Here is a 55,538-nt window from a genome sequence, read left to right as displayed (position 1 = left end):
ACTCGCGGCGGCCCAGATCGCGCAGGCTCGACACGCGCGTGTTCTTGATCGCACCGAACATCACGCGCTTGTACATCCACAGCGTGTACGCGGCGCTCAGGATCAGCGTCAGCGCAGCCGTCGCGCCAACCCAGAAGTTGAAGCGGATCGCGCCCATCAGCACCAGAAACTCGCCGACGAAACCCGACGTGCCAGGCAGGCCGACGTTCGCCATCGAGAACAGCATCGCGAACGTAGCGAGCTTGGGCATCGAGTTGGCGACGCCGCCGTAGGCGTCGATCGAGCCGTTCTTCGTGCGGTCGAACAGCATGCCCGTGCACAGCAGCATTGCGCCGGAGACGATGCCGTACGACAGCATCTGCACCACGGCGCCTTCCGTGCCCATGCGGTCGAACGTGAACAGGCCGAGCGTGACGAGGCCCATGTGGGCGACGGCGGAGTAGGCGAGCAGCTTGCGCATGTCGGTCTGCGCGAGCGCGAGCAGGCTGCCGTAGATCACCGCGACGAGCGACAGCGCGATCATCGCGGGGGCGAAGAAGTGGCAGGCGTCCGGGACGATGGGCAGCGCGAAGCGCAGCAGGCCGTAGCCGCCCATCTTCAGCATGCCGAGCAGCACGGCGGCGCCCGTCGGGCCGTCCGAGTGGACGTCGGGCAGCCAGGTGTGCACGGGCCACATCGGCACCTTCACCGAGAAGGCCGCGATGAAGCCGATGAACACCATGATCTGCGGCAGGAAATCGAGCTTCAGCGTGCGCCACGTGGCGATGTCGAACGTGTGCGAGTGCGCCCAGAGGTAGATCAGCGCGGCGAGCATCGCCAGCGAGCCGACGAGCGAAAAGAAGAAGAAACGCACCGCTGCGTACACACGGCGCTTTTCGCCCCACGTGCCGATCAGCAGATACAGCGGGATCAGCGACGCTTCGAAGAACACGAAGAACAGCATGCCGTCGAGCGACGTGAACACGCCTTGCATGCAGCCCGACAGCAGCAGGAACGCGCCGTAGTACTGGGCGACGCGCGTGGTGATCGATTCCCACGACGCGATCACGATGATCAGCGTCGTCACGGCCGTCAGCACGGTGAACCACAGCGAAATGCCGTCGACACCGAGGTGGTACGAGATGCCGAACTCGGGCAGCCATGCGGTCTGCTGCTCGAACTGCATCGTCGCCAGCGACGAATCGAAACCCGCTACCAGCGGAATGACGGGCAGGATGCTGACGGCTGCGCCGATCAGCGCAAGCCAGCGCGTGCGGCTCTGCGCGCTGTCGGAGCCACCGAGCAGCACGACGATGCCGGCGACGATGGGGACCCAGATCAGGAGGTCGAGGACTGATGGGAGGTGCATTTGCTCTTTGATGAAACGCCTGAACGCGAATAGCAGGCCCTCGCCCGTGGGGCGAAGGATCAAAAAACCTTACATGGACATTTCGACGGACGGCCCCGAAGGGCGCAGGACGATGCGCAGACTTTGCGCACGCGCGTAAGCAAAACGCATGACGGTCAGGGTTAACGAGGATAACTCAAAATAATAATGTTGCGCTGCCACAAGTGTGATTTTTATTTATTGCGAAAGTCGGCATTGACATTGATGGGTGGTCCTGCGCAGGCGAAATGCGCTGCACAAAAAAGCGGCAGTGGAAGCGCTTCCACAGGGTTGGCGCGACCTTTTGCCTACCGGGGTTGCCCTGGATTTGCGCGATAGTTGTTCGCTGTACGCTTAAGTCGCGAGGAGACGAACCCATGAACACGAGAAAAGTTTTCCATATCGCCGTGATCGCCGTGTTGGCCTATCTGGTCGCGGACCGCGCGTTACTGCACGCGCAGGCGAAAGAAGCCAGTACGTTTGCATGTTCGCAAGGTGCCGAACAGGTGAAGCTGGATGCGCTGGGCAGAGGGTTTGGCGACGCCGCCGCGAGCAGTCAGGGCGAAGCGTTCAGGTCGGGATGTCTCGTGACGGGACGTGGCCGTCCGATGGAGATGCTGGCGCGCAACTGAAGTCAAACCGGGCGCCGGTCAAGCAGGGGAGGGGTGCCGCGCCGGCTGCACGATGAGGCATGTGCAACCGGCACGGGAGACGTGCACGCTAACGCAAGTTAGCGCGACATCATGTTCATGCTGACGTTATGCATGACCCACAGCGTACCGCCGATCACGATAACAGCCGTCAGCACCGTGAACGCAAACGCGGTCACGTTCCAGCGCTGACCCGACGACGTGTTCATGTGCAGGAAAAACACCAGGTGCACGATGATCTGCACGAGGCCGAGACCGGCGATCGCGTAGAGCGCCTGCGTGCCCGTAGCCCAGCCTGCCAGCACCACGCCGAATGCCGCTGCCGTCAGGACGACGGACAGCACGAACCCGATCATGTAGCTGCCGAAGCTGCCGTGGCTTTCGTCACCGTGCGCCGAATGTGATGAGTGAGAATGGCTGCTCATTTAGATCACGCTCGCAAGATAGACAAACGAAAAAACACCGATCCACACGATGTCCAGGAAGTGCCAGAAGAGGCTCAGGCACGTCAGACGGCGCAGTTCGCGCTCGCCCAGAGCGGGCGCGCGCACGACCTGAATCATCATCACCAGCATCCACACCAGACCCGACGTGACGTGCAGGCCGTGCGTGCCGACCAGCGTGAAGAACGCCGACAGGAACGCGCTGCGGTCAGGACCTGCGCCTTCTGCGATCAGGTGCGAGAACTCGCGGATTTCCAGCACGACGAACGACGCGCCCAGCACGAACGTCACGGCCAGCCAGAACAACGTGCTGCCCTTGTTGTTCTTGTGCGCGCCGAGCATCGCGAAACCGTACGTGATACTCGAGAACAGCAGGATCGCCGTTTCGATCGCCACGCCCTGGATCTCGAACAGATCCTTGCCGCTCGGACCGCCGGCGAACTGATGGCTCATCACTGCAAACGTCGCGAACAGCGCCGCGAACAGAATGCAGTCGGTCATCAGGTACAGCCAGAAGCCGAACACCGAATTGGACGGAGCGTGTTCCGCGTCGTGATGATGCGGGTCCGCAACAATAGCTTTTTGTAGCATCAGGCAATCTCCTCAGCTTCGGGCAGTTGCTTGGCGATCGCCGCGCCCGAACCAGCACCGTTACGTTCTTCCATCAGTCGAACGGTTTCGGCGGGGATGTAGTAATCGGTGTCGTTATCGAAGCTGCGTGCGATCCACGTACCGATCGCGCCGATGAAGGCAGCGATAGCCAGCCACCAGATGTGCCACGTCAACGCGAAGCCCAGCGCCAGGCTGAACACGCCGATGAAGAAACCAGCGCTCGTGTTCGACGGCATGTGAATGTCGCGGTACACAGGCTTCTCGACATTGCCGCGCGCCTTCATGTCGTGGAATGCATCCAGCTCATGCACGACGGGGACGGTGGCGAAGTTGTAGATCTGCGGCGGCGAGGTTGTCGCCCATTCGAGCGTACGGCCATTCCACGGGTCGCCCGTCAGGTCGCGGTTTTCCGGCTTGTTGCGGTCGCGGATCGAGACGACGAGTTGCAGCAGCTGGCAAGCGATACCGATTGCGACCAGCACGGCGCCGAGTTCGGCGACGAGCAGCCACGGATGCCATGCCGGGTTGTCGTAGTGGTTCAGACGACGCGTCATGCCCATGAAGCCGAGCACGTACAGCGGCGTGAACGCAACCCAGAAGCCGATCTGCCAGAACCAGAATGCAGCCTTGCCGAGCTTCTCGTTCAGCTTGAAGCCGAAGGCCTTCGGGAACCAGTAGTTCATGCCCGCGAGGTAACCGAACAGCACGCCGCCGATGATCACGTTGTGGAAGTGAGCAATCAGGAACAGCGAGTTGTGCAGCACGAAGTCCGCGCCCGGGATCGCCATCATCACGCCCGTCATACCGCCGATCGTGAACGTGATCATGAAGCCGATCGTCCACAGCACAGGCGTCGTGAACTCGATGCGGCCCTTGTACATCGTGAACAGCCAGTTGAACACCTTCACGCCCGTCGGGATGGCGATGACCATCGTCGCAATGCCGAAGAACGCGTTGACGTCGGCGCCCGAACCCATCGTGAAGAAGTGGTGCAGCCACACGAGGAACGACAGCACCATGATCGCGCAGGTCGCGTAGACCATCGTCTTGTAGCCGAACAGCGGCTTGCGTGCGAACGTCGAGATGACTTCCGAGAAGATACCGAACGCCGGCAGGATCAGGATGTAGACCTCAGGGTGGCCCCATGCCCAGATCAGGTTCAGGTACAGCATGGCGTTGCCGCCGCCGTCATTCGTGAAGAAGTGCATGCCGAGGTAACGGTCCAGGCCGAGCAGCGCGAGCGTGACGGTCAGGATCGGGAACGCGGCCATGATCAGCACGTTCGTGCACAGAGCTGTCCACGTGAACACGGGCATCTTCATCAGCGTCATGCCAGGCGCGCGCATCTTGATGATCGTGACGAAGAAGTTCACGCCCGTCAGCAAGGTGCCGATACCGGAAAGCTGCAATGACCACAGGTAGTAGTCGACCCCGACACCCGGACTGAACTGCAGCTCCGACAGCGGCGGATAGGCGAGCCAACCCGTTTGCGCGAATTCGCCGATCAGCAGCGAGATGTTGATCAGGATCGCGCTGATCGCTGTCATCCAGAAGCTCAACGAATTGAGGAACGGGAACGCGACGTCGCGTGCGCCGATCTGCAGCGGCACGACCAGGTTCATCAGGCCGACCATGAAGGCCATCGCCATGAAGAAGATCATGATGACGCCGTGCGCCGTGAAGACCTGATCGTAGTGATGCGGCGGCAGATAGCCGGGCGAGTGATACGCGAGCGCGAGCTGCGTACGCATCATGATCGCGTCGGCAAAGCCGCGCAGCAGCATGATCATGGCTACGACGATGTACATCACGCCGAGCTTCTTGTGGTCGACCGACGTCAGCCACTCGGTCCACAGGTAACGCCACTTGCCGAAATACGTGATCGCGCCGAGCACAGCCAGCGCGCCGAAAATCATCCCGATACCGGCGACGACGATGATCGGCTCGTGATACGGAATGTCTTCCAGGGTTAATTTACCGAACATGCTTACCCCTTGGTCCCGTTAGGTGCACAGTTCACGTCCTTCATGTTGTCGATGACGTGACCGTTGTTGTAGCGGGCAACAATGTTGTTGAAGAGCTTGGGATCGACCGACGAGAAGTACGACACAGACGCCTTCTCTTCCGGCTTCGCCACTGCGTAGTAGCGGTCCATCGAGAGGTGATCCGTCGATGCGCGTGCTTTCGCGACCCATGCGTCGAAGTCTTGCTGCGACTCTGCGAGCGTGCGGAACTTCATGTCCGAGAAGCCCTTGCCGCTGAAGTTGGCCGAGGTGCCGGCGTAATCGCCCGGTTCTTCAGCCAACAGATGCAGACGCGTCTGCATGCCTGCCATCGCGTAGATCTGGCCGCCCAGTTGCGGGATGAAGAACGAGTTCATCACCGTGTCCGACGTGATGCGGAAATTCACCGGGGTGCCCACGGGAATCGCCAGCTGGTTCACGGACGCGATGCCGAGATCGGGATAGATGAACAGCCACTTCCAGTCGAGCGCAACGACTTCGACGTTGATCGGCTTCACGTTCGATTCGAGCGGCTTGTACGGGTCGAGCTCATGCGTGCTCTTCCACGTCAGGACGGCGAGGAACAGAATGATCAGTGCGGGGATCGTCCAGACGGCGACTTCGATTGCCGTCGAATGCGACCAGTTCGGACGGTATTCGGCGGACTTGTTCGATGCGCGATAGCGCCATGCGAACAGCAGCGTCAGGAAGATGACGGGAACCACGACGATCAGCATCGCCCACGTCGAGGTCGCGATCAGCGACTTCTCGGCGGCACCGATGGGACCTTTCGGCGCGAGCAGATCAAGGTTGTTGCACCCCGAAAGCAGGAGGGCTGGGGCAATTGAGACGAGACCGGCTAGCCGGCCCGCGATTTTTTTCGTCATCGCGGCCCTCTACAAAAACAAACGAACGAACGCATGCATTTCCTTGCTCCTTTTATAAGCGCTCGCATAATACGAAAGACACGTGTTGCAGTACAGCACTTTGATGCGAACGAACTATTGCGCAATCAGGGGTGAGACATAGTGTCGCAATGCCGCATGTGAGGCGCGTTTGTGGCGCGCCGACGGTCGGAAAGACTGGTTTGAAAGGTAATCGTAGGGATTTGTCGGGCATGCCGATGCATTTGCTGCGGCACACCAAAGAACTGCGGAGGACGGGATGGACGATAAATTCGACCTTCGGCGCTTCGTCGATGCTCAGGCACCTATTTATGGGCAGGCGCTAGCGGAATTGCGCAACGGGCGCAAGCAAAGCCACTGGATGTGGTACGTGTTTCCCCAGTTTCAGGGCCTCGGAACGAGCCAAATGGCACAAAAATTTGCCATTAATTCATTGCCCGAAGCTGTCGCGTATTTGCAACATCCGGTGCTCGGTCCCCGTTTAATCGAGATCACGCGCGCCGTCAACGAAGTCGAGGGTCGGTCGATCGAGACCATCTTCGGCTACCCGGACCACCTGAAGTTCCATTCGTCGATGACGCTGTTTTCGAAAGCCGCGCCCGACGAGGCCGTGTTCACCGACGCGCTTGCCAGATACTTCGACGGCAAGCCGGACGAGCGGACGCTGGAACGCCTCTGAGCGCCGCGCAAAGCGCGCCAGCGCGCACACTGCGCCGCGTTCCACTGGCCCCGATAAGCGATTCTTAAGGATCGCGCGGCCAGAATGGCCCGTTGCGAAGCCCGCCAGAGGCTTTGCGCTGACCAGACGGGGCTTCATATGATTGCGATCTACGCAGCGTTAAAAACGGCCGGTCTGCGCCCGACTACGAGCCGGGCATCCGTGCTGAGGCTTTTCCACGAGCTCCCGAACGAGCACTTCACCGCCGATCAGGTGTACCGCAAGCTGTCGCGCGAGCCGGAGCCTTGCAGTCTCGCGAGCGTGTACCGCGCGCTCTCGCAGTTGCATGAGGCGGACCTCATCTCGAGCGCGACGTTAGGCGATGCGCGCATCATCTATGAACTCAATCGCGGCCAGCGCCACTACCACCTCGTCTGCAACCGCTGCGGGCGCATTCAGGACGCGTACGATCCGGGCCTCGAACAGCAGCAGGCAAAGATCGCCGCCGATCAGCACTTTCACTACGTGACGTCGAGCCTGGTGATCTTCGGCCGATGCGAAGCCTGCGAAGGCTTGCCCGCTGCGACGCCCAAGCGCTTCGGCGCGAGTGGCTGAACGCTTTCCCGGCGAAGGCGGCGTCAAGGCGCGCTAAGCTACGGGTTCGGAGAATGGAGGCGATCGACGGAGAGAATGCGCGATGCGTTTGCTGCTGGTGGAAGATGACGACATGATTGGCGAGCCCGTCGTGGATACGATGCGCGGCGCGGGCTATGCAATCGATTGGGCGCATGACGGGCGCGAAGCGGAGTTGTCGCTGGCCCACGACGTCTACGATCTGGTGCTGCTCGATCTCGGCCTGCCGAAGGCAGATGGCATCGACGTGCTCAACCGCTACCGGCGGCGCGGCGGCACCGCGCCCGTGATGATTCTCACCGCGCGCGACGCCGTCGAGAGCCGCATTGCGGGGCTCGACGCGGGTGCCGACGACTATCTCGTCAAACCCTTCGATCTCGACGAACTCGCAGCGCGCGTGCGCGCGTTGCTGCGGCGGCGCACGGGGCACGCCCATCCCGAGTACGTACACGGCGATCTGACCTTGAACCCGGCTGCGCACGAAGCGACGCTGAAGGGCGAATCCTTGTCGCTGGTGCCGCGCGAATTCAGCCTGCTGCAGGCGTTGATCGAAGAGCCGACGCGCGTCTTCACGCGTTCCGAACTCGAAGACAAGTTGTACGGCTGGGGCGAGGAAGTGGGCAGCAACACGATCGAAGTGCATGTGCATAGCCTGCGGCGCAAGATCGGCGCCGACCAGATCGTGACGGTTCGCGGCGTCGGTTATCGGCTCAAGCGCGCCGTATGACGTCGATCCGGCGCTGGTTGCTTGGCTGGCTGATTGCCGGCCTCGCGCTCGCGGCGTTGACCGCGGCGTACGGCATCTTCTATACGGCGCGGGTCGAAGCGACCGAACTATTCGACTACGAATTGCGCACGGTGGCGCTCTCCGTGCCCGCGACGGTCGGCAGCAGCAACGCGCTCGCGCGACGCACGCCGGATTTCGGGGGCCTTGCCGACGATCGCCTGTTCATCGAAGTGTGGGACGACGTGGGCCAGAGCGTGTACAAGTCGCTCGATGGCATCGACGTGCCGCGCTATCCGCCCGGCCTGCGCACGGTCGAGCGCGACGAGTATCACTGGCGCGTCTTCGGCGTACAGGAAGGCAACCGTTTCGTTCAGGTCGCGCAACCCGTCTCTGTGCGTGAAGATCTGGCGCGGCATCTCGCGTTGCGCACGCTGTGGCCGCTCGCGTTGTTCCTTCCCGTCATCGTGCTGATCGTGCTGTTCGTGGTCGGCCGCGGTCTTGCGCCGATCGGCAGCATCTCGCGCGCGCTGGCAACCCGTTCGTTCGATTCGCTCGATCCGTTGCGGCTCGACGGACGCATGCCCGTCGAACTGAAGCCGCTCGTCGATGCGCTCAACGACCTGCTGCACCGCCTGAACGTCGCCTCGCAATCGCAACGTACCTTTGTCGCCGACGCCGCGCACGAGCTGCGCTCGCCGCTTGCCGCATTGAAGCTGCAATTGCAGGCGGCGGAGCGCGACGGCTCGCTGGTCGGCAGCAAGCAGACTTTCGAGCGCATCGAAGGGCGCCTGAACCGGCTGATCCATCTCGTGCATCAACTGCTGACGATGGCGCGCGAAGACGCGCAACGCAGCGCGCATGTCGAGCCGGTGAGCCTGCGCCGTCTGTGCGAGCGCGCTGTCGGTGACTTTTCGATGCTCGCCGAGGCGAGGCAGATAGACCTCGGCCTGGAGTTCAACCCTTCTCGCGATGCCGACGACGCCTACAAGGTCAGCGCCGAGCCCGCGGGCATCGAGGTGCTGCTCAACAATCTGATCGACAACGCGATCCGCTATACGCCGCGCGGCGGCAAGGTGGATGTGATCCTGAAGCACGACGGCGATCGCATCGGACTATGCGTGTCGGACAGCGGGCCCGGCATTCCGGACGCGGAGCGCGAGCGCGTGTTCGACCGCTTCTATCGCAGCGCGGGCAACAAGGAACATGGCAGCGGGCTGGGCCTCGCGATTGCGCTGAAAATCGCGCAACGCCATCAGGCGACGCTCAGCATCGACAACAACGAAAACGGTACGGGACTGCGCGTGACGCTGTCGGGATTGCGCGCGGAATAGCGGCTGTTGAGACGGCGCACGCGCTCAACGAAACGTCAGTACGAAGCGCGTGCCGCGCGCGTCGCTCTCGGCATGAACGGTGCCGCCATGCAGTTCCATGATCGTGCGCACGATCGCGAGGCCCAGTCCCGTCGATCCTGGCGACCCTTGCGGCGAACCGGACGAAGGCAAGGAACTGCGCGAGGGATCGACGCGATAGAAGCGGTCGAAGATCCGTTCGAGATGTTCAGGCGCAATCGGCTCGCCTTCATTCGACACCGTGACGCGCACGCCGCCCTCGATCTCATGCGCGTCGAGCACGATCTCCTTGTCTCGTGGCGTATAGCGCAGCGCGTTCGCGAGCAGATTGCCGATGGCGCGGCGGAAGAGTTCGAGATCGGCCGTGAGCATTGCGGCGCCTGTCACACGCACGCGCACGCCGGCGTCTTCCGCGACGCCTTCGAAATACTCGCCGATGCGCGTCAGTTCCTGCACGGCATCGAACACACGCATGTGCTTGACGAACTGCGGATGCTCCGCGCGCGCGAGGAACAGCACGTTCTCGATCATGCGCGACAGACGTTCGCACTCTTCGAGGTTTGATGCGAGCAGCGCTTCGTACTCGTCGACGGAGCGCGTGCGCGCGAGCGCCACTTCCGTCGCGCCGCGCATATTGCTCAGCGGCGTGCGCATGTCGTGCGCGAGATCGGCGGTGAAACGCGACATCTGCTTGAAGCCGTGGTCCATGCGTTCGAGCATCGCGTTGAGCGTCGTCACGAGCGTTTCGAGTTCGCGCGGCACGCGTTTGACGGCAATGCGCGTATTCAGGCGGTTCACGGTGACCTGCGCGGCGCTCGCGGCGATATCGTGTACGGGCCGCATCGCCGCGCGAATGAGCAGGTAGCTGAGCACCGTGGTCAGCAGCACGCCGATGATGCCGTAGATCTTGAGCTGGTCGCGGTACTGATCGAGCAGTTCATAGCGGTCGCTCAGATTGCGCGCGATCAGGATGCTGACCATTTCGCCGTCGCGCAAGGTGACGTCGGTGGCGACGCCGCGTATCGGCGCGCCCGTCTCGTTTCGCCACGCGACGATGTCAGCTTCCGTGATGCGCGCCGCTGCCGGCACGCGCTGAATGGAGCGACCGGTAGCGAGAATCGAACTGTCGCTGGCGGGCATGGGTGTGCCGAGCGTGCTCGTCAGATTGTGCTCGATGGCGAGTTGTCCGTTGGGATCGAACACTTCCATCGACATGCCCGGATTACCCAGCACGATGCTCGTGATCCGGTCGCCATGCTCGCGAATCCCTTTCGATGCATCGATCTCTTCCGCAAGGCGCCGCGCGTGCCGCGCCGCGAGCACGATGCTCATGTCGTCCTGCGAACTGATCTCCTGTTCGAGCGCGCGATAGAGAAAGTTGCCGACCAGCACGAACACGGCGAGCGTCGTCGCCCCGAACGCGAGCGCGAGCGTGGTGGTGATCGAACGGCCGCGCATCAATCCGCTTCCTTGATTTCGAGCACATAGCCGACACCGCGCACCGTATGAATCAGTTTGACGGGGAAGTTGTCGTCGATCTTGCTGCGCAAGCGGCGAATGGCGACTTCGACGACGTTCGTGTCGCTGTCGAAGTTCATGTCCCACACGTACGACGCAATCTGCGTGCGGCTCAGTACTTCGCCATGGCGGCGCGCGAGCAGTTGCAGCAGCGAGAACTCGCGCGGCGTGAGATCGATGCGCGTCGTGCCGCGCTTGACGCGGCGGCGGTTCACGTCCATTTCCAGATCGCCGATGCGGATCAGTTCGCTTTCGCGCGGCGGCCCGCGACGCGCGAGCGTGCGCACGCGAGCGAGCAGTTCGACGAACGCGAAGGGTTTGACGAGGTAATCGTCGGCACCGAGTTCGAGGCCGCGTACGCGGTCGTCGACGTCGTCGCGTGCAGTGAGGAATAGCACGGGTGTGGTGCGCGTGGCGCGCAGTGTCTTTATGACGGTCCAGCCGTCCATCCACGGCAGCATCACGTCGAGGATGATGACGTCGTAGTCTTCCTCCTGCGCGAGGATCAGGCCGTGCGAGCCGTCGTTCGCCACCTCGACAGAATAGCCGGACTCTTCGAGTCCTTTCTTCAGGTAGGCCGCTGTTTTGGGTTCGTCCTCGATGACCAGGATGCGCATCGTTGTGCTCCGCTTTGCTGCTGGATTTTGACGTTTTCAATCATACCGAGATGTGTGTGTGGGCTGATTACATTTCGGTAATGTTTGGGTTTGGTTTGGTTTTGCTGGCATCCGCGCGATGTCATTGGTTCGCAAGCGTTGCCCCTGTGCGGGGCGGCACCTACTTTTCTTTGCCGCCGCAAAGAAAAGTAGGCAAAAGAAAGCGGCTCACACCGCCAGCACGTGTGCTTGTCCACGGGCCCTCAACGTCCCCACACGTCACACGGTAACGCCTTGTTCGTTGCCCGTTGCCAACGCTTCGAATGAACGCCTCACCCACTTCAAACGCCCGCACTTGGGCCAGCGGCAGCGAACGGTATGCGCCGCCCAGGTGGCAAACTGTGTGTAGGTTGTCGCGTCGTATAGCGCGGCGCTCTTACAGGGTGGAACGCATGCGCTATCGGTCCGGAGTGAGGCATATGGAGTCCTTGGGCCTACACACAGTTTGCCACCTGGGCGGCCGTGGACTATCTGGCATGGCACGCTGTGATGCGGGTGCGTGAAGTGGGTGAGGCGTACAGAGAGAACGTTGGCAACGAGCACGAACCAGGGCGTTGCCGTGTGAAGCGTAAGACCCGCTGGGGGCCCTCAGGCAGGAACAAGGATTGGCGGTGTTAGCCGCTTTCTTTTGCCTACTTTTCTTTGCGGCGGCAAAGAAAAGTAGGTGCCGCCCCGCACAGGGGCGACGCGTGCAGCACGTTAACAAAACGCGGATGCCAGCAGCAAACCAGGCGAACCATCCAGCGTCGCAGACAACCAAACGCAGGTGCCGCCCCGCACAGGGGCGACGCGTGCAGCACGCTAACAAAACGCGGATGCCAGCAGCAAACCAGGCGAACCATCACGTCGCAGACAACCAAACGCAGGTGCCGCCCCGCACAGGGGCAACGCGTGCAGCACGTTAAAAAAACGCGGATGCCAGCAGCAAACCAGGCGAACCATCCAGCGTCGCCGACAACCAAAAGCAGGTGCCGCCCCGCACAGCGTCTATGATTGATCTGGCAATACATGCGCGATAGCGCAACAAACGCACACACCCTGCCCACAACTTAGGGAGCGGACATGGATGCAATCCGCACATTGCTCGAATCGCAACCGTTGCTCACCTTGTTCCTCACCGTCGCGCTAGGCTATGTCATCGGCGAGTGCAGCATCAAAGGCGTAGCGCTCGGCTCGGGCGCGGTGCTCTTCGTCGGGCTCGCGATCGGCGGTTTCGCGCCAAAGTCCGCGCCGCCCGCAGTGCTCGGCACGCTGGGGCTGTTGCTGTTTCTCTATGGCATCGGCGTGCAGTACGGCGCGCAGTTTTTCGCCGGTCTGTCGAGTGCCGATGGGCTCAAGGCGAACGCAGCCGCCGTCCTCGGCGTGATCGGCGCAGGCTTCGTGTCGCTTGCACTCGGACCGCTGTTCGGCGTGAAGCTCGATCAGGCGCTCGGCCTGTATGCGGGCGCGGGCACGAGCACGGCAAGTCTGCAGGCGGTGCTTGCCGTGCTGAAGGGCGAAGGCGCCGCCGTCGGTTATAGCGTCGCGTATCCGTTCGGCGTCGCCGGGCCGATCCTGTTTCTCTATCTGCTGAGCATCGCACTGGCGCGCAAGATCGAAGCGCCGCCCGCGCACCTCATGGAGACGGCCGAGATCGCGCTGCGCAACCAGGCGTTCGTCGGCCTCACGTTTCCCGAACTGAAAGCGCGCCTGCCCGCGGGCCTCGGCATCGCGGCCGTGCGGCGCGCACATCACAACCAGCTGCCCGCCGACGATTTCGTCATGCAAACCGACGACGTGCTGCTCGCGACCTCGATGGACCTCGACGAGTTGCGCAAGGCCACCGAAATGCTCGGCGAATTGCACCCCGGACGCATGATGCGTTTCCGCGAAGACCTCGACTATCTGCGCGTGTTCGCATCGAGTCGCATCGTGGTCGGCCGCGCGCTGCGCGATATCCGCTTTCCCGAAGGCATGGTCTGTTCGATCGCGCACGTGCGTCGCGGCGACGCCGACATGCTGCCGAGTCCCGAACTGATACTCGAGTTCGGCGACCGTGTGGGATTGCTGATCGGCCCCGGTCAACGCGACGCCGTGCGCAAGCTGTTCGGCGATTCGATCAAGGGAACGGCGGAGTTGAGCTACATCTCGATCGGCGTCGGCGCGGCGCTGGGCTTGCTGGTCGGCCTGATTCCGCTGCCGATACCCGGTGTCGGCAAGTTGTCGCTCGGGCTTGCCGCGCTGCTGCTGGTCGCGCTCTATCTCGGCAAGATCAGGCGCGTGGGTGGACTCGTCTGGACGATGCCGCTTTCGGCGAATCTCGTGCTGCGCAATTTCGGGCTGACGGTGTTTCTCGCGCAAGTGGGGTTGTCGTCGGGACCGAAGTTCTTTGCGACGATCGGTCTTACGGGCATCTCGTTCCTGCTATATGGCGCGGCGATTCTGATCGCACTGGTGTGCATCACGGCGGCGTGCTGCCTGTGGCTATTTCGCCTGCCGTTCGATGCGACCGTTGGCGTGATCAGCGGCGCGACGGGCAACCCGGCGATCCTCGCGTTCGCAAATCGCATCGCGCCCACCGACCGCCCCGATATCGGCTACGCCATGATCTTTCCGTCGATGACGATCGTGAAAATTCTGTTCGTCGAGATCGCGGCAGTGGTCGTGGGCGGGTGACGGTGCCGCTGGTTTCGCGCTATTGATCTGACGAATACCCCGCAAAAAAGGGCTTTTTGCGAGCATTACGCGCGTGTGTTGCGCAAGCGTGTGTGGCGCCGTCGAGACAGCGTGGTGCATCTCTCTGCATTCTTTACTGGCGGAGCGGGTCGCTCTCGTATCATCAGGTTCGCCGGAAAACTGCCGTAAACATGCAGGAACGCGACAGACGCCACCGCCTCTCGCAGCCTGGGTGTATCGACAGGCGGCGCACCTGGACTTGCTGACCCATTCACGCTGCCGAGCCATGATTCGCCCGCAGGACCTCGCCTCGTTTCGTACTGTTCCCGCCGTGAAGGCTGCGCTGTCGCGCTCGCAGTTCGACGCTTTCTCGCGTCAATTGCCGCTGCTGTATGTGATCCTCGTGGTCAATAGCGTTGCCGTGGCCGCGACGCACGTCGCCGTCGCGCCGGCGTGGCTCGCCATCTGGGTGCCGCTCGCGATGTGCTCGGCCTGCGCGATCCGGCTCGTCGTGTGGGTTAGGCGAAGAAAACACCTCGCGTCGCTGACGGACGAGCAGATCGCGTCGCGGCTCAAGACCACGGTGTGGCTGATCGCATTATTGGGCGTCATCTTCACCGGCTGGGGATTGCTGCTCTTCCCGTATGGCGACCCGTACGCTCGCGCGCATGTTGCGTTCTACATGTCGATTACGGTGATCGGCTGCATTTTCTGTCTGATGCACATGCGCAAGGCCGCGTTGCTGTTGACGGCCATCGTCATCGTGCCGTTCTCGCTGTTCTTTTCGTTGACGCAGAACGGCGTGCTCGTCGCGATTGCGATCAACATGTTGCTCGTTGCTGTCGCGATGATCTTCGTTCTGGTCACCTACTATCGCGACTTTGCGAATCTGGTTGAATCGAAGCATGCATTGCAGGCGAAGCAGGCCGAACTGCAACGGCTGAGCGACGAAAATTCGCGCCTCGCCAATCTCGACATCCTGACAGGGCTGCCGAACCGCCGACGTTTTCTCGCCGATCTCGACGCGCTTTTTCAAACGGCACAGGAAGGGCATGTGCGTTTTGCCGTCGGCGTGATCGATCTCGACGGCTTCAAGCAGGTCAACGATCTGTACGGCCACGGCGCGGGCGACCGTGTGCTCGAAGAGGTGGGCCGGCGGCTGCTCGATGTGTCGGGGCCGCGCATCAGGCTGGCGCGCCTGGGCGGCGACGAGTTCGGCCTGCTGGTGACGGACGTGCGCGAGACGCAGGATCTGCGCGACATCGGCGCGGCGATCTGCGCAACGCTGCGTGCGCCGTATGCGTGGCCTGGCGCGACTGCGCGGCTGTCAGGATCGCTCGGGTTTGCGGTTTATCCCGACGCGGGTCTGTCACCCGCGCAACTGTTCGAGCGTGCGGACTACGCGTTGTACTTCGCGAAGGAGTATCGACGAGGGGGCACGACGATCTTCTCGTCGGAGCATGAAAAGCAGATTCGCGAGTTGGGACAGGTCGAACAGGCATTGCGGCATGCCGACCTCGAGCGCGAGATGACGCTGCATTTTCAGCCAATCGTCGACACGCTGCGCGAACGCGTGGTGTCGTATGAGGCGCTTGCGCGATGGCGCAGTCCGACGCTTGGCGATGTGCCTCCGTCGCTCTTCATCAAGGTTGCTGAACGCAGCGATTTCATTCATTCCGTGACGGCCGCGCTGTTGCGCAAGGTGCTCGCGACGATGCGGGAGTGTGATCCGGCCGTGCGTGTCGCGTTTAATCTGTCTGCGCGGGATATTGGTTCGGCTGAGGCGGTTGAGAACATTGCGGACATGATTCGCGACAGCGGCATCGCGCCCGACCGCTTGACGTTCGAGGTGACGGAGACTGCCGTCATTCAGGATTTCGAGCAGGCGTCTGCTTCGCTCGATGCGTTCAAGCGGCTTGGCGTGCATATTTCGCTCGATGATTTCGGCACGGGGTATTCGAGTCTTACCTGTATTCACCGGCTGCCGCTGGATAAGGTCAAGATCGATCGCGGGTTTCTGGATCGGATTGATAGTGATCCCGCGGCGCGGGATATCGTGCGCAGTATTCTGGAGTTGTGCCGATCGCTTGAGTTGGTATGTGTTGCCGAGGGCGTGCAGACGGAGGCGCAGGCTGATGCGCTGCGGGGGCTGGGGTGCACGGTGATGCAAGGGTTTTTCTTTGGCGAGCCGGCGCCGTTTGAGGAGCAGTCTTTGGAAGTGTGAGGTTTTTTTTGTCTGCGACGCTGGGTGGTTCGCCTTGTTTGCTGCTGGCATCCGCGTTTTGTTAGCGTGCTGCACGCGTCGCCCCTGTGCGGGGCGGCACCTACTTTTCTTTGCCGCCGCAAAGAAAAGTAGGCAAAAGAAAGCGGCTCACACCGCCAATCCTTGTGTTTGCCTGAGGGCTCTCAAAGGGTCTTACGCTTCACACGGCAACCACGTGACCGACGCTCGTTGCCAGCGCTCTTAATTGACGCCTCACCCGCTTCATGTGCCCGCGTCGCGGCACGCACTACCAGATGGTCCGCCGCCGCCCAGGTGGCAAACTGTGTGTAGGCCCTTTGGGCTCCACACGCCTCACTTCGGACCAATAGGGCAAGCGTTCTACCTGTGAGAACGCTAACTTATACGACACGACAACCTACACACAGTTTGCCACCTGGGCGGCGCCCACCATTCGCTGCCGCTGGCCCGGGTACGGGTATTCAAAGCGGGTGAGGCGTTCATTCGAAGCGTTGGCAACGAGCATTAACGAGGGCATTGCCGTGTGAAGGATGGGGACGTTGGGGGCCCGTGGATGAGAACACGGGCTGGCGGTGTGAGCCGCTTTCTTTTGCCTACTTTTCTTTGCGGCGGCAAAGAAAAGTAGGTGCCGCCCCGCACAGGGGCGACGCCTGAAGCACGCTAACAAAACGCGGATGCCAGCAAAAGCACAAGCAAACCAAAACCAAAACGAACGCCAGCGCCGCAAAAGACGCAAAAACACAAAAACACCACCCAGGCAACGCCCGCCCCGAAGGCAAAAATCCCAACCCCTTGAGGGTTTCCCCCATACCCCCTGCCGAAGGCAAATTTGTATGATGACCCTATGACATGGCAAATCCACTGATATGTTCGATAAAATCCCGAGCAGGGCGCTCAGTGACACAGTCGCGCAACAGCTCCTCGCCCAGATCGACAAAGGCACCTTCGCCCGCGGCGGCAAGCTGCCAACTGAGGCCGTGCTGGCACAGGAATTCGGCGTCAGCCGCACAGTCATCCGCGAGGCGATCTCGCGATTAAAGAACGAGGGCGTGGTCGAGCCCCGCCAGGGCAGCGGCGTCTATGTGTCGGCCCACGGCGCGATCCGCCCGCTGCGAATCGACTACGCAGAAGCCATGGAAGGCGGCTCAGTGCTGCAGATCCTCGCCGTGCGCCGCGCAATCGAAGCCGAAGTCGCCGCAGAAGCCGCCATGCGCCGCACCGACGCCGACATGGTGGCCATCGACGCCGTCCTCAAAAAGATCGATGAAGCCGTCGCCGAGGGACGCGACGGTGTCGCCGAAGACGTCGCGTTTCATCGCACGATCGCTGCCGTGACGGGCAATCCGTATTTCCTCAAGACCCTCACGTTCCTCAACCAGTACCTCGAAGCGGGCACCGTCATCACGCGCCGTAACGAAGCGCTGCGTGAAGACTTCTCGCGTCAGGTGCGCGACGAGCACGCGGCAATCGTCGCGGCGATTCGCGCAGGCGATCCGATGGCCGCCCGTAACGCCGCGCAGACACACATGTACAACGCAGCCCGCCGCCTCGCCGAGGCCGGTATCTGCTGATCCACACACGCGTCCGCTCGCGACTCGCGCGAGCCGTCGTCCGAAGCATCGTTCGTAGAGGAAAGGTATGTCCAGAAATGTCGGAGTGATCGGTCTTGGCGCGATGGGAATGGGCGTCGCGCGCTCGCTGCTGCGCGGCGGCTTCAACGTGCATGCTTGCGACGTGCGCCGTGAAGTGCTCGACCAGTTCGTCGCCGATGGCGGCAAGGGTTGCGCCAGTCCCGCCGAACTCGGCGCGCAATGCGACGTCGTCGTCACGCTCGTCGTCAACGCGGCGCAAACCGAAACCGTGCTGTTCGGCGAGCAAGGCGCCATTCGGTCGATGAAGCCCGGCAGCGTCGTGATCGCCTGCGCAACCGTTGCGCCCGACTTCGCCATCGACCTCGGCCGGCGCGTCGAAGCGGCCGGCTTGCAGATGCTCGATGCGCCCGTGTCGGGCGGCGCGGCGCGCGCGGCATCGGGCGAAATGACGATGATGACGTCCGGCCCCGCCGCCGCCTACGCCGCATGCGACGACGTGCTCGCCGCGATGGCGGGCAAGGTCTATCGCCTCGGCGACCAGCATGGCGCGGGCTCGAAGGTGAAGATCATCAACCAGCTGCTCGCGGGCGTGCACATCGCCGCCGCCGCCGAAGCGATGGCGCTCGGCCTGCGCGAAGGCGTGGACCCCGACGCGCTCTACGACGTGATCACGCACAGCGCGGGTAACTCATGGATGTTCGAGAACCGCGTGCCGCACATCCTCAATGGCGACTACACGCCGCTGTCGGCCGTCGATATTTTCGTCAAGGACCTCGGCCTCGTGCTCGATACCGCGCGCCGTTCGAAGTTTCCGCTGCCGTTGTCGGCGGCGGCGCACCAGATGTTCATGATGGCGTCGACGGCAGGGCATGGCGGCGAAGACGATTCCGCCGTGATCAAGATTTTCCCCGGCATCGACGTGCCGCCGAAGCGCTAAGCGGAGCCGAACGAGATGACCACCTCTACCCGCAAGCCCCTGCTCGGCTGTATCGCCGACGACTTCACCGGCGCAACCGATCTCGCGAACATGCTGGTGCGCGGCGGCATGCGCACCGTTCAGACCATCGGCGTGCCCGCTGCCGATACGCGCATCGAAGCCGACGCGCTGGTCGTCGCGCTGAAGTCGCGCACCATCGACGCGGCCGATGCCGTCGCGCAATCGCTCGACGCGCTCGACTGGTTGAGCGCGCAAGGCTGCCGCCAGTTCTTCTTCAAGTACTGCTCGACCTTCGATTCGACCGATAAAGGCAACATCGGCCCCGTCGCCGATGCGCTGCTCGACGCGCTGTCGGCGATCGATGGCAGCACGCCGTTCACGATTGCGTGCCCCGCGTTTCCGGAAAACGGCCGCACGATCTATCGCGGGCATCTGTTCGTCGGCGATGTACTGCTCAACGAATCGGGCATGGAGCATCACCCGCTCACGCCGATGACGGACGCGAACCTCGTGCACGTCTTGCAGCGGCAGACGCAATCGAAAGTCGGTCTGGTGCGCTACGACGCAGTGGCGCAAGGCGCGCAAGCCGTGCGCGCGTCGATCGATGCGCTGCGCCACGACGGCGTGCGCATGGCGATCGCCGATGCCGTGTCGGACGCCGATCTCTACACGTTAGGCGAAGCCTGCGCGGACCTGCCGCTGATTACGGGCGGCTCGGGTGTCGCGCTCGGCTTGCCGGGCAACTTCCGCCGCGCCGGTCTGCTCGACGATGCCGCCGATGCTGGCGAATTGCCGCGTGTCGAAGGCGCGTCGGCGGTGCTGGCGGGCAGCGCGTCGAAAGCGACCAATGCGCAGGTTGCCGCATGGCCCGAAACGCGCCCCGCATTCCGCATCGATCCGTTGGCGGCCGCGCGCGGCGAGCCCGTCGTCGATCAGGCGCTCGCTTTCGCGCGTGAGCATATGAACGCAGCGCAGCCTCAGCCTGTGCTGATCTACGCAACGGCATCGCCGGATGAAGTGAAGGCCACGCAGCGCGAACTCGGCGTCGCGCAAGCCGGGGAACTGGTCGAACGCACGCTGGCTGCGATCGCGCGCGGTCTGCACGATCTCGGGGTGCGCAAGTTCGTCGTCGCGGGCGGCGAGACATCGGGTGCCGTGGTGCAGGCGCTCCGCGTCGAAATGCTGCGCATCGGCAAGCAGATCGATCCCGGCGTGCCGGCAACCGCGACCATCGGCGCTGAGCCGCTCGCGCTCGCGCTCAAGTCGGGCAACTTCGGCGCCGTCGATTTCTTCGAGAAGGCGCTGCGTCAACTCGACGGAGGCGCGCAATGACGCTCGCTATCCACACGGGCAACGAAGCGAAAGTCCGCGAAGAAATCTGCGTAACGGGCGCGAGCCTGTACGAGCGCGGCTATACAGTCGGCAGCGCGGGCAACATCAGCGCGCGCCTCGATGACGGTTGGCTGATTACGCCGACGGACGCGTGTCTCGGCCGTCTCGACCCCGCGCAGATCGCGAAGGTCGATCTCGAAGGCAACGCGGTTTCCGGAGGCAAGCCGTCGAAAACGCTCGCGCTGCACCGCGGCGTCTACGAGCGCAACCGCGAAACGCGCGGCATCGTGCACACGCATTCGACGCATCTCGTCGCGCTGACGCTCGCGGGCGTCTGGAACGACGCCGACGTGCTGCCGCCCATCACGCCGTACTACGTGATGAAGGTCGGCCACATTCCGCTGATCCGCTACCGTCGTCCCGGCGATCCGCAAGTCGCGCAGCAGATCGCAGCGCTCGCGGAAAGCGTGCGCGGCGTGCTGCTCGAACGACTCGGGCCTGTCGTGTGGGAGAGGTCGGTATCGCAAGCGTCGTACGCGCTCGAAGAGCTGGAAGAAACGGCGCGCTTGTGGCTGATGACGAACCCGCGTCCCACGCCGCTCGACGAAGCCGCGCTCGAGGAGTTGCGCACGGTGTTCGGCGCGCGCTGGTGAATCGCTCGCACGCGTAGAGGCTCAACGGTTCGCGAACGAACGTCGCGGGCCATCCGCATGACCAACCAGGCAAAAAGCCGGAGGACCGACCGCCATGAAGCGGGCGGCCAACAACCGGCGCCATCCGAAGGAGACAGTGCATGACAAGCTTTCAGGCGGCATCCGCACGCCCCGCATCCACCGCCGACGCAGCCGGCCAGCCGGGCGCGGCTGAAATCGAACGCACCTACGGCAAGGTGTTCTGGCGCATCGTGCCGTTCCTGATGCTGTGTTACGTGGTCGCGTATCTGGATCGCGTCAACGTCGGTTTTGCGAAGCTGCAGATGTCGCAGGATCTCGCGTTCAGTGAAACCGTGTTCGGCCTCGGCGCGGGTGTGTTCTTCGTCGGCTACTTCCTGTTCGAATTGCCGAGCAATATCCTGATGCACAAGCTCGGCGCGCGAATCTGGATTGCGCGGATCATGATCACGTGGGGCGTGATGTCCGCGCTCTTCGTATTCGTGAAGACGCCCGCGCAGTTCTACGCGCTGCGCTTTCTGCTCGGTCTTGCCGAAGCCGGTTTCTATCCGGGCGTGATCCTGTATCTGACCTACTGGTTTCCGTCGCATCGTCGCGCGAAGATCATCGCGGTGTTCATGTCGGCGATTCCCGTGTCGGGCATTTTCGGTAATCCGCTGTCGGGCTGGATCATGCAAAGCTTCGATTCGCATCACGGCTTCGCGGGCTGGCAATGGATGTTCGTGATCGAAGCGGTGCCCGCCATCGCGATCGGCATCGCGACCATTCTGTATCTCGACAACGGGATCGCCAGCGCGAAATGGTTGACGCCGCGCGAGAAAAAACTGCTCGCCGATGAAATCGCCGCGCAGCCGCAAGAAAAAGCGAAGTCGCATTCCGTGGGCGCCGTGTTTCGCGATCCGCGTACGTGGTGGATGTCGCTGATTTACTTCGCGTTCGTCACGGGTCAATATGGGTTGACGTTCTGGATGCCGACACTCGTCAAATCGACGGGCGTAACGGGCGCGTTCAAGATCGGCCTGCTGAGCGCGATTCCGTTTCTGGTCGCGATCGTCGTGATGAACGTGATGGGCCGCAGCGCGGACAAGTATCGCGAACGCCGCTGGCATCTGATCGGCCCGGCGCTCGCGGGTGCAGTCGGTTTCACGGTCGCGGCTTCGTTCGCGGACAACACGGTGGTATCGATCGCGTTCCTGTCGATCGCGGCAGCGGGCGTGCTGACCTGTGCGCCGCTCTTCTGGTCGCTGCCGACGGCGTTCATGTCGGGCGCGACGGCGGCGGCGGGTATTGCGATCATCAATTCGATCGGCAATCTGGCGGGTTTCGCGAGCCCGTACATGATCGGCTATCTTAAGGACCTCACGCACAGCACGCAGTCGGGCATGTACGTGCTCGCCGCGATGCTCGTGATCGGCGCGCTTGCCACCTGGCTGACGCCCGCGCGGCTCGTGAACCGCTAATCGCGCTTTAAAAGGAGTTGCTTCGATGCCTCGCTTCGCCGCCAATCTGACGATGATGTACAACGAACACGCGTTTCTCGACCGTTTCGCCGCCGCGGCGCGCGATGGCTTCGAGGCCGTAGAGTTCCTGTTCCCCTATGACTTTCCGGCCGCCGATCTGAAGGCGCGTCTGACCGAGAACGGTCTCACGCAGGCGCTGTTCAACGCGCCGCCCGGCGACTGGGCGGCGGGCGAGCGCGGCATCGCGTCGTTGCCGGGCCGCGAGGACGAGTTTCGCCGCAGCGTCGATACCGCGCTCGAATATGCGCGCGTGCTCGGCAACGACAAGCTGCATGTGATGGCCGGCTTGATCAAGCCCGAGCAATCGCGCGCCGCGCATCGCGAGGTGTATTTGAAGAACCTCGCATATGCGGCGAAAGCCGCGCAGGCGGACGGCATTACCGTCGTCATCGAGCCGATCAACACGCGCGATATTCCCGGCTTCTTTCTGAACCGGCAGGACGATGCGCAGGCGATCTGCGCGGAAGTCGGCGCGGCGAACCTGAGAGTGCAATTCGATCTTTACCACTGCCAGATCGTCGAAGGCGATCTTGCCGTGAAGCTCAAGCGTGACATCAAGGGTATCGGTCATATCCAGGTTGCGGGCGTGCCCGAGCGGCACGAGCCGGATATCGGCGAAGTGAACTATCCGTATCTGTTCTCGCTGATCGATGAACTGGGTTACGACGGCTGGATCGGCTGCGAATACCGGCCGCGCGCGGCCACGTCCGATGGGCTGGGATGGATCAGGCCGTACGTGAAGGCACGCAGCTAAGGTGGTACCTGAGCGCGTTCGACAGACACACTGAGGATTAACAGGAACATGAAAGTACTGATCACGGGCGGCGCGGGATTTCTCGGCCAGCGTCTTGCACGCGAACTGCTCGCGCGCGGCGAACTGAAGGGCACAGACGGACAGCGTCAGCCGATTACCGAACTGGTGTTGCTCGACGTCGTCGCGGCGCAGGGTCCGAAAGACGAACGTGTGCGCGTCGAAGTCGGCGACATTGCCGAGCGCAGCGTGCTCGAACGCGTGATCGATGACAAGACGGCGGCGATCTTCCATCTTGCGGCGATCGTCAGCGGCCAGGCGGAAGCCGATTTCGAGCTTGGCATGCGCATCAATCTGGACGCATCGCGGTTGCTGCTCGATGTGTGCCGCGCGCGCGGGCATCGGCCGCGTGTTCTGTTCACGAGTTCGGTTGCCGTCTACGGCGGCGATTTGCCGGATGTCGTGCTCGATGAAACCGCGCTCAATCCACAGTCGTCGTATGGTGCACAGAAGGCGGGCGCCGAGCTGCTGCTCAACGACTACGCACGGCGCGGCTTCGTCGATGGCCGCGTGCTACGCCTGCCGACCATCAGCGTCCGGCCGGGCAAGCCGAATGCAGCGGCGTCGTCGTTTGCGAGCGGCATCATTCGCGAGCCGCTCACTGGCGAAGCCGCTGTGTGCCCCGTGAGCGGCTCGACGCGCCTGTGGCTGCTGTCGCCGCGCAAGGCGATCGAGTGTCTGATAGCGGGAAGCGAGATCGACAGCGCGGCGTTGGGCAATCGCCGCACCGTGAACCTGCCGGGCGTGTCGGTGACGGTCGACGAAATGGTCGCGGCGCTGCGCGAGGTGGCGGGCGATGCCGTCGCGGCGCGCATCGAATGGAAAGCGGATGAGCGTGTCGAGAAGATCGTCGGCAGCTGGCCCGCGCGATGGGATGTATCGCGCGCGACGCAGCTTGGGCTGCATGGCGATGCGTCGTTCAAGGACATCGTCCGCGCTTTCATCGACGACGAACTCGGCGGGAAGGTTCCGCAGCACTGAGTTCAACGGGAGCGTGCGTTCGCTCCCATTACCCTGCGCGCATCGGCTTCTATAATCGGACGATCCACTCACACCGAGGGAATCTGATGCGGCGCAGCGCGATTCTCCTGATCGTTTTTCTGACCGCGTGCAGCGCAACCGTCAAGCCGACGCTGACGAACGGCCGCGACGGCGCGGTGATTTCCTGCGACGGACTGCTCTATAGCTGGAAGATCTGCGAAAGGGCGGCGAGGAAATCATGTCCGGGCGGCTACGACGTGGTGGATCGCCAGGAAAGCAGAAACCACACCGACTACGGCAGCTATCCGACGCGCAAGCTCGTAGTGAGCTGCAAACAGTACTAGCGCGTGTCACCTAGCGCGTGTCACGCATCGCGCTATTCGAAACCGTGGCAGACCCACGAGACTCCACGCGCGACGCGCCCGATTTCTTCTTCTCCACCAGCGGCTTCTTCGATCTGAACCGGTCGCGATAGTCAGCCGGGTTGATCTGCAGCCGGCGATGGAAGGTCCTGCGAAACCCGTCGGTGTCTTCGAAGCCGCAGCGTTGTGCGATTTCCCGCAGCGAGAGATCTGTGGCTTCGAGAAAGCGTCGCGCGGCGTCGATGCGTGCATTGGCGAGAAACGTCATCGGCGTGATGCCGCATTCCTTCGCGAAGAGCCGCGACAGGTTGCGCGCGCTCATGTGCACGCGTTCGGCGAGCGACGTCACCGTATGGTCTACATGCAGGTTGTCGAGCATGAGCTGCTGCAGCGCGACCATCTGCGAGCCCGGCGACGCCTGCGTCTCCAGCAGCGGGCTGAATTGCGATTGCCCGCCCGCGCGCCGCAGATAGACGATCAGATACTTCGCGACATCGAGCGCCATCTGGCGGCCGAAGTCGTCTTCGATCATGGCGAGCGACAAATCGATGCCTGCCGTCACGCCCGCCGTCGTGTAGATGTTGCCGTCCTGCACGAAGATGTGATCCGGTTCGATCCTCGCCTTTGGAAAGGTCGCGGCGAGGCGCGGCACGTCCATCCAGTGCGTCGTCACCACCTTGTTGTCGAGCAGGCCGGCGGCGCCGAGCGCAAACAGCCCGTTGCAGATCGCCGATACGCGGCGGCAATGCCTGTGCTGCGTCTTGAGCCAGCCGCTCAGCGCCGGGTCGTCGAACGCGTCGAAGATGCCGAGGCCGCCGGGCACGATGATCGTGTCGAACTCGGGGCACACGTCGAAGATCGTGCGGTCGGGCATCGTGCTCAAGCCGCTCGACGATTGCACTGCGCCGCGCGTCGTGCCGACCGTCAGCATTTCGTATTCGCACTCGCCCTTGCTCAGTATCTTCACTTCGGCGAACGCGTCCCTCGGCCCGGCGATATCGAGCAGCTGGAAACCGGGAAAGACAAGCATGCCGACCTTGATGCGTTTCATCGCGAGTGTCCGAATCCGCTGGAAGACGGGCGCCCGCGTGGGCGGGCGGCTCGAATGGTTAGTCTATACGGCAATGCCCGACGCGTCCGGGCGGTCAAAAAGCCTGCGTTGCCGGGCTCGTGTCGCGTGCAGTGCGGCGCGCGGGCGAGTCCGCGAATCCGGTGCGTTCGGCGAGCACGCCGAACAGCGCGCCTAGCGTGGTCCAGATCACGGCCTGCATGCCGATCGCGGCGACGCGGAATTTCCACAGCAGCGTGGCAGGGAAAGCGGCCGGGACTTCGTCGATAGCGGGCAACGCTGCAAGCACGACGGCCAGCATCACGACGAAGGCGAGCAGCCCCGCCAGCGCGCCGTTCCATGCGCCGAAGCGACGCGCGGCGATGCTGCGCACGTTGAGCGACAGCACCATGATCGCGACCGAGATCGCAATCGTCAGAAAGAACAGCCCCGTGCGATAGCCGATCGTCTCCGGATCGCCGACGGATGGCGGGTTGGCGGGATACTTGAGATTCGGCACGACGACGAGCGCAACGAACGCACCGAGCGCGAGCCACGCGGCGAGCGGCCGTGCGCCGAGCGTGCCGACGCGTCCCCATGCCCACGCAAAGGTCAGCGCGAAAAGCCCGCCAAACGCCGCACCGTACGCGACGACGCCCGTCAGCAAGCCGAGGCCGGCTTGCGTGTCGCGGCTCACCAGTTCGGGTTCGTGCGCGTCGCCTTCCATCGCGTGCGTGTGTTCCTCGAAGGCGATCGCGCGATCGACCTGCGGCTCGCCCGCCACGCGCGCGAATCCAAACGCGATCAACCCCGCGACGACGCCCGCGAGCATGCCGCGCATCAACAGCTTGCCGACCATGATCGTCTCCTCGTCAGTGGCAGGGAAAACCGAGCAGATGGCGCCCGTCGTGCACGAACTCGTGCACGTACATACCCGGCACGAGCGACGTCGCGCCTTCCTCTGCGCCGACGAAGTACAGCACCAGCAGCATCAGCAGGCCGCCGAACACGATCCACGGCAACAGCTCGCGCAATGGAATGGGCGTGAGCGCGTCTACGGGTTGGAGCACAGCATCGTTCATGAAAGACCTCTTGAGTGAATGAATGATTAGTCAGGATGTGCGGCTCATGATTGAGCCGCCACGCGCCGCGCCGTGATGACTCGCTGAAGTTCGTCGCGCGACAGCACGCCGCTGGCTTCGACCACGTTCAACAGCGCTTCGAGAAAACGTTCGTAGTAGTCCCAGCGCGGCTGGTTCTCGCAATCGATCGTTTCCCACTTCGCAATCGACGCAATCAGGCTCTGTCGAAAGACTTCCCATTCGAAGCAACCCGCTTTCGACAGCGACAGCGCGAGCCCGAACACGTCGCGTTCCCAGCGGTTGGTGAAGAACAGCTTGCCGTCCAGACGCGGCGGCGAGTCCGGCGTGCCGAGCATCGATGCCGCGGCGTATTCCTCGAAGCGCGTAAACATCGCGTGGTCCTCAGGCTGCGGGCGCGGCGACGAGCGCGACGCCCATCATCGATTCCGGCGTGACGAGCGCGGCGAGTTCTTCTTCGCTCAGATGCTCCGTGTTCGCCGGGCGCTCCGGCACGACGAACCAGCGGATCTGCGCGCTGCTGTCCCACACCTTCACTTCTTTCTCCGCGGGTACGGTCACGCCGAATTCCTGCAGCACGGCGCGCGGCTCGCGCACGCCGCGCGCGCGAAACACGGGGTCCTTGTACCAGTACGGCGGCAGGCCGAGCACGGGCCACGGATAACACGAGCACAGCGTGCAGATGATCAGGTTGTGCACGTTGCTGTCGTTGGCGACGGCGGCCATATGCTCGCCTTCCGCCCCCGCCATGCCGAGCGGCAGCGAAAGCTCGGCGATCGCTTTGGGTGTGTCTTCGACGAGCCGCTGCTTGTACGCGGGATCGACCCACGCGTGCGCGACGATTTTCGCGCCGTTGAACGGGCCTGCCATCGTCTCGAAGTGCGCGAGGACGGCATCGACGGAATCGCTGCCTATCACGCCTTTCTCGATCAGCAGCGCTTCGAGTGCGCGGACCTTGGCGGCGCTCGACGCTTCGCGGTCTTCCGGATATTCGAACATTGGGGTCATGCTGGTCTCGCTGTCGGTTTAGTTGGCCGGCTGCACGTAGGCTTCGTACAGATCCGCGTAGAGGGTGGTGTTGGCTTCGCTTTTGCCTTCGCCCCAGATGTCGGCGGTGTCGAAGGCGATCCGGTAGACGGGCATCGGCTCTCCTATGCCGTCTACGCCCGTCGATACGAAGTACGAGAACGCGCCCGGATAGACGAGATCGACGGTGCCCGTCTTGTTGCGCAGATAGCCGGGCAGACGCGTGTGATCGACGGCGTCGGGGTCGGCGATGCGCACCGTGTCACCTTTCGTGAAGCGGGCTGCGCGCTCGAGCGTGTGATAACCCGAATCGCCGTTTTGCAGATACGCATCGACCTGCGCGGCAAGGGCCGTGTCCGGCTTGTCCGGCAAGGTGGCATCCGGGCTCGCGCGATAGTGCGCCGTCTTCTGCGCGAGTTCTTCCGCCGTGATGTAGCCCTGATCGACGAAGAACTGCGAAATGCCGCCTAGCCACTTCTCGTAATAGCGGTACTTGAAGTAATCGAATGGCTGCATGTCTTCGGCGCCCGTGCGTAGCGACGCCCACGTCCAGTCGTTCCTGAACGTGGTCGGCAGTTGATCGACCGGATAAGGATGCGGCGCGTTCGCCAGATGCGCGCTCTCGGCCATCATCACGGTATGAATGCCGAAGATGCGCTTTTCCCACGGCTCGACGAAAACGCGCGTCTCGGTGCTGACAGGGCCGAGGTTTTCGATGCCGCCAAGGTGATGCTGTAATTTCACGGTTCGCTCCGCAGAGTGGTGAAAAGAGATTTAGCTGAGCCGATGCTCGCGCTTGAGTGCGAGCGCTTCGCCCACGACTTCCGATACGAAGCCGAACACTGCGCCTGTCACGAGCGCAGTAGCGGCGACGAGCGCAGGATTGCCGATACCCGCCGTCGTGATGGCCTTGCCGGTGGCGACGGTCGTGCCGACTGTCGATGCAAAACCCCACACGATTGCGGGCAATACGTCGAGCAGCTTGAGCTTCGACGCCTGCACCATTGCCGCGCTGCCGATGCCGACCAGTACCGCGACCGCGAGTGCGCTGCCGCTCGTCGTCGCAATGCACAGCAGCGTCAGCGATGCAATCACGAGCCCGGTCAGATTCGACGCAACGCTCTTGACGAAGCCTGCGCGTCCGCCGCCCAGCACGAAGAACGACGCCCAGGCGATGAACGTCACCCAGACGGGAACGGGAAGCAGGGTTCCCGTGAGCCATGTGTCGGCGACAGCAAGAACGCCGATGCTCAATGTGTACGCCTCAGGCTTTTTCATGTTCGTGCTCCTTCAGGGAAGTTGAGTGAAAGGGTTGATGCATGCAACTCAATAGACCTTCGCGCATCCGCTCGGCGTCGATGTTTCTGCCGATCATCACGAAGCGGTTCTCGCGGCGTTCATCGCGCGACCATGCCTTGCCGAACTTCGCATCGAGCAGCATGTGCACGCTGTGGAAATGCAGCCGCCGCGCTTCGTCGTGCAGATTGAGCACGCCTTTCATGCGCAGCAGTTGCTGGCCGTCGGTCTGCACGAGCCGGTTGATCCAGCCGTTGAAGCGCGTTGCGTCGAGCGCGCCCGGCACGACGAACGCGCACGACGCGATCGTGTCGTCGTGCTCGTGGTCATGGCCGGCTTCGTCGAGCAGATCGGGTTCGACGGCGAGCAGGTTGTCGAGCGAAAAGCTGCGCACGCCGAGGAGTGAATCGATGGCGACGGCCGAGTGATTCGCGAAGTCGAGCTGCGCGGTCGGATTGAGCTGGCGGATACGTTCGACCAGCGCATCGACCGCTTGCGGCGAAGCGATGTCGGTCTTGTTGACGATGATCCGGTCGGCGAACACGACCTGTTCTCTTGCGATGTCGTCGTCGAGTTGTGCGTTCGCGTGCAACGCGTCGATCACGGCGACAACCGATTCCAGTTCGACGCGCTCTCGCACGTCGGGATCGGCGAGAAAGGTCTGCAATACGGGCGCAGGATCGGCAAGCCCCGAGGTCTCGACGATCAGCCGCTCCAGCCGGTCACCGAAGCGCGCGAGCAGATCGCGCACGCTGGCGACGAGATCGGTGCGCACGGTGCAGCACACGCAGCCGTTGTTGATTTCGATGACGGCTTGTTCGTCGGCGACGATCAACTGGCCATCGATGCCCACTTCTCCGAACTCGTTCACGACGATGCCGATCTGCATCGGCCGCGTCGAATCGAGGATGTGGTTGACGAGTGTCGTCTTGCCGGCGCCGAGAAAGCCGGTCACTACTGTCACAGGGATTTTCTTGAGTCGCATCGCGGTCGTCCTTGGCGCTTGCCTCGCGGCGGTGCGCAGGTTGAGAACACACGATTCTTAGCGACTTCCAGGCCGAATTTTCACGGCTGTCTTCGGGACGACCATAGTTGGCAGGAATATGCGGCTCGGCCTGCCGGATTTGCCGGAACGGTGACGGACGGACAGAACGCCAGGTAGACGGTGCTATCGACGATGGGGCGCGGGTGATCGCAAACGGTGCGGGATATGCATCGAAGCGTGCGGTGGCGACGCGGTGGGGCGTACGGCTGCAGAGCAGCGCGGTGCAGGTTGTCCAATCGCAGAGCAGCGGACCGTCGTGCCCGCGGCAACGATGTCGGCTCGGTCACGTTATGCGAAGTCCGCATACCTGCATGCATGACCAGCATCATCTTTTTTTTGGTTATCCCTACCATCCGTTCTGATTCTGGCGCGCTGTTTGGCCAACATCGCTCCAGGCCTTTCCCTGCGTACTGCGGACGGATCGCAACCCTGCTTTCACGACCCGGTGGCGTACATGCTCGATGGAAGGCACAGCTCATCGGTCGGCGACGGTAACGCGCTTTGCTCGATCGTAGTCAGGCCGATGAATCCAGTTTAATGCCATCACGGCTTCTTACTCATTCACACACGATCATGAACACACTATCCCGACTCGCTTTTGCGCCAGGCCGTACCGTGAGTGCTCTGCTGGTCGCTGCGTGCGTAGCGCTTCCCGTCTGCTCGACATTCGCGGTAGCCGCCGAGTCCAATGCGGATCAGTCGAACACCGTCAATAGCCAGAACAAAAAACTGCCACGCATCGTGGTGCTTGCGACGGGCGGGACGATATCCGGAACGGCGGACGCGCGTTCAGCCATCGGTTACAACTCCGGCGAGAGAACCGGCCAGCAGTTGCTCAAGGATGTTCCTGGAATCGGAAAGTTTGCGACGATCACTGCCGAACAGGTTTCGAACGTCGGCTCGCAAGACATGAACGACGGGATCTGGTTTCAGCTGGCCAAACGCATCGATGAGATCTTCGATCGCGGTGAGGCGGATGGTGTCGTGATAACGCATGGTACGGATACGATGGAGGAGACCGCCTTCTTCCTGAAGAACGTCTTGCATTCTCGCCGGCCGGTGGTTCTTGTCGGGTCCATGCGTCCGGGTGGCGTTGTGGGCGCCGATGGTCCGAATAACCTTCTCGAAGCCGTTGAGGTTGCGGCGAGTCCTCAGTCGCAGGGGCGCGGCGTGATGGTGGTCATGAACGATACGATCCACGACCCGCGCTGGCTCACCAAAACGAACACCACCTCCGTTCAGACATTGCTGTCGCCGAACGCCGGTCCAACAGGGTTTGTCGATCCGGCATCGATCCGGTTCGTCACGCCCGTAACGGACTCGCGTCAGTCGCCTTATACGCTGCCCGCCGCCGGACAGTTGCCCCGCGTCGATATCGTGTACGCGCACAGCAATATGGATGCGTCACAGATCGACCATGCAGTCGCCGACAATGCGAAAGGGATTGTGATTGCAGGCGTAGGCGACGGCGACGTATCGAAGGCGGCGCTGGCTGCCATGGAGCGGGCCGCGAAGATGGGGATTGTCGTGGTTCGCGCTTCACGCGTCGGAACGGGCTTCGTGAACCGGAATGTGGAGGTCGACGATGACAAGAGCGGCTTTGTCGCGTCTCTTGATCTCAATCCGCAAAAGGCTCGTGTGCTGACGCAATTGCTGATCGCGAACGGCATCACGACACCCGCTAAAGTGCAGCAGGCGTTTTCTGCAACGTACTGACATCGACAGACTGATGTGAACATACTGCAGCATCCGCAACCGGTCCTGTGAAGGCTTTGACGAAGCGAGCGGGACCGGGCTGGGACCGGCCGGTTTCGCGCAGGAACGCAAACGGGCGAGAGGTAGAATGCCCGGGTCCCACAAGGCTACCCACTCGCTATGGAAATCAAGTGGATCGAGGACTTCATCGCCCTCGCTCAGTACCAGAGCTTCTCACGCGCTGCAGAATTCCGGAACGTGACCCAATCCGGATTCAGCAGGCGAATTCAGTCTCTCGAGCAATGGGTTGGCGCGGAACTGATCGACCGCAGCAGCTTCCCTCCCGTCTTGACACCTGCAGGGCAACTATTCCGCGAAGTCGCCGATGACGTCCTGAACAAGCTCTTCGATACCCGCGCCATCATACGTACCGAGCAACGCATCGCCGGCAAGAGCCTGCAGATTGCAGCCGGGCACACGATCGCGCTGAGTTTCCTGCCTTCGTGGCTCAAGCATCTTTCGACTCATCTTGGAGAGGTGCGCGCACGCGTGGTGCCCACCAATGTGCATGACTCGATCCTGATGCTGGTGAACGGCAACTGCGAGTTGATGTTCGCGTACCACCACCCCGAACTACCGCTGCATCTCGATCCTGTGAAGTATGAACACGTCACGGTCGGTATCGACACGCTGATGCCTGCCAGCAGGCCGAACCCGCGTCTGGCTCCATTGTTTCGCCTGCCGGGGACGACGAAGCAGCCCTTGCCTCACATTTCGTACACGGAAACGAGCTACTTCGGACGTTGTCTTGCGCTGCTGCTCAGCCGGGCCTCCGATACCCCGGCATTGCGGCTGCACTATGAATCGGACATGGCCGAAGTGCTCAAGAAACTCGTGATGGAAGGCGAAGGAATCGCGTGGCTGCCGAAGAGCGCGATCGCTGCCGAACTCGATGAGGGCGAACTGGTTCCCGCCGGGCCGTCTGCGTGGAATCTGGAGATCGAGCTTCGCGTCTACCGCGATGCATCCAATCGCAATGAGTTTCTGGATACGCTCTGGCAGCATCTTCGTGCCGTTTCACCCGTGACGGGCTAGGGTTTTCCCGCCTTATGCGAATTTCGCATGCCCGCATGCAGCACTTGCATTCACGTCTTTTTGACCATCTCTACCATCCGTTCTGATTCTGGTGCGACGTGTGGCCGACGTCGCGTCAGACCTCTTCCAGCGCATTGCAGTCACCTTGCGATTGCATTGCGTCACTCAAGGACGGATGGACATGAAAAATCGCCTTACTCTGAATATTGCCGCCGGGATGGTGCTCGGGGTCGTTGCCGGCTATGTGTGTCACACGAGCTTGTCCGACCCGGCGACGGTCAAGGTCGTGGCCGGTTATTTCTCGATCGTCACGGACATCTTTCTGCGGCTCATCAAGATGATCATCGCGCCGCTGGTCTTCGCGACCCTCGTGTCCGGACTGGCCGGGATGGACAGCGGGCAGGACGTAGGCCGTATCGGCCTGCGCTCGGTGGGCTGGTTCATCTGTGCATCCTTGCTGTCGCTGAGTCTGGGTCTGGTGCTGGCCAATCTGCTGCAGCCGGGCGCTGGACTGCATCTGGTCGAGAATGCCGGTGAGGTGAGCACCGGGCTCAATACGTCGGCATTGAACGTCAAGGACGTTATCACGCACGCGTTTCCGACCAGTCTGCTGGATGCGATGGCGCGCAACGACATCCTGCAGATTCTGGTGTTCTCGATCTTTCTTGGACTTGCGCTCAGTGCGTTGAAGAAAGATGAACGCGTGATGATCGTCATCAAGGCCATCGACGGGATGGTGCCCGTCATGCTGCGCCTGACCAACTATGTGATGCGCGCCGCGCCGTTGGGCGTGTTCGGGGCCATTGCTTCGGCGGTGACACTGCGGGGCGTCGACGTGCTCTACACCTACGGCAAGCTGATTGGCTCTTTCTATCTGGGATTGGCGCTATTGTGGGCGATTCTGACGGGCATTGGCTACGTGTTCCTCGGCCGTCGCGTCGGTACGTTGCTCAGAGCTGTGCGAGAGCCGGCGATGATCGCCTTCTCGACGGCCAGCAGTGAGGCAGCCTATCCCCGCCTGACGGAGCAGCTGGAGAAGTTCGGCGTCGACAAGAAGGTCGTCGGTTTTACGTTGCCGCTGGGCTATGCGTTCAATCTGGACGGTTCGATGATGTATCAGGCGTTTGCCGCGATCTTCATCGCGCAGGCCTTCGGCGTCGACATGCCCGTATCGCAGCAGATCTTCATGTTGCTGGTGCTGATGCTGAGCAGCAAGGGCATGGCCAGTGTGCCGCGCGGTTCGGTCGTCGTCGTCGCTGCGGTCGCGCCGATGTTTCATCTGCCGGCTGCAGGCGTGGCAATGGTGCTCGCCATCGACCAGATCCTCGATATGGGACGCACGATGACCAATGTCATCGGCAACAGCGTAGCGACAGCCGTCATTGCCAAGTGGGAAGGCCGCCGGCAGAGCGAGCCTGCCGACCCGTCGCTGTTCGAGCAGGCGGAGGTCGGAGCGAAATGACGCCCGGGATCGTCGAGAACAGGCGCAAGTACGGTATCGTCGGCGGCCTCGGGCCGCTGGGAAGCGCCGACGTGTTCTTCAAGCTCGTAAAGGCGATGCCGCCTTCAACGGATGCCGAGCACGCCGATCTGATTTTCCAGCAGCATCCGTTCAGGAGTTCGGGCGTGGGCAGCGCCGCCACGACCGAGCGCAAGCTCTACATCTTCAACATGATCCGTGATTTTGAAAAGCGGGGCGTGACGACAGTCGTGCTTCCTTGCTTTCTCAGTCACACCTTCATCGATGAACTGAAATCGAACACGACGCTGCAGATCGTCGATATGGTCGAAGCGGTGCGTCACCACGTCCGCAGACGATTTCGCGGAGCGCGCCGGATAGGTGTTCTCGCGTCGGACTACACGCGGGAGAAACGGCTGTTCGAGCGTTACTTCGCTTCACCGGAGTTCGAGGTTGTCCACCCGCGCATGAGCGAGGGCATCGACCTCGTCACCGAAGCGGTGTATGGCCCGGAAGGCATCAAGAGCGGTCATCTGCGCGGACGTCCGGTTGAACTGCTGCAAGACGCTTGCGTGGATCTCATCGAGCAAGGCGTCGACGTCATCGTTCCGGGCATGACCGAGATCGCGCTCGTCGCGGATGAAATCCGTCAGCTGAGCGTGCCGCTGGTCGATTCCAGCTTCGTGTACGCCCAGCACGTCGTGTCGGGCCAATACGACCCGCCCTCGGGTGTTTTCAAGGTCGGGGTCGTGGGCGGCGTCGGCCCTGCTGCGACGATCGATTTCCTTGACAAGATCGTGCGCAACACACCGGCTCAACGGGACCAGGATCACATCAGGCTGCTCGTCGAACAGAACCCGCAGATTCCCGATCGTACCGAGAACCTGATCGGCGACGGCGCGGATCCGACGGTGTCGCTGTACGCAACGTGCAAGCGGCTGGAGGAGGGCGATGCCGACATCATCGCCATTCCGTGCAATACCGCTCACGCGTTTGTCGAACGCATCCAGCCGTACCTCGGCATCCCCATCGTGAACATGCTGACGGAAACGGTCCGCTATCTGCGCGAGTCCTACCCGGCGCAACGCGAGATCGGCGTGCTCGCCACCTCAGGCACGATTGCGAGCGGGGTCTATGAAAAAGCGCTCGAATCGCAAGGGCTTCGCCAGGTCGCGCCCGGCCCCGCACTCCAGGCGCGCGTGATGGAAGCGATCTACGGCACGGACGGCGTCAAGGCAGGGTTCACGACGGGACAGTGTCAGGAAGACATCGCCGCTGCCGTCGAAGGCCTCATTGCTGAAGGTGTCGAAGTCATCGTGCTGGGCTGCACCGAACTCCCGCTTCTTCTTCCACAGAGTGAGTTCGCAGGCAGAAACGGCGCTCGCGCGAGGCTGATCGATCCGACCGACGTGCTTGCCCGGCAGTGCATTGCCTACGCGACGGCGGCCAGCGAGTCACCTGCCAGCAAGAGCACGAGGTAAAGCCAATCCTGTCGACCCGATGAGCCCATTGCGCTGTTGCATCGGGCGTCATCGGACCCTTCCCGACACGCTAACGGAGCAACACATGTCCACGTCCAATGAACGTATCGAGCACGATCTTCTCGGCGACCTCCCTGTGCCAAATGACGCCTACTACGGCGTGCATACCCTTCGGGCACTCGTCAATTTTCCGATCACCGGCATCCCGATCTCGACGTATCCGAATCTCGTCAATGCACTGGCGAGCGTCAAAGAGGCGGCGGCCATGGCCAACCACGACCTCGGCGTGCTCGCGGAGCACAAGATGAAAGCAATCGTTCACGCGTGTCGGGAGATTCGCAACGGTACGGCGCATGACCAGTTCGTGGTGGACGTCATTCAGGGCGGCGCGGGCACGTCGACCAACATGAACGCGAACGAAGTGATCGCCAATCTGGCGCTGGAACATCTTGGCCACCAGCGCGGCGACTACGCGCTGCTGCATCCCAATGAAGACGTCAATCTCGGTCAAAGCACGAATGACGTGTACCCGACCGCGTTGAAGATCGCGACCTACATGGGTATCGTTCAGCTGGTCCACGCGATGGGTGTATTGCGTCACTCGTTCGAACGCAAAGCCGAGGAATTCCGCGACGACCTCAAGATGGGGCGCACGCAGTTGCAGGACGCCGTTCCGATGACGCTCGGTCAGGAGTTCAGCACGTTCGCGGTCATGCTTGGAGAAGACGAAGAGCGGCTCACGGAAGCATCAAAGCTGATCTGCGAGATCAACCTCGGCGCAACGGCCATCGGCACGGGAATCAACACATCGCCCGAGTATGCTGCACTTGCGTGCCGGCATCTTGCCAGTATCACGGGCATACCTGTCGTCACGTCACCGAATCTCGTCGAGGCGACACAAGACGTCGGCTCGTTCGTCCAGTTGTCGGGCGTACTCAAGCGGGTTGCCATCAAGCTCTCCAAGACGTGCAACGATCTTCGGCTTCTTTCTAGCGGTCCGCGCGCGGGTTTTGGTGAAATCAATCTGCCGCCCGTGCAGGCTGGCTCCAGCATCATGCCTGGCAAGGTCAACCCCGTCATTCCGGAAGTCGTCAACCAGATCGCGTTTGAGGTCATCGGCAACGACGTGACGGTGAGCTTTGCAGCGGAAGCCGGTCAACTGCAATTGAACGCGTTCGAGCCGCTAATCGCACACAGCCTCTTCAAGAGCGTTGCACACCTGCGCGCGGGATGCCTCACGCTTGCTTCGAGGTGCGTCGACGGGATCATGGCGAATCGTGACAGGCTTCACGCGCTCGTCGAGAACTCGATCGGCATCGTGACGGCGCTCAATCCTTATATCGGCTATACCAACGCGACGCAGGTGGCACAGGAGGCGCTCGCGTCGGGGAGAAGCGTCGCTGAGATCGTCATTGAGAAGGGTTTGTTGAGCCGCGCGCAACTCGACGAAATTCTGCAACCGTCGATGCTGACGCAGCCGAGACAGGCGGTTGTCTTTCCGCCGCAGTCGATCGAGGGGGACGCTAGTTGATCACTGTCAGGCCGATTCTCTCTCGACGATCGTAAAGCCGACATCGATCCTGCGCTGGCGCATGGCGCCCGTTTCTATCTTCGCGATCAGCATCGCAGCAGCCAGTTCGCCGATCGCTTCGGCCAGAAAAAGGTGCTGGGCTTCGCCGTGCCGTGGTGGCCGACCGCAACGGCCGTGACGGGCTTTGCTGCTGTGCATCGCGAAGTCGGGTACGACGGTGGCGGCATCGCAGGTCTGGGCGCTGCCCGGCGATGTTGCGCCGCTCGATGCGGTATCGATGTCGCAGGCGTACAGAACACGGCATCGAAGATCGGCGGTGTCCTGTTCGATCCACCGCCAGGGGAACCACTCGCGCAGGTTGCCTGGATAAGCGGCTACGCTACACTCTAATTATTCGACGACCTGCCGTAAGCTGTCGGGCAAGGAATCATCGGCCTGGTGAACCATCGGCGCAGTCTTCGAAAGCGGATTTTCCGCAGCCAGACGCAGTTTTGAACGCAGTAGGTAGCACTCCGGGCAATGCCTGGCGCATCCTGTTCGACCTTTCGATCCGCAAATGCACACGTGGTGAATGGAGGCTTCGAGATGAACAGAAAAAATGCCGCGGCCATCTGGATTCTGATCGCTATGCTGGTGGGCATCGGGATCGGCTACATGATCTACACGAGCTTTCCGGACAAGAAGAGTGCCACCGAGATCGCGGGCTACATCTCACTGGTGTCGGACGTGTTCCTGCGCCTGATCAAGATGGTGATCGGCCCGCTCGTCTTCTCGACGCTCGTCGTCGGCATTGCGCACATGGGCGACGCGGCCTCGGTCGGACGCGTATTCGCGAAAGCGCTAGGGTGGTTCGTCACCGCGTCGCTGATCTCGCTGCTGCTCGGCCTGTTGATGTCGAATCTGCTCAGGCCCGGCGAGAATCTCGGGCTGCCGCTGCCCGATATCGGCGCGTCGGCGAACCTGGCCACCTCCAAGTTCACGCTCAAGGACTTCGTCGGACACATGGTCCCCAGGTCATTCGCCGAGTCGATGGCCAACAACGAAATCCTGCAGATCGTCGTGTTCTCGATGTTCTTTGGCATCGCGCTCGCCGCGCTGGGTGAGAAGGGCAAGGTCCTGGTGGCCGCGATCGACCAGCTCTCGCACGTCATGCTCAAGATCACCGGCTACGTGATGAAGCTCGCGCCGCTGGCGGTGCTGGCAGCGATGGCCGCGACCGTGGCCGTCAACGGGCTGACCATCCTGTTGAAGTTCGCGGTCTTCATGGGCGACTTCTATCTCAGCCTGTTCCTGCTGTGGGCGGTGCTCACGGCGGCGGGATTCCTGTTCCTCGGGCCGCGCGTGTTCAAGCTGCTGGCGCTGATCAAAGAGGCATTCATGCTGTCGTTTGCGACCGCGAGTTCCGAGGCCGCGTATCCGAAGATTCTCGACGCGCTCGACCGTTTCGGCGTGAAGCGCAAGATCTCCAGCTTCGTGATGCCGATGGGGTATTCCTTCAACCTCGACGGCTCGATGATGTATTGCACGTTCGCGACCCTGTTCATCGCTCAGGCGTACAACATGCACCTCTCGCTGGGCACGCAGCTGACGATGCTGCTGATCCTGATGCTGACATCCAAAGGGATGGCTGGCGTGCCGCGCGCGTCGCTGGTGGTGATCGCCGCCACGCTCAACCAGTTCGGCATCCCCGAAGCCGGATTGCTGCTGATCCTGGGCGTGGACACGTTCCTCGACATGGGCCGTTCGGCCACCAACGCGGTGGGCAATTCGATTGCGAGCGCGGTGGTCGCCAAGTGGGAAGGGGAACTGCTGTCGGAGGCCGAGGCGGAGGAGAACGCGGCGCGCATCGACGCCGAACTCGGCGCGACGATCGCCCATCCCGCAGAAAGCTGACGGAGCCGGGCCATGAAGACGCAGCGATTCTGGTCGATGCTGGCGATCGCGGGGCTGCTGATTGCCGGTTCGGCGGCGCGGGCGCAGGATGACGCGCAGCCGTCCCGCCCGGTTACCGACACCGCCGCGCCTGTCGCGCTGACGGGCACGCTGGCGAAGGTTAGGGAGGCGGGCACCATCGCGCTGGGCTACCGCGAGTCCTCGGTGCCGTTTTCGTATCTGAACGTGCGCAACGAGCCAATCGGCTATTCGATCGAGCTGTGCAAGTCACTCGTGTCGGCGATCGGGGACGCGGTCAACCGGACTCTGACCATCCAGTGGGTGCCTGTCACGGCCGACAACCGCATCGACGCGGTGGCCAGCGGCCGGGTCGATCTGGAGTGCGGCTCCACGACGAGCAACGTGGAGCGCCAGAAACGCGTGGCTTTTTCGCCGATCATTTTCGTGGCGGGCACCAAGGTGATGGTCAAGAAGGGCTCGCCGATCGGTTCTTTCCGCGACCTCGCGGGCAGAAAAGTCGCGGTGACGGCAGGCACCACGAACGAGAAGGCGTTGCGCGATCTGAACAGCAAGTTCCGGCTCGGGATGCAGTTGCAGGTGGTGCCTGACCACGCGCAGGGCTTTGCGCAGGTGGCCGAGGGAAAGGCCGACGCCTTCGCCACCGACGACGTGTTGCTGTATGGCCTGATCGCGGAGCATGCCAGCGCGGGTGGCGAATACCGCGTTGTCGGCGACTATCTGTCGTATGACCCGTACGGCATCATGTTCCGCAAGGACGATCCGCAGCTCGCGCAAGTGGTGAGGGATGCCTTCCAGGAGCTTGCGGCGGACGGAGAAATCGATCGTCAGTACAAGCGCTGGTTCTTGCGCCGCCTGCCGTCCGGCACAAGCCTCGACCTGCCGATGAGCCGGCAGCTCGCGACCATCATCCAGTCGATCGCCGGCGGCGAGGCGCAATGAACGATGCGCTCGCGGCGCATCTAGTAGCGCCACCCGCGATGTCCGTAGTAACCACGTCGATAGTAGTAGCCAGGACCGTAGTAAGCGCGACCGTAATAGCCTCGATAGCCGCCGTACCAATAGGGGTAACGATAGTAGCCGGGCCAGGGGCGCGGTCCATAGATCACCGGCGGCCCATAGACGACGGGCGGCGGCGCATAGAGAACGGGCGGACCGACATACACGGCGCCCGGCACACCGATGCCTATGCCGACGCCCACCGACACACCGCCCGCCTGTGCGAGGCCGGCCGACCCCGCGCCGAGCGCGGCAGCGGCCAGAAAACGAACGAGCTTGTTCATGTGCGTTCTCCCCGCCTCGAGCCCCGGTTCAGACGACCGGCGACGGCGCAACGAGGCATGGACAAATACCGCTGAGTCCGTTTTCTATGGGTTCAATACGCAGAGGCTCATACGTGAGGTCGAAGGACCCTGATCTTTAGAGTCGGCGGTTCGGAAGTCGTTCAGGGACCGCAAAGGGCACACGGTCCGCTAACCATTGAACAGTTCGCTGCGCGCCGCGTCCATGATCATCGCGACAGCCGGATGACTGATACGGCGCTCAATCGAGATCGCAAAGAACTCTTCGACGATGGTGTTGATCTGGCCGACCATCGTCAGTTTGTGCTCTACCTGTAGCTGGCTCTCCAGCGCGGTGGGCGCGAACAGCACGCCGCGGCCCTCGCGGCCGAACGCCAGGGTCATCGCGCCGTCGTCGAATTCGCCGACGATGCGCGGCGAAATGGCATGTGATGCCAGCCAGTGATCCAGCTTGCGGCGCACTGCGGATTCCGTGCCGGGCAGCAACACCGGCAATTGACCGAGCGACAACGGGAAACGTTTTTTCGCGGTCTGGACCAGCGTTTCCGCGCCGAAGCAGCTCAGCGTCGAACGGCCGAGCCGGTGATTGAACGCCTTGATATTGACGTCGGCGGGAATGGGCGCATCCGCGATGATCAGGTCGAGGCGGTGCACGGCCAGTTGCGCGAGCAGCGCATGCAGCTTGCCTTCGTGACAGATCATGCGGATCGACACGGGTGCGCCCAGCGCTGGTTCCAGGAGCCGGTACGCGATGGCCTTCGGAACAGAATCCGCAATCCCGACGCGAAAGCGCGTTTGCGCGCCGGATTCGTTCTCCCGCCGCACCGCGCTCTCGAGTTCCGAGCCCAGCGAGAATATTTCGTCCGCGTAATCGAGCACCAGCCGGCCGGCATCCGTCAGTTCGATGGTGCGCCCGCTCTTCCTGAACAGCTTCTTATCCAGCGATTCTTCGAGCAGCTTGATCTGGCCGCTGAGCGTTTGCGGCGAGATGTGCAACTGCTCGCCAGCGCGGACGATCCCTCCCGCGTGCGCCGCCACCCAAAAGTAATGCAGATGCTTGAAGTTCACGCCCCCTCCGTCGGTCGATCAACGCTACGGTTTTTTCGAACTGTTGGCAATAAAAATGCGAATTTTATATTCGCCCGGGTTCGGTTAGATTGAAGCCTCGCACCTGGACGCCCGCGAGCGGCTAACGACACTGACAGAGGTGACTTATGGCATCGGTTGCGCAATTTCTTCGTTCGAAAGATTCACAGACAGTGTGGTCCACTCAGGCATCCGCATCCGTCTACGACGCGATCGCAATCATGGCGCACCGGAAGGTCGGCGCGCTGATCGTCGCAAACGAAGGGCGCCTGGCCGGCATCGTCACCGAGCGCGACTATGCGCGGAAAATCGTTCTGATGGACCGCTCATCAAGGAATACACCGGTGCGCGACATCATGTCGACGGCGGTGCGCTACGTCGGCCCGCAGCAGACAACCGACGAATGCATGGCGCTGATGACGGAACACCGGATACGTTATTTGCCCGTGATTGCGGCGGGGCAGGTGATCGGAATGGTATCGATCGGCGATCTGATCAAGAACCTGATTGCCGAGCAGGACCACACGATCCGGCAACTGGAGCACTACATCCACGGCAACAGTTTTCACGTCGGCCATCACGGATTACAGGCGCAAAGGCCGCAGGTTTGATCATCAAAAATATTACTGTTCGTAATGTCGTTGGCGCGACTGTGCAGCGCACGATGCGGGCAGTTCCACTGACTTACCAGAAGAGGTTTTTATGTTCATGCAATTCGTCAATCACCTTCGACGTGCCGCCGGTTCGGTCACGCGCGGGACCGCGGCGCTCGGTCTGGCGGGACTGCTAGCCCTCGGCGCCATGGCGTCGAACGATGCCGAGGCGAAGCGGGTGGGCGGCGGTCAAAGTATCGGCCGCCAGTCGCAGACGGCGTCGCCGTCCGGGCAGGCGCAACAACGCCAGCAAGCCCAGCCGGCGCAACAGGCCGCGCAGGCCCCTGCTGCCGCGGCCGGTAACCGCTGGATGGGCCCGCTCGCCGGCCTGGCCGCGGGCCTTGGGATTGCGGCGTTGCTGTCGTCGTTCGGGCTGGGTGAAGGGCTGGCGCAAATGCTGTCGAATGCGCTGCTCATCGGGCTGGTGGTGTTCGCCGGCGTGATGCTGTTCCGCTTTATTGCCAACCGGCGTCGTCCGGATCTGGCTTACGGGCATGGCGCCGCGAGCCGACAGCAAGCGAACGGCTCATCACTTCTCAATCGGATCGGGCAAGCGCGGCCTGACGCGACGCCCACGGGCTGGCCGCGTGCAGCGATGGGTTCGATGGGCGCGGCAGGCGCCGTGCAGGCACCGGGACTTGCGCTCGGTCCCGACCAGGCTGCCTTCCTGACGACGGCAAAAACCCTGTTCATGCGTCTTCAAGGCGCGTGGGACAGAAACGAGCAGGGTGATCTGTTCGAACTGACGACGCCGGACATGTTCAGGCAACTCAAGATGGATCTGGAAGCCCGAGGCCGCGAGCCGAGCGTGACGGAAGTCACGCAACTCGATGCCGAGGTGCTGGGCACGGAAAGCAACGCGAATGAAACGCTGGTCAGCGTTCGCTTTTACGGTCAGATGCGGGAGGACGATGCACAGATGGCCCAGCCGTTCCAGGAGATCTGGAACATCGTCAGGAGCGTGCAGGGCGACCAGGCGTGGCGAGTGGCGGGCATCCAGCAGATGAACCACTAAGGAGTGTCATTGAACCGGTAGTCGGCTTGCTGCATGTCAGCGAGCCGACTAACCCTGTGCCGACAGACCCAACCGAGGAGACGGTATGTTGAGTCCGCATGAATTCGCCACCTTGATGCTCATCAAGGATGCGCCGGATCAGATTGAACTGGGCCGCGCGGAGCTCGACACGCTCCTGCAGCGTCAACTCATATCGCTGGAAAACCTCGCTTCGGGACGGCCACGCGCGCATGTCACGAGCAGTGGCGATTCCATTCTCAAGGCTGTCTCCTGGATGCGGTAGGCATCCGAGTGTGTTCGCCAGTTCACGTCTTAGCTGTCAGAAGCACTGACGCACCTGAACCCCGCATACACATGCTGATACCGCGGCTGAAACCAGTTGCGGAACGTCGGCCGGATCATACATTGCGCGGTGCGCGCCGAACCGCCCTTCAGCACGTAATGCTGTCCATCGTAGAAATTGGCCGAGTAGCCGAGATAGAACGGAAACGCCTCGAAGCCCGGCAGCGCATCGAATAGCGACGACGTCCATTCCCAGCCGTTGCCAAACTGGCCTTCGACACCGAACGCGCTGACATTCCCCGGCGATGCATCGACGGCTTGCGGGTCCCAGTTGCGGAAATCGTAGTTGCCCGAAGGCGCGTCCGGCACGCCTTGCGTGGCGCGCTGCCATTGCGCTTCCGTGGGCAGTGTCTTGCCGGCCCAATGTGCGTAGGCGCTTGCCTCCGCGTGGCTCACGTAGACGGGCCAATCGGGCGGCAGCGGGATATCTTCGAACATCGTGCGCAACGTCCACTCGCCGTCTGCATTCCGCGACCATGTGACGGGATGCGCGACGCCCTCCGCTTCCTTCCACGCCCAGTCTTTATCGTTCCAGTAAGCGCGATTGCGATAGCCGCCTGCGTCGATGAACTCGCGGAATTGCGCGTTGGTCACCATGTAGCGGTCCATCTCGAACGCGTCGACCTGCACGCGCTGCTCGCCGAACTCGTTGTCCCAGCCGAAGCGTCCATCTTCCTTCTTCATGCCGAGCACGGCCTCGCCTGCCGACACGCGTACCATCGGCGACGCTTCAACGTTGCGCGTGTATTGCGCAGTGGACGTGACGCCCGGCGGCGCGGCCTTCATCTCCAGCGGCAACTGATGCAGCATGTACGCGAGCGTTTCCGCGTGCATCAGCCGGTGTTCGATGGCGACATGCATCAGTTGCTCGGGCGAGCCCGTCGCCATGCCGCCGCTGCCGAACTCATAGGCGGCAAGACGGCTGTCGATCTGCTCGCGCGCCTTGCGCGCGTAGTCGCGCACGGCGTCGATCGAGGGCCAGTCGGAAGGTTGGTCGGTGGGAAAGCCACCGTCGACGGGATCGATGCCGAACGCGAACAGCCTGTCGAGTTCCGGCGCGAACGCGGGCAGCGGGCACAGGCGTTCGTCGAACAGATTGCGGTCGAAAGCTTCGAGGTGGCCGATGTAAAAGACGATCCGGTGGCGTTCGCGGATCGGCCGGTCATAGAGGTATTCGGGTTTGACAACCGAGAACAGGGCGTCGGTCACGCGGCGCGCGTCGATGAGACGTTCGGCCAGCGGGTGGTGCGGAGCGGGGTCGCGGTTCATTCGCCGGGTCTCCTCGTGGGGACAGCAAGCATCTATGCACGAGACGAGTGCGGGGTGCCGAAGACCCGACTCTCGCCGAGAAGAATAATCTTGAACTGTACCGCAGGCGCAGGAGACGTGCCAGGCGCATGCGCGCCGGCGTCGTGCGAGACGAAGCGGCGCGCGGGACCTTGGCGGGATCAGGCGTTCGGCGCGGCGCCGACCTGGCGCAAGCCTTCGGGATCGACGATATGAATGAAGCGGCCTTGTGCGTCGATCAGTCCGCGTTTTTGAAATCTTGACAGGGTGCGGCTCACGGTTTCGAGCGTCATGCCGAGGTAGCTGCCCATGTCTTCGCGCGTCATCCGCAGATTGAATTCCGCCGATGAATAACCGCGCTGCGCGTTGCGCCCGGAGATATCGAGCAGGAATGCAGCGACGCGCTCGTCGGCGCTCAACGAGCCGAGCACCATCATCTGCGCGGCCTCGCGGACGATCTGCTCGCCCATCAGCTTGTGCAGCCGTTCCTGCATCGAGCCGATCTCGCGGCACAGATGCTTGAGCGCCGCGTAAGGGATGATGCACACCGAGCTGTCTTCAAGCGCGACGGCGCTGCATGCATGCTGGTCGCTGCTGATGCCGTCGAGACCGAGCGCTTCGCCCGCGATCCTCAAGCCCGTGACCTGCTCGCGGCCATCGCGATGGGCCATCACCGTCTTCAACGATCCCGAGCGCACGGCGTACAGGCTGTCGAACGCATCGCCCGCGCGATAGAGCGCCTCGCCGCGTCGCACCGAGCGCGCCGAGCAGATCAGCGCTTCGAGCTGCGGCATCTCGTTGGCGGCCACGCCTTGCGGCATGCACAGATGACGCATCGCGCACGACGAACAGCGCGCAGCGCTGCGCACGGCGCGCTGCGTGGACGAGGCGGGGCTGCGGCGGACAGCGCGGGCAGGAGCGACAGCGGCGGTAACTGCGATGGGATTGAGCATGGGACCAACCGGCAATAAAAGGGTGACAACCGATTGTCCCACTCGATGCGCGCGCAACCAGGCGGCAAAATGACGCGTCGCCAGCCAGCGTCCGGTTGAGCGGCGTCAGGCTCTGCTTCGCGCGCGATGCTCAGGGCCTGGGTTCTTCCTCGGTGTCGCCGCCGCCGGCAGCGGAAGGAATCAGCAACACAGGCAATGTCGATTGACGTACGCACCGCTCGGCTACGCTGCCCAGAATCAGCCGCTGCATGCCGCGCCGGCCATGCGTGCCCATCACGATCAGGTCAGCGTTGAAATCGGCGGCGGCGCGCAGCACGAGCGTCGGCACGTCGTCGAAGGATGACGCCTCGCCCACTGCGATATCGCCCGATACGCCATGCTCGCGCATCGACGCCGACAGTTCCGCCGTCAACTCCTTGCCCTGCTCGACAAGACGGTTGCGCAAGATGGACGGATCGTAGCCGGGCGCGTCGAAGTACATCGGCGTGTTTTCGACCGCGTAGAACGCGCGCAGTGTCGCGCCCAGCTTGCTGGCCAGATCCAGTGCGCCGTCGAATGCGCGGCGCGACGTGTTGCTGCCATCGACGGCAACAAGGATGCGTGTGTACATGAAGCCTCCGTGTCGTGGAGGGCGTCGCGCGGCCGTGTTCCGCCTGCGCGGGCCGCCCGTGAAAGCGGTTTGAATAGGTCCGGATTGCGTCTGCAGCTTAAACGATCGTCGGGAAAAGGCGGGTTTCGATGGGCGGGAATGCAGATGTCAATCAAAGATTTGTCAAATTTTGCTGTCGGACGTGAGGTCGTTCATACTGGCGGGGTGCGCGCAACCACGCGTGTTCGGGCCGGAATCCGCCGTGATTTCACCCGGTAGCGCACGTTATTTGCCTTACAATTCCAATCTACTCTGACAAGCCGCTTCTCTCGACGATGAACGAGCGCAAATCGACCGGTCTGCCGGACAAGATCTACGGAGACATCCTCAACCGCATTCTCGAAGGCGAATACAAGGAAGGCGAGCGCCTGCCGACCGAGCATGCGCTCGCGGAGCGCTTCGAGACGTCGCGGCCGACGGTGCGCGAGGCGCTCGCGAGGCTGCGCGCCGACGGCATCATCGTCACGCGGCACGGCTCCGGTACGACGGTCGCGCGCCGTCCGGACCCCGATGTGCGTCGCTTCGCGCCGCTGGAGACGTTGTCCGATATCCGCCGCTGCTACGACTTCCGCATCGTGACGGAGTCGGGCGCTGCCGAACTGGCTGCGCAAATGGCCGAAGCCGATGACATCGCCGCGATCCAGCACGCATGGGACGAACTGGAGCGCGTGATCGAAACGCAGGGCATCGGCGCGAAGGACGACTTCGCGTTTCACCTTGCGGTCGCGCGTGCGTCGAAGAACCAGTTCTTCATCACGATGATGTCGTTCATCGAAGAGCAGATCGTGTTCAGCATGAATCTGTCGCGTAACCTGTCGCTGGTGAAGACGCTCGAGCGCCAGCGGCTCGTGCAGGCCGAGCATCTGGCCGTGCTCGAAGCGATCCGCAGCAAGGACGCAGCCGCGGCGGGCCAGGCGATGCGCCTGCATCTCGAGCATGCGCGTGACCGGATGTTCGGCTCCTGACGTTTTCCGCCTTGCCGGGCCGTTGTGCTGTGCTTGCGGCCCTGTTCCCTCTCCCCCTGATCTGAAAATGCGACGCGTACTGCGCCGCATCGCAAAGAAGTGAATTCTTCCCGTCCCCTGGTTTTTCGCGACGCACTGCTGGCCATGCTCGGCATCGGTCTCGTCAACATGCTGGTCGCGCTCGATCAGACGGTCGTCAGCACGGCATTGCCGTCGATCGTCGTCGAACTGCACGGTTTCGAGTATTACGCGTGGATTGCGAGCGCCTATCTGCTGGCGTCCGTCGTCACAGTGCCCGTGTTCGGGCGGCTCGGCGACTATTTCGGCCGCAAGTATTTCGTGATTACGGCGGTGATCGTTTTCACCGTGGCGTCGGGGCTGTGCGGCCTCGCACCCAGCATGCCGTTTCTGGTGTTCGCGCGCGGGTTGCAGGGCGTGGGCGGCGGGATGATGGTCGGCACCGCGTTCGCGTCGATCCCCGATCTCTTTCCCGACCCGCGCACCCGCGTGCGCTGGCAGGTGGTGCTGGCGGCCGCCTACGGAATCGGCACGGCGGCGGGGCCGTCGCTGGGCGGCTGGCTCAGCGAACAATTCGGCTGGCGCTCGACATTTCTCGTCAATCTGCCCGTCGGCGCGCTCGCGCTGTACTTCATCTGGGCGCATCTGCCGTACTACCGGCGCGAGCGCACGGGCGACGTGCGGATCGACTGGGCGGGCGCCGCGCTCGTCGCGCTGGTGCTCGGCGGGCTTCAGACGTTCATCGAAGCCGTGCCGAAGGACGGCCTGACCACGGGCAACCTGATACTCGCCGTGCTGGTCGTGGTGGGCGCGGCCGCGCTGCTGGTCTGCGAGCGGCGCGCGACACACCCGATCGTGCCGCTCGACCTGTTCAAGGACCCGCAGCTAGTGACGCTGTTCACGCTGTCGGTGCTGTCGGGTTTCGTGATGTTCTCGCTGATCTTTTTCGCCCCGCTGCTGCTGCAAGGCGGTTTCGGGCTGTCACCGCAGCAGGCCGGCCTGCTCGCGACGCCGATCGCCGCCTGCATCGCCCTCGGCAGCATGATCAATACGCGCATCGTGATTCACATGAAGCGCCCGACGGCGATTCTGACGATCGGTTTCAGCCTGCTCGTCGTCGCTTCAGTGGGCATCGCGCTCGCCACACCCGCGACGCCGCATCTCTATCTCGAACTGTCGATGGCGGCCGTCGGCATCGGGCTCGGTTTCATTCTCAACAACCTGAACGTGTTCGGCCAGGAGATTGCCGGCCGCGAGCGCTTCGGCATCACGACGGCGCTGCTGCAATCGACGCGGATGGTGGGCGGCATGCTCGGCACCAGCATCGTCGCGACGATCGTGAACCGGCGCTATGCGTCGGGCGTGGAAGAGTCGTTGCGCGTGCTCGGCGAAACCGTCGCGTCGGCATGGCGGCCGAAGCTCGCCGATCCACGCATTCTCGTCGACGAAAACCTGCGCGACTCGCTGCTGATCGAACTGAAACGCGCCGGCCTCGAAGGGCCGGCGCTGTTCGACGCCGCGCGTCACGTGCTGGTGCAGTCGATCCACATCGGCGTCGTGCTGACGGGCTGCGCCGCGCTGGCGGCGGCGCTGCTGGTGCGCCGGATCTCGCACATCACGTTCCGGCGCAGCTAGGCTCGGCTGAGGCTCGAACGCAAACTCAAGCCGCCACGGGCATCGGCTTGCAGACGGCTGCGCGAATCGCGTCGACGGTGATGTCGAGCGCGATCGTGCGTTCGACGCCGATCTTCACGGGCGGCCCCAACCGCGTCACTTCGATGCCCGTGCGGCGCAACAGCCGCTCGATCGCCACCGTCGTGACGGTCACATAGCGCGTGATGCTCATCCGGTCCGCGAACGTCACCAGTTCGTGGATGGCGTGCATCGTCAAATCTGCAAAGCCAAACGTTTGCTCTCCATCCGTTTCGATAGCAAAGCGGCTCAGTTCCCATATATGCCTCCCGATTGGGGCGTCGTGACCGTCGAGCAACTGCGGGAACGTATCCTTCAGCATGTTGGGGCCTTCCGTGGGCATCAGCCGCCAGCAGCCGCGCACCGCGCGGTCGGCGTCCTGGATGAGCATGTAATACGGCCCGAGCGCGTCGTAGCCGTCGATCTCCATGCCAGCGATGGTCGGAACGTCCCATCCCATGCGGTCCCGGAAGACGCGGGCGCGCAGCCGGTACATCTCGTTGATGTGGTTGTTGTCGAACTCTTGCCGTGTGCCAATCCGAATCGCCGTATGCATGGTGTGCTCCTTACGTTGGTCGCGGTACGCAGGAAACCGTATGCATTTCGGATAAAAAAAACACCTATTCACCTGGATAGGTGCTCAGTCCGTCTGATGATTACAAAATTGAGATGAGGGTCAAACACAGGGAAAAACCATCATGGAACTTCAGAATCACTGGCAAGCGGGCGTTCACGCAAACGTTCAACCGACCGTGCAGAGCCGTGGCGCGGATACTTCAACTGGCGTGGACCGCGTGCTGATCATCGCGTACCGCAAGAAAAAGAAGGAGAGCCAACGTCAATTCTGGGCGCGCTTTGGCGTGACCCAATCGCGCGGCAGCCGCTTTGAATCGGGCGCTGAAATTCCGGCACCCGTCTCGATCCTGCTGGGCCTCTACTTCACCAAGACGGTCACGGACGGCGATCTGGGCAGGGCAGAGAAGGTGCTCCACAACCCGGAAGCGCGCGAACTCATCAACCTGGATCAATAAGGCCGAGTTGCGTTGCAATCACGGCCGCCGCGCGCCGTGAGTTCACGCCGAATTTCGTGCGAATGTTCTTAAGGTGGAAGTTCACCACGGCTTCCGAGCAATTAAGAATGTGCGAAATTTCCCAAGTGGACTTACCGCGTGCGGTCCATTTCAGGCATTCCTGTTCGCGCGGCGTGAGCTTCGGCACCAACGCCTGCGTGTGAGCATTCAGGTGCGGCTGGCTCGTGTCGATGACGAGATCGCGCAACAGCACCAGGTTGGGCAACACGACGTCGAGATGACGCCAGAAGTCGTCGGTCGGATTACGGTCGTTGACGAAGCAGATCAGCCCCGATTCCTGCCTCGGCCCGTGAATAGGCAGGCTCACGCCGGCGCGCAAGCCGTGCGCGCGAGCTTCTTCGTACATCGTCTGAGCCGGATAGGTGACGAACAGATCTGGCGACCAGATCAGGGGTGACGACTTCGTCATGCAATGCGCGACGGTCGGGTCGATGTGCGCGAACCCCTGATCGTTGTAGAACTGCCGCCACGATGGAGAGTACGTGCTCCGGATGAACGCGTCTTCCAGCCGCATGCCCGGCCGTGGAAGGATGCCGACCAGCACGCGGTCGAAGCCCCAGCCGTCTGCCAGTCGGGCGACTTCGCGGAACCAGCTGACATCGTTCTCCGCTTCCAGCAACGGCGACATCTGTTCAATGAAATGTTGCGGCAAAGTCTATCTCTCGAGGTTCGCAGCGGTGGGGGCTATGGCCATGCCGATGCTGCGGTTACTCATGGGTCTTGTTGCGCATCAATTTATCACTATATTCGCCGGTTAATACGAATTGGCGATAGAGAATTTCTCGCCTGTTTCATTTATGGCTCAAAATCGGGCGTTGCGCCAACCGGGAATTAATTGCGTTGACGCAATTCTGCAGCAAATGCCGCAAATCCGCTCCTGCCGTGGCTGACAGCCATCTGAATAAGCTGTTATTTAGTAGGGTTTTTGCGCGATTTTGGGTCGGTATTAAATACGGTTCGATCTTGAAAATCGGAAGAGATTACAAAACGTTTGATTCAAACCGGTCCGATTTTCCATTCGTTGTCATACCAGCATTTTTATAAGTCAGATCTGCAGCGCAGCATCTCGGGCCTTTATTCATATGAAGAAAGCACGATCATGCATGTTGCATTGTAGTATTCGCGCACCCAAAGTTGTTTGACAACATTGGCGAGACGATGCTAATTTGGCCAGGTGATTGTCTTTGCGCCGAGCCGCCCGACGCACGTGTTCCAGATCGTCCGTCGACAGGCTCGCGCGGCACATTCGTTGCTGTGAAGTACGCGATCGTGCGCGACGATCCTTCGCGCGACGACTACCTGCGCCGGCTGCTGAAAAGCGTGAACCGGTCAAAGGTGATATCAGGAATGAGCGACTGACTGATGCGTTCGCTGCACGACGCGGTCACGTTGTCGACGCTCGCGGACATGCGGCCGATCTCGCCGCTGTTGCGTTCGACGCCGCTGTTCGACGCCGCTTGAACATCATGCGAAGATCGAAGTTGCGACGCCGGCTTTGCTCGACTTCGAGCGCCGTCTCGCGGAATCGTCCGCCCATTCTTGACGTCGCACTATTTGGATTTCCGGCCGCGCGACGCGACATGTGTTCCTGCCGCGCAGCCATCGACAGGAGCAGGACATGCAAATTACCGGTGACATGCTGATCGGCGGGTCCGAGGTGCGCGGCACCAAAGGCACGCTGCGCGCGTTCGACCCGGCGCGCAACATGGAAATCGAACCCGAGTTCGGTGCGGGCGGCACGGTCGAAGTGGATCGCGCGTGCACACTGGCCGCGCTCGCCTTCGATTCGTACCGTCAGACTTCCCTCGAAATTCGCGCGCATTTTCTCGAGACCGTCGCAGAGAACATCCTCGGGCTCGGCGACGCCCTGATCGAGCGCGCGCAGGCCGAATCCGCGCTGCCCAAGGCGCGGCTCGAAGGCGAGCGGGCGCGTACCGTCGGGCAGCTCAAGCTGTTCGCATCGCTGGTGCGCGAGGGCCGCTGGCTCACCGCCACACTCGATTCCGCTCAGCCGGATCGCAAGCCGCTGCCGCGTCCCGACCTGCGTTTGCAGAAGATTCCCGTTGGTCCCGTCGGCGTATTCGGAGCGAGCAATTTTCCGCTCGCGTTTTCCGTAGCGGGCGGCGATACGGCATCGGCGCTCGCGGCGGGTTGCCCGGTTGTCGTGAAGGCACACCCTGCGCATCTCGGTACGTCCGAACTGGTTGGCCGCGCCATTCAGAAAGCGGTCGCTGATTGCGACTTGCACGAAGGCGTGTTCTCGCTCGTGGTCGGCGCGGGCAATGAGATCGGCGAAGCGCTCGTTCAGCATCCGGCGATCAAGTCGGTCGGCTTCACGGGCTCGCGAGCCGGCGGCCTTGCGCTGGTCAATCTGGCGCAGAAGCGGCGCGAGCCGATTCCCGTGTTCGCCGAGATGAGCAGCATCAACCCGTTCTTCGTGCTGCCCGGCGCGCTGGCAAGGCGTGCGGAGCAGATCGCAACGGGCTTTATTGAATCGGTCACGCTCGGCGTCGGACAGTTCTGCACGAATCCTGGTCTCGTGCTGCTTCTCGACGGACCGAACAAGCAGATATTTATCGACGCTGCGGCGAAGGCGCTCGCGCAAAAGAGCGCGCAGACGATGCTCACGCCGGGCATCGCCAGCGCGTATCAGGGCGGCATTACGCATCGCACCGAGCAGCGTGGCGTGCAGAGCATTGCGCGCGGCACGTCGTCGGATGCGACCTGCGCCGCGCTGCCCGCGCTGTTCCAGACGTCGGCGATACAGTTTCTGACTTCCGCGGAACTCGAAGACGAGATTTTCGGGCCGACTTCGCTGATCGTCACATGCGCCGACATCGAGGAAATGGTGAAGGTGGCCGAATACCTCGAAGGCCAGCTCACGGCCACGCTGCAGATCGAGCCTGAAGACTACGACATCGCGCGACGCCTGTTGCCGACGCTCGAGCGCAAGGCCGGCCGCATTCTGGCCAACGGCTTCCCGACGGGCGTCGAAGTGTCGTACGCGATGGTGCACGGCGGCCCGTTCCCGGCGACGTCCGATCCGCGCGCGACGTCGGTCGGTGCGACGGCGATCGAGCGCTTCCTGCGTCCCGTTTGCTACCAGGACCTGCCGGCCGAATTGCTGCCGCAATCGCTGCACGACGACAATCCGCTGAAGCTCTGGCGTCTGCGCGACGGAAAGCCGGCGCAGACGTGACGGCTCGCGGTTGTTCGCGGTAGCCTTTCAGGCAGCATTACTACCCATAACCCGTCACCACCACGAACGCCGGGCGTCGATCGATTCGACGCCCGGCGTTGCTCTGACAGCGCCATGACCGAACTCAACTACCCGAACTCGCGCCGCTATCCTGATCCCGCCATTCGCAGTTTCGATCCTCGCTTCGATGCATTGCGCCTCGCCTCGGCTTCCGTCGAATGTCTCTATCAGGGCGCGCGCTGGTCCGAGGGGCCCGTATGGTTCGGCGACGGCCGCTACGTGCTGTGGAGCGACATTCCGAATAACCGCATGCTGCGCTGGGACGAGGAGACGGGCGCGGTGAGGCCATTTCGCCGGCCGTCGAACAATGCGAACGGCAATACGCGTGACCGCGAAGGGCGGCTCGTCACCTGCGAGCATCTGACGCGGCGCGTCACGCGCACCGAATACGATGGCTCGATCACCGTGATCGCCGACCGTTACCAGGGCAAGCGCTTCAATTCGCCGAACGATGTCGTCGTGAAGTCGGATGGCTCGATCTGGTTTACGGACCCATCGTTCGGCATCGACAGCTTCTATGAAGGCGAGAAGCAGGAGCCGGAACTGCCGCAAAACGTATATCGCGTGGACGGGCAGACGGGTGAAGTGACGATGGTTTGCGACGAAGTGATCGGCCCGAACGGGCTCGCGTTCTCGGCGGATGAATCGGTGCTGTACATCGTCGAATCGCGATCGAATCCGCGCACGATCCGCGCATTCGATGTGGTCGGCGAAGGGCGCACGCTCGCGAACAACCGCGTACTGATCGACGCCCAGGACGGCACGCCGGATGGCTTCCGGATCGATATTCACGGCAACCTGTGGTGCGGCTGGGGCATGGGCACCGACGAACTCGACGGTGTGCGCGTGTTCTCGTCGCAAGGCGAAGCCCTCGGGCATATCGCGTTGCCGGAGCGCTGCGCGAACGTGTGCTTTGGCGGCAGGCATCGCAACCGCCTGTTCATGGCCGCGAGCCACGGTCTGTATTCGCTGTATGTGAATACCCAGGGCTTGCGCGGCGGCTGAAGTTGCCTAACAAGTCGTATCTTGGTGTTCTCCCTATGCCGAACGGACGAATCGGCAAAACCCGCTGAAATCCTTACCATAAAAGGACTTGAAGAATTTGAAAGGTCATCGCGCAATGAACGCGTCAGGCTAAAATTTGCTTGACATCATGCGTGCCCGTTCGTTATGTTTCACCCACTAGCAGCCCGTAACACGTCAGCGCCGCGGATCCCGTCGGCGGACGTTCCATATAAAGAGGCGAGGAGACGAAATGGCTTTTTCTGGCAAGTTGTCAGCGAAGTTGCCACTCAAGGTGGCGGCACTGTGCGTAGCCGTTGGCGCAGCAGTGGCAGGATTCACGCAAGCGGCGCGAGCGGCAGATGCCGTCACGATCAATATCGTCGACGTCGCGGGCGATCTCCAGCTGACGCAAAAGGGCTTTGAAGCCTTCAAGGCCAAGTACCCGAATCTCGTTTCCAACATCACCTACACCAACGCGCCCGCGCCGCAGTTGCCCGGCAAGATCAAGGCGATGCAGGCGGCCGGCCGCTCGGACATCGACCTCGTGTTGACAGGCACCGACGCGCTTGCCGCCGGCATCGAGCAGAACCTGTGGGTCAAGCTGCTGCCGGAGAACAACGCGGCATTCCCCGGCGTGCTCGACAAGTACGCGCCCGGTCCGCGCAAGATGCAGGATCTCGCACAGGGCTTCGGGCTCGAAGTCGCCTATATGCCGGCCGGACCGCTGATCGAATACAACCCGGCCAAAGTCAGCGATCCGCCCAAGACGCCAGATCAACTCCTGCAATGGTGCAAGGCGCATCCGAACAAGCTGATCTACGCGCGTCCGGCCAATTCCGGTCCGGGCCGCACGTTCCTGATGGGCCTGCCGTACGTGCTTGGCGACAAGGACCCGAAAGACCCTGTCAATGG

At 62.5% G+C, this 55,538-nt stretch carries 55 protein-coding genes (2 of these 55 running past the window's edge); 32 read left to right on the top strand and 23 right to left on the bottom strand.

What is annotated here, in order from left to right:
* A protein-coding gene (locus PPGU16_RS23570) for a complex I subunit 4 family protein (protein WP_180722823.1) crosses the window boundary here: on the bottom strand, window positions 1–1,348 show its 5' portion. It extends 188 nt beyond the left edge of the window; only the first 1,348 of its 1,536 coding nucleotides appear in the window; it begins with the start codon at window positions 1,346–1,348; the stop codon falls past the left edge of the window.
* 395 nt (window positions 1,349–1,743) lie between these two features.
* Here PPGU16_RS23570 and PPGU16_RS23565 point away from each other — a divergent pair, with 395 nt between their 5' ends.
* Window positions 1,744–1,998, top strand: coding sequence for a hypothetical protein (locus tag PPGU16_RS23565; protein WP_180722822.1), 255 nt, complete (start codon window positions 1,744–1,746; stop codon window positions 1,996–1,998).
* A 98-nt stretch (window positions 1,999–2,096) separates the two neighbouring features.
* On the opposite strand, the gene cyoD is transcribed toward PPGU16_RS23565, so the two are convergent.
* The 4 genes from cyoD to cyoA are packed head-to-tail and all read right to left on the bottom strand — an operon-like array spanning window position 2,097 to window position 5,961.
* A complete protein-coding gene (gene cyoD, locus PPGU16_RS23560; protein WP_180722821.1) occupies window positions 2,097–2,441 on the bottom strand; it encodes a cytochrome o ubiquinol oxidase subunit IV in 345 nt (114 codons plus the stop codon).
* The gene (gene cyoC / locus PPGU16_RS23555; protein WP_180722820.1) at window positions 2,442–3,050 is read right to left on the bottom strand and encodes a cytochrome o ubiquinol oxidase subunit III; all 609 of its coding nucleotides are present in this window, start codon (window positions 3,048–3,050) and stop codon (window positions 2,442–2,444) included.
* Entirely contained in the window at window positions 3,050–5,056 is a 2,007-nt protein-coding gene (gene cyoB / locus PPGU16_RS23550) for a cytochrome o ubiquinol oxidase subunit I (RefSeq protein WP_180722819.1), read from the bottom strand. Before cyoB ends, cyoC begins: the two co-directional genes overlap by 1 nt.
* Window positions 5,057–5,058: 2 nt before the next feature.
* Entirely contained in the window at window positions 5,059–5,961 is a 903-nt protein-coding gene (cyoA, locus tag PPGU16_RS23545) for a ubiquinol oxidase subunit II (RefSeq protein WP_180722818.1), read from the bottom strand.
* 277 nt (window positions 5,962–6,238) lie between these two features.
* Between cyoA and PPGU16_RS23540 the strand changes: the two genes are divergently transcribed.
* The 4 genes from PPGU16_RS23540 (at window position 6,239) to PPGU16_RS23525 (ending at window position 9,328) form a co-directional block, all read left to right on the top strand.
* Complete coding sequence (locus tag PPGU16_RS23540) at window positions 6,239–6,658, top strand: DUF1810 domain-containing protein (RefSeq protein WP_180722817.1); 420 nt, start codon at window positions 6,239–6,241, stop codon at window positions 6,656–6,658.
* Window positions 6,659–6,796: 138 nt separating this feature from the next.
* Window positions 6,797–7,252: a Fur family transcriptional regulator gene (locus tag PPGU16_RS23535; protein ID WP_180722816.1), complete on the top strand. Its 456-nt coding sequence runs from the start codon at window positions 6,797–6,799 to the stop codon at window positions 7,250–7,252.
* 82 nt (window positions 7,253–7,334) lie between these two features.
* On the top strand, window positions 7,335–7,997 hold the full coding sequence (locus tag PPGU16_RS23530) for a response regulator (RefSeq protein WP_180722815.1): 663 nt from the start codon (window positions 7,335–7,337) through the stop codon (window positions 7,995–7,997).
* Window positions 7,994–9,328 (top strand): sensor histidine kinase, encoded by a 1,335-nt coding sequence (locus PPGU16_RS23525; protein ID WP_180722814.1) that lies wholly within the window; start codon window positions 7,994–7,996, stop codon window positions 9,326–9,328. Before PPGU16_RS23530 ends, PPGU16_RS23525 begins: the two co-directional genes overlap by 4 nt.
* A gap of 24 nt (window positions 9,329–9,352) precedes the next feature.
* On the opposite strand, the gene PPGU16_RS23520 is transcribed toward PPGU16_RS23525, so the two are convergent.
* Window positions 9,353–10,804 carry a heavy metal sensor histidine kinase gene (locus PPGU16_RS23520; RefSeq protein WP_180722813.1) on the bottom strand — a complete coding sequence of 484 codons (1,452 nt, stop codon included), beginning with the start codon at window positions 10,802–10,804 and terminating at the stop codon, window positions 9,353–9,355.
* Window positions 10,804–11,481, bottom strand: coding sequence for a heavy metal response regulator transcription factor (locus PPGU16_RS23515; RefSeq protein ID WP_180722812.1), 678 nt, complete (start codon window positions 11,479–11,481; stop codon window positions 10,804–10,806). Before PPGU16_RS23515 ends, PPGU16_RS23520 begins: the two co-directional genes overlap by 1 nt.
* Before the next feature lie 1,101 nt (window positions 11,482–12,582).
* Here PPGU16_RS23515 and PPGU16_RS23510 point away from each other — a divergent pair.
* The 10 genes from PPGU16_RS23510 (at window position 12,583) to PPGU16_RS23465 (ending at window position 24,605) form a co-directional block, all read left to right on the top strand.
* Complete coding sequence (locus PPGU16_RS23510; RefSeq protein ID WP_180722811.1) at window positions 12,583–14,175, top strand: aspartate-alanine antiporter-like transporter; 1,593 nt, start codon at window positions 12,583–12,585, stop codon at window positions 14,173–14,175.
* Between the two features lie 286 nt (window positions 14,176–14,461).
* The gene (locus tag PPGU16_RS23505) at window positions 14,462–16,399 is read left to right on the top strand and encodes a putative bifunctional diguanylate cyclase/phosphodiesterase (RefSeq protein WP_180722810.1); all 1,938 of its coding nucleotides are present in this window, start codon (window positions 14,462–14,464) and stop codon (window positions 16,397–16,399) included.
* An 884-nt stretch (window positions 16,400–17,283) separates the two neighbouring features.
* A complete protein-coding gene (locus PPGU16_RS23500) occupies window positions 17,284–17,988 on the top strand; it encodes a FadR/GntR family transcriptional regulator (protein WP_180722809.1) in 705 nt (234 codons plus the stop codon).
* A 67-nt stretch (window positions 17,989–18,055) separates the two neighbouring features.
* The gene (ltnD, locus tag PPGU16_RS23495) at window positions 18,056–18,946 is read left to right on the top strand and encodes an L-threonate dehydrogenase (protein ID WP_180722808.1); all 891 of its coding nucleotides are present in this window, start codon (window positions 18,056–18,058) and stop codon (window positions 18,944–18,946) included.
* Between the two features lie 15 nt (window positions 18,947–18,961).
* Entirely contained in the window at window positions 18,962–20,278 is a 1,317-nt protein-coding gene (gene otnK / locus PPGU16_RS23490; protein ID WP_180722807.1) for a 3-oxo-tetronate kinase, read from the top strand.
* The gene (gene otnC / locus PPGU16_RS23485) at window positions 20,275–20,931 is read left to right on the top strand and encodes a 3-oxo-tetronate 4-phosphate decarboxylase (RefSeq protein ID WP_180722806.1); all 657 of its coding nucleotides are present in this window, start codon (window positions 20,275–20,277) and stop codon (window positions 20,929–20,931) included. Before otnK ends, otnC begins: the two co-directional genes overlap by 4 nt.
* Window positions 20,932–21,071: 140 nt before the next feature.
* Window positions 21,072–22,409 (top strand): MFS transporter, encoded by a 1,338-nt coding sequence (locus tag PPGU16_RS23480; protein WP_180722805.1) that lies wholly within the window; start codon window positions 21,072–21,074, stop codon window positions 22,407–22,409.
* 25 nt (window positions 22,410–22,434) lie between these two features.
* Complete coding sequence (otnI, locus tag PPGU16_RS23475) at window positions 22,435–23,223, top strand: 2-oxo-tetronate isomerase (protein ID WP_180722804.1); 789 nt, start codon at window positions 22,435–22,437, stop codon at window positions 23,221–23,223.
* A gap of 48 nt (window positions 23,224–23,271) precedes the next feature.
* Window positions 23,272–24,261, top strand: a complete 990-nt coding sequence (gene denD, locus PPGU16_RS23470; protein WP_180722803.1) for a D-erythronate dehydrogenase — start codon at window positions 23,272–23,274, stop codon at window positions 24,259–24,261.
* An 86-nt stretch (window positions 24,262–24,347) separates the two neighbouring features.
* The gene (locus PPGU16_RS23465) at window positions 24,348–24,605 is read left to right on the top strand and encodes a hypothetical protein (RefSeq protein ID WP_180722802.1); all 258 of its coding nucleotides are present in this window, start codon (window positions 24,348–24,350) and stop codon (window positions 24,603–24,605) included.
* 10 nt (window positions 24,606–24,615) lie between these two features.
* Here the strand turns inward: PPGU16_RS23465 and PPGU16_RS23460 are convergent, their stop codons facing one another.
* From PPGU16_RS23460 to PPGU16_RS23425, 8 genes are all read right to left on the bottom strand, one after another.
* Complete coding sequence (locus tag PPGU16_RS23460) at window positions 24,616–25,674, bottom strand: GlxA family transcriptional regulator (protein WP_180722801.1); 1,059 nt, start codon at window positions 25,672–25,674, stop codon at window positions 24,616–24,618.
* A 94-nt stretch (window positions 25,675–25,768) separates the two neighbouring features.
* Window positions 25,769–26,530 carry a CbtA family protein gene (locus tag PPGU16_RS23455; protein ID WP_180722800.1) on the bottom strand — a complete coding sequence of 254 codons (762 nt, stop codon included), beginning with the start codon at window positions 26,528–26,530 and terminating at the stop codon, window positions 25,769–25,771.
* 13 nt (window positions 26,531–26,543) lie between these two features.
* Complete coding sequence (locus PPGU16_RS23450; protein WP_054932953.1) at window positions 26,544–26,753, bottom strand: CbtB domain-containing protein; 210 nt, start codon at window positions 26,751–26,753, stop codon at window positions 26,544–26,546.
* A gap of 44 nt (window positions 26,754–26,797) precedes the next feature.
* Window positions 26,798–27,145: a nitrile hydratase accessory protein gene (locus PPGU16_RS23445; protein ID WP_180722799.1), complete on the bottom strand. Its 348-nt coding sequence runs from the start codon at window positions 27,143–27,145 to the stop codon at window positions 26,798–26,800.
* A gap of 10 nt (window positions 27,146–27,155) precedes the next feature.
* Window positions 27,156–27,779 carry a nitrile hydratase subunit alpha gene (nthA, locus tag PPGU16_RS23440; protein WP_180722798.1) on the bottom strand — a complete coding sequence of 208 codons (624 nt, stop codon included), beginning with the start codon at window positions 27,777–27,779 and terminating at the stop codon, window positions 27,156–27,158.
* An 18-nt stretch (window positions 27,780–27,797) separates the two neighbouring features.
* On the bottom strand, window positions 27,798–28,541 hold the full coding sequence (gene nthB / locus PPGU16_RS23435) for a nitrile hydratase subunit beta (protein WP_180722797.1): 744 nt from the start codon (window positions 28,539–28,541) through the stop codon (window positions 27,798–27,800).
* A 30-nt stretch (window positions 28,542–28,571) separates the two neighbouring features.
* Window positions 28,572–29,075: a DUF1097 domain-containing protein gene (locus PPGU16_RS23430; RefSeq protein WP_180722796.1), complete on the bottom strand. Its 504-nt coding sequence runs from the start codon at window positions 29,073–29,075 to the stop codon at window positions 28,572–28,574.
* Complete coding sequence (locus PPGU16_RS23425) at window positions 29,062–30,078, bottom strand: CobW family GTP-binding protein (protein ID WP_180722795.1); 1,017 nt, start codon at window positions 30,076–30,078, stop codon at window positions 29,062–29,064. The genes PPGU16_RS23430 and PPGU16_RS23425 overlap by 14 nt, the downstream gene beginning before the upstream one ends.
* Window positions 30,079–30,753: 675 nt before the next feature.
* Here PPGU16_RS23425 and PPGU16_RS23420 point away from each other — a divergent pair.
* The 5 genes from PPGU16_RS23420 (at window position 30,754) to aspA (ending at window position 37,399) form a co-directional block, all read left to right on the top strand.
* On the top strand, window positions 30,754–31,854 hold the full coding sequence (locus PPGU16_RS23420; protein ID WP_180722794.1) for an asparaginase: 1,101 nt from the start codon (window positions 30,754–30,756) through the stop codon (window positions 31,852–31,854).
* A 159-nt stretch (window positions 31,855–32,013) separates the two neighbouring features.
* Window positions 32,014–32,928, top strand: coding sequence for a LysR substrate-binding domain-containing protein (locus tag PPGU16_RS23415; RefSeq protein WP_180722793.1), 915 nt, complete (start codon window positions 32,014–32,016; stop codon window positions 32,926–32,928).
* A gap of 181 nt (window positions 32,929–33,109) precedes the next feature.
* Window positions 33,110–34,390, top strand: a complete 1,281-nt coding sequence (locus PPGU16_RS23410; RefSeq protein ID WP_180722792.1) for a dicarboxylate/amino acid:cation symporter — start codon at window positions 33,110–33,112, stop codon at window positions 34,388–34,390.
* Window positions 34,387–35,868, top strand: a complete 1,482-nt coding sequence (gene cuyB, locus PPGU16_RS23405; RefSeq protein ID WP_180722791.1) for a cysteate racemase — start codon at window positions 34,387–34,389, stop codon at window positions 35,866–35,868. The genes PPGU16_RS23410 and cuyB overlap by 4 nt, the downstream gene beginning before the upstream one ends.
* 85 nt (window positions 35,869–35,953) lie before the next feature.
* Complete coding sequence (gene aspA, locus PPGU16_RS23400; protein ID WP_180722790.1) at window positions 35,954–37,399, top strand: aspartate ammonia-lyase; 1,446 nt, start codon at window positions 35,954–35,956, stop codon at window positions 37,397–37,399.
* Window positions 37,400–37,405: 6 nt separating this feature from the next.
* On the opposite strand, the gene PPGU16_RS23395 is transcribed toward aspA, so the two are convergent.
* Entirely contained in the window at window positions 37,406–37,597 is a 192-nt protein-coding gene (locus PPGU16_RS23395; protein WP_180722789.1) for a hypothetical protein, read from the bottom strand.
* A gap of 387 nt (window positions 37,598–37,984) precedes the next feature.
* On the opposite strand from PPGU16_RS23395, the gene PPGU16_RS23390 reads away from it, so the two are divergent.
* Together PPGU16_RS23390 and PPGU16_RS23385 are read left to right on the top strand one after the other, a co-directional pair.
* Window positions 37,985–39,292 carry a dicarboxylate/amino acid:cation symporter gene (locus PPGU16_RS23390; RefSeq protein ID WP_180722788.1) on the top strand — a complete coding sequence of 436 codons (1,308 nt, stop codon included), beginning with the start codon at window positions 37,985–37,987 and terminating at the stop codon, window positions 39,290–39,292.
* A gap of 12 nt (window positions 39,293–39,304) precedes the next feature.
* Window positions 39,305–40,252, top strand: coding sequence for an amino acid ABC transporter substrate-binding protein (locus PPGU16_RS23385; RefSeq protein WP_180722787.1), 948 nt, complete (start codon window positions 39,305–39,307; stop codon window positions 40,250–40,252).
* A 20-nt stretch (window positions 40,253–40,272) separates the two neighbouring features.
* On the opposite strand, the gene PPGU16_RS23380 is transcribed toward PPGU16_RS23385, so the two are convergent.
* Window positions 40,273–40,593: a hypothetical protein gene (locus PPGU16_RS23380; RefSeq protein ID WP_180722786.1), complete on the bottom strand. Its 321-nt coding sequence runs from the start codon at window positions 40,591–40,593 to the stop codon at window positions 40,273–40,275.
* A 189-nt stretch (window positions 40,594–40,782) separates the two neighbouring features.
* Window positions 40,783–41,679 carry a transcriptional activator NhaR gene (nhaR, locus tag PPGU16_RS23375; protein WP_180722785.1) on the bottom strand — a complete coding sequence of 299 codons (897 nt, stop codon included), beginning with the start codon at window positions 41,677–41,679 and terminating at the stop codon, window positions 40,783–40,785.
* A gap of 146 nt (window positions 41,680–41,825) precedes the next feature.
* On the opposite strand from nhaR, the gene PPGU16_RS23370 reads away from it, so the two are divergent.
* From PPGU16_RS23370 to PPGU16_RS23360, 3 genes are all read left to right on the top strand, one after another.
* Window positions 41,826–42,308 carry a CBS domain-containing protein gene (locus PPGU16_RS23370; RefSeq protein ID WP_180722784.1) on the top strand — a complete coding sequence of 161 codons (483 nt, stop codon included), beginning with the start codon at window positions 41,826–41,828 and terminating at the stop codon, window positions 42,306–42,308.
* Window positions 42,309–42,399: 91 nt separating this feature from the next.
* The gene (locus PPGU16_RS23365; protein WP_180722783.1) at window positions 42,400–43,365 is read left to right on the top strand and encodes a Tim44 domain-containing protein; all 966 of its coding nucleotides are present in this window, start codon (window positions 42,400–42,402) and stop codon (window positions 43,363–43,365) included.
* 85 nt (window positions 43,366–43,450) lie between these two features.
* Complete coding sequence (locus tag PPGU16_RS23360; RefSeq protein ID WP_180722782.1) at window positions 43,451–43,648, top strand: hypothetical protein; 198 nt, start codon at window positions 43,451–43,453, stop codon at window positions 43,646–43,648.
* Window positions 43,649–43,677: 29 nt separating this feature from the next.
* Here PPGU16_RS23360 and PPGU16_RS23355 read toward each other — a convergent pair whose 3' ends face one another.
* The 3 genes from PPGU16_RS23355 to PPGU16_RS23345 all read right to left on the bottom strand — a co-directional run bounded on the left by PPGU16_RS23355 (window position 43,678) and on the right by PPGU16_RS23345 (window position 46,557).
* Window positions 43,678–44,976: an SUMF1/EgtB/PvdO family nonheme iron enzyme gene (locus PPGU16_RS23355; protein WP_180722781.1), complete on the bottom strand. Its 1,299-nt coding sequence runs from the start codon at window positions 44,974–44,976 to the stop codon at window positions 43,678–43,680.
* A gap of 179 nt (window positions 44,977–45,155) precedes the next feature.
* Complete coding sequence (locus PPGU16_RS23350; protein ID WP_180725190.1) at window positions 45,156–45,830, bottom strand: helix-turn-helix domain-containing protein; 675 nt, start codon at window positions 45,828–45,830, stop codon at window positions 45,156–45,158.
* Between the two features lie 247 nt (window positions 45,831–46,077).
* Window positions 46,078–46,557 (bottom strand): universal stress protein, encoded by a 480-nt coding sequence (locus PPGU16_RS23345; protein ID WP_180722780.1) that lies wholly within the window; start codon window positions 46,555–46,557, stop codon window positions 46,078–46,080.
* 314 nt (window positions 46,558–46,871) lie between these two features.
* On the opposite strand from PPGU16_RS23345, the gene PPGU16_RS23340 reads away from it, so the two are divergent.
* Window positions 46,872–47,561 carry a FadR/GntR family transcriptional regulator gene (locus PPGU16_RS23340; protein ID WP_180722779.1) on the top strand — a complete coding sequence of 230 codons (690 nt, stop codon included), beginning with the start codon at window positions 46,872–46,874 and terminating at the stop codon, window positions 47,559–47,561.
* A gap of 144 nt (window positions 47,562–47,705) precedes the next feature.
* Entirely contained in the window at window positions 47,706–49,214 is a 1,509-nt protein-coding gene (locus PPGU16_RS23335) for an MFS transporter (protein WP_180725189.1), read from the top strand.
* 25 nt (window positions 49,215–49,239) lie between these two features.
* Here the strand turns inward: PPGU16_RS23335 and PPGU16_RS23330 are convergent, their stop codons facing one another.
* Complete coding sequence (locus PPGU16_RS23330) at window positions 49,240–49,827, bottom strand: acyl-homoserine-lactone synthase (protein ID WP_180722778.1); 588 nt, start codon at window positions 49,825–49,827, stop codon at window positions 49,240–49,242.
* 142 nt (window positions 49,828–49,969) lie between these two features.
* Here PPGU16_RS23330 and PPGU16_RS23325 point away from each other — a divergent pair, with 142 nt between their 5' ends.
* Complete coding sequence (locus PPGU16_RS23325) at window positions 49,970–50,302, top strand: helix-turn-helix domain-containing protein (protein WP_007586630.1); 333 nt, start codon at window positions 49,970–49,972, stop codon at window positions 50,300–50,302.
* Here the strand turns inward: PPGU16_RS23325 and PPGU16_RS23320 are convergent.
* Window positions 50,286–50,990: a helix-turn-helix transcriptional regulator gene (locus tag PPGU16_RS23320; protein WP_180725188.1), complete on the bottom strand. Its 705-nt coding sequence runs from the start codon at window positions 50,988–50,990 to the stop codon at window positions 50,286–50,288. The two genes, PPGU16_RS23325 and PPGU16_RS23320, sit on opposite strands and share 17 nt — an antisense overlap.
* 506 nt (window positions 50,991–51,496) lie before the next feature.
* Here PPGU16_RS23320 and PPGU16_RS43415 point away from each other — a divergent pair.
* From PPGU16_RS43415 to PPGU16_RS23295, 4 genes are all read left to right on the top strand, one after another.
* Window positions 51,497–51,721: a hypothetical protein gene (locus tag PPGU16_RS43415; RefSeq protein ID WP_180722777.1), complete on the top strand. Its 225-nt coding sequence runs from the start codon at window positions 51,497–51,499 to the stop codon at window positions 51,719–51,721.
* A gap of 259 nt (window positions 51,722–51,980) precedes the next feature.
* Complete coding sequence (locus tag PPGU16_RS23305) at window positions 51,981–53,561, top strand: aldehyde dehydrogenase (NADP(+)) (RefSeq protein ID WP_180722776.1); 1,581 nt, start codon at window positions 51,981–51,983, stop codon at window positions 53,559–53,561.
* 114 nt (window positions 53,562–53,675) lie between these two features.
* Window positions 53,676–54,626, top strand: a complete 951-nt coding sequence (locus PPGU16_RS23300; protein WP_180722775.1) for an SMP-30/gluconolactonase/LRE family protein — start codon at window positions 53,676–53,678, stop codon at window positions 54,624–54,626.
* A gap of 250 nt (window positions 54,627–54,876) precedes the next feature.
* On the top strand, window positions 54,877–55,538 hold the 5' portion of the coding sequence (locus PPGU16_RS23295; RefSeq protein WP_180722774.1) for an extracellular solute-binding protein. The gene runs 529 nt beyond the window's last position; the window shows 662 of its 1,191 coding nt (coding positions 1–662); it begins with the start codon at window positions 54,877–54,879; its stop codon lies beyond the right edge, outside the window.

The sequence above is a fragment of the Paraburkholderia largidicola genome, from assembly GCF_013426895.1.
Taxonomy (GTDB): domain Bacteria; phylum Pseudomonadota; class Gammaproteobacteria; order Burkholderiales; family Burkholderiaceae; genus Paraburkholderia; species Paraburkholderia largidicola.
Note: the sequence above shows the minus strand (reverse complement) of the source record. Positions and strands in the feature narration are given on the sequence as shown.

Excerpts from the sequence above, each read along its gene's own strand:
- PPGU16_RS23565 (WP_180722822.1), top strand. The coding sequence starts at position 1,744 with ATGAACACGAGAAAAGTTTTCCATATCGCCGTGATCGCCGTGTTGGCC.
- cyoD (WP_180722821.1), bottom strand. The coding sequence starts at position 2,441 with ATGAGCAGCCATTCTCACTCATCACATTCGGCGCACGGTGACGAAAGC.
- cyoC (WP_180722820.1), bottom strand. The coding sequence starts at position 3,050 with ATGCTACAAAAAGCTATTGTTGCGGACCCGCATCATCACGACGCGGAA.
- cyoB (WP_180722819.1), bottom strand. The coding sequence starts at position 5,056 with ATGTTCGGTAAATTAACCCTGGAAGACATTCCGTATCACGAGCCGATC.
- cyoA (WP_180722818.1), bottom strand. The coding sequence starts at position 5,961 with ATGACGAAAAAAATCGCGGGCCGGCTAGCCGGTCTCGTCTCAATTGCC.
- PPGU16_RS23540 (WP_180722817.1), top strand. The coding sequence starts at position 6,239 with ATGGACGATAAATTCGACCTTCGGCGCTTCGTCGATGCTCAGGCACCT.
- PPGU16_RS23535 (WP_180722816.1), top strand. The coding sequence starts at position 6,797 with ATGATTGCGATCTACGCAGCGTTAAAAACGGCCGGTCTGCGCCCGACT.
- PPGU16_RS23530 (WP_180722815.1), top strand. The coding sequence starts at position 7,335 with ATGCGTTTGCTGCTGGTGGAAGATGACGACATGATTGGCGAGCCCGTC.
- PPGU16_RS23525 (WP_180722814.1), top strand. The coding sequence starts at position 7,994 with ATGACGTCGATCCGGCGCTGGTTGCTTGGCTGGCTGATTGCCGGCCTC.
- PPGU16_RS23520 (WP_180722813.1), bottom strand. The coding sequence starts at position 10,804 with ATGCGCGGCCGTTCGATCACCACCACGCTCGCGCTCGCGTTCGGGGCG.
- PPGU16_RS23515 (WP_180722812.1), bottom strand. The coding sequence starts at position 11,481 with ATGCGCATCCTGGTCATCGAGGACGAACCCAAAACAGCGGCCTACCTG.
- PPGU16_RS23510 (WP_180722811.1), top strand. The coding sequence starts at position 12,583 with ATGGATGCAATCCGCACATTGCTCGAATCGCAACCGTTGCTCACCTTG.
- PPGU16_RS23505 (WP_180722810.1), top strand. The coding sequence starts at position 14,462 with ATGATTCGCCCGCAGGACCTCGCCTCGTTTCGTACTGTTCCCGCCGTG.
- PPGU16_RS23500 (WP_180722809.1), top strand. The coding sequence starts at position 17,284 with ATGTTCGATAAAATCCCGAGCAGGGCGCTCAGTGACACAGTCGCGCAA.
- ltnD (WP_180722808.1), top strand. The coding sequence starts at position 18,056 with ATGTCCAGAAATGTCGGAGTGATCGGTCTTGGCGCGATGGGAATGGGC.
- otnK (WP_180722807.1), top strand. The coding sequence starts at position 18,962 with ATGACCACCTCTACCCGCAAGCCCCTGCTCGGCTGTATCGCCGACGAC.
- otnC (WP_180722806.1), top strand. The coding sequence starts at position 20,275 with ATGACGCTCGCTATCCACACGGGCAACGAAGCGAAAGTCCGCGAAGAA.
- PPGU16_RS23480 (WP_180722805.1), top strand. The coding sequence starts at position 21,072 with ATGACAAGCTTTCAGGCGGCATCCGCACGCCCCGCATCCACCGCCGAC.
- otnI (WP_180722804.1), top strand. The coding sequence starts at position 22,435 with ATGCCTCGCTTCGCCGCCAATCTGACGATGATGTACAACGAACACGCG.
- denD (WP_180722803.1), top strand. The coding sequence starts at position 23,272 with ATGAAAGTACTGATCACGGGCGGCGCGGGATTTCTCGGCCAGCGTCTT.
- PPGU16_RS23465 (WP_180722802.1), top strand. The coding sequence starts at position 24,348 with ATGCGGCGCAGCGCGATTCTCCTGATCGTTTTTCTGACCGCGTGCAGC.
- PPGU16_RS23460 (WP_180722801.1), bottom strand. The coding sequence starts at position 25,674 with ATGAAACGCATCAAGGTCGGCATGCTTGTCTTTCCCGGTTTCCAGCTG.
- PPGU16_RS23455 (WP_180722800.1), bottom strand. The coding sequence starts at position 26,530 with ATGGTCGGCAAGCTGTTGATGCGCGGCATGCTCGCGGGCGTCGTCGCG.
- PPGU16_RS23450 (WP_054932953.1), bottom strand. The coding sequence starts at position 26,753 with ATGAACGATGCTGTGCTCCAACCCGTAGACGCGCTCACGCCCATTCCA.
- PPGU16_RS23445 (WP_180722799.1), bottom strand. The coding sequence starts at position 27,145 with ATGTTTACGCGCTTCGAGGAATACGCCGCGGCATCGATGCTCGGCACG.
- nthA (WP_180722798.1), bottom strand. The coding sequence starts at position 27,779 with ATGACCCCAATGTTCGAATATCCGGAAGACCGCGAAGCGTCGAGCGCC.
- PPGU16_RS23430 (WP_180722796.1), bottom strand. The coding sequence starts at position 29,075 with ATGAAAAAGCCTGAGGCGTACACATTGAGCATCGGCGTTCTTGCTGTC.
- PPGU16_RS23425 (WP_180722795.1), bottom strand. The coding sequence starts at position 30,078 with ATGCGACTCAAGAAAATCCCTGTGACAGTAGTGACCGGCTTTCTCGGC.
- PPGU16_RS23415 (WP_180722793.1), top strand. The coding sequence starts at position 32,014 with ATGGAAATCAAGTGGATCGAGGACTTCATCGCCCTCGCTCAGTACCAG.
- PPGU16_RS23410 (WP_180722792.1), top strand. The coding sequence starts at position 33,110 with ATGAAAAATCGCCTTACTCTGAATATTGCCGCCGGGATGGTGCTCGGG.
- cuyB (WP_180722791.1), top strand. The coding sequence starts at position 34,387 with ATGACGCCCGGGATCGTCGAGAACAGGCGCAAGTACGGTATCGTCGGC.
- aspA (WP_180722790.1), top strand. The coding sequence starts at position 35,954 with ATGTCCACGTCCAATGAACGTATCGAGCACGATCTTCTCGGCGACCTC.
- PPGU16_RS23395 (WP_180722789.1), bottom strand. The coding sequence starts at position 37,597 with ATGCACAGCAGCAAAGCCCGTCACGGCCGTTGCGGTCGGCCACCACGG.
- PPGU16_RS23390 (WP_180722788.1), top strand. The coding sequence starts at position 37,985 with ATGAACAGAAAAAATGCCGCGGCCATCTGGATTCTGATCGCTATGCTG.
- PPGU16_RS23385 (WP_180722787.1), top strand. The coding sequence starts at position 39,305 with ATGAAGACGCAGCGATTCTGGTCGATGCTGGCGATCGCGGGGCTGCTG.
- PPGU16_RS23380 (WP_180722786.1), bottom strand. The coding sequence starts at position 40,593 with ATGAACAAGCTCGTTCGTTTTCTGGCCGCTGCCGCGCTCGGCGCGGGG.
- PPGU16_RS23370 (WP_180722784.1), top strand. The coding sequence starts at position 41,826 with ATGGCATCGGTTGCGCAATTTCTTCGTTCGAAAGATTCACAGACAGTG.
- PPGU16_RS23365 (WP_180722783.1), top strand. The coding sequence starts at position 42,400 with ATGTTCATGCAATTCGTCAATCACCTTCGACGTGCCGCCGGTTCGGTC.
- PPGU16_RS23360 (WP_180722782.1), top strand. The coding sequence starts at position 43,451 with ATGTTGAGTCCGCATGAATTCGCCACCTTGATGCTCATCAAGGATGCG.
- PPGU16_RS23355 (WP_180722781.1), bottom strand. The coding sequence starts at position 44,976 with ATGAACCGCGACCCCGCTCCGCACCACCCGCTGGCCGAACGTCTCATC.
- PPGU16_RS23350 (WP_180725190.1), bottom strand. The coding sequence starts at position 45,830 with ATGCGTCATCTGTGCATGCCGCAAGGCGTGGCCGCCAACGAGATGCCG.
- PPGU16_RS23345 (WP_180722780.1), bottom strand. The coding sequence starts at position 46,557 with ATGTACACACGCATCCTTGTTGCCGTCGATGGCAGCAACACGTCGCGC.
- PPGU16_RS23340 (WP_180722779.1), top strand. The coding sequence starts at position 46,872 with ATGAACGAGCGCAAATCGACCGGTCTGCCGGACAAGATCTACGGAGAC.
- PPGU16_RS23335 (WP_180725189.1), top strand. The coding sequence starts at position 47,706 with ATGCTCGGCATCGGTCTCGTCAACATGCTGGTCGCGCTCGATCAGACG.
- PPGU16_RS23330 (WP_180722778.1), bottom strand. The coding sequence starts at position 49,827 with ATGCATACGGCGATTCGGATTGGCACACGGCAAGAGTTCGACAACAAC.
- PPGU16_RS23325 (WP_007586630.1), top strand. The coding sequence starts at position 49,970 with ATGGAACTTCAGAATCACTGGCAAGCGGGCGTTCACGCAAACGTTCAA.
- PPGU16_RS23320 (WP_180725188.1), bottom strand. The coding sequence starts at position 50,990 with ATGTCGCCGTTGCTGGAAGCGGAGAACGATGTCAGCTGGTTCCGCGAA.
- PPGU16_RS23305 (WP_180722776.1), top strand. The coding sequence starts at position 51,981 with ATGCAAATTACCGGTGACATGCTGATCGGCGGGTCCGAGGTGCGCGGC.
- PPGU16_RS23300 (WP_180722775.1), top strand. The coding sequence starts at position 53,676 with ATGACCGAACTCAACTACCCGAACTCGCGCCGCTATCCTGATCCCGCC.